The sequence below is a fragment of the Brooklawnia cerclae genome, assembly GCF_011758645.1.
Lineage (GTDB): Bacteria > Actinomycetota > Actinomycetes > Propionibacteriales > Propionibacteriaceae > Brooklawnia > Brooklawnia cerclae.
In genome coordinates this window covers 1,777,060-1,834,217 of record NZ_JAAMOZ010000001.1, presented here as the reverse complement: position 1 = coordinate 1,834,217, position 57,158 = coordinate 1,777,060, and the positions used below count along the sequence as shown (strand labels likewise).

54 protein-coding genes and 2 tRNA genes (1 of these 56 running past the window's edge) are annotated in these 57,158 nt (G+C 66.9%); 33 read left to right on the top strand and 23 right to left on the bottom strand.

The window, feature by feature from the left end:
- Positions 1-918, top strand: partial view of a flotillin family protein gene (locus FB473_RS08490; protein ID WP_167166446.1) — the 3' portion only. Its footprint begins 513 nt before the window's first position; 918 of the gene's 1,431 nt are visible here — the last part of the coding sequence; its start codon lies beyond the left edge, outside the window; its stop codon occupies positions 916-918.
- Positions 919-996: 78 nt separating this feature from the next.
- On the opposite strand, the gene FB473_RS08485 is transcribed toward FB473_RS08490, so the two are convergent.
- The 5 genes from FB473_RS08485 to FB473_RS08465 all read right to left on the bottom strand — a co-directional run bounded on the left by FB473_RS08485 (position 997) and on the right by FB473_RS08465 (position 6,384).
- Positions 997-2,292 (bottom strand): hypothetical protein, encoded by a 1,296-nt coding sequence (locus FB473_RS08485; RefSeq protein ID WP_167166444.1) that lies wholly within the window; start codon positions 2,290-2,292, stop codon positions 997-999.
- Between the two features lie 4 nt (positions 2,293-2,296).
- The gene (locus FB473_RS08480; protein WP_167166442.1) at positions 2,297-3,448 is read right to left on the bottom strand and encodes an SPFH domain-containing protein; all 1,152 of its coding nucleotides are present in this window, start codon (positions 3,446-3,448) and stop codon (positions 2,297-2,299) included.
- A gap of 116 nt (positions 3,449-3,564) precedes the next feature.
- Complete coding sequence (locus FB473_RS08475) at positions 3,565-5,247, bottom strand: Tle-like phospholipase domain-containing protein (protein WP_167166441.1); 1,683 nt, start codon at positions 5,245-5,247, stop codon at positions 3,565-3,567.
- Between the two features lie 15 nt (positions 5,248-5,262).
- Positions 5,263-5,586, bottom strand: a complete 324-nt coding sequence (locus FB473_RS08470; RefSeq protein ID WP_167166439.1) for a hypothetical protein — start codon at positions 5,584-5,586, stop codon at positions 5,263-5,265.
- Between the two features lie 6 nt (positions 5,587-5,592).
- On the bottom strand, positions 5,593-6,384 hold the full coding sequence (locus FB473_RS08465) for a hypothetical protein (RefSeq protein ID WP_167166437.1): 792 nt from the start codon (positions 6,382-6,384) through the stop codon (positions 5,593-5,595).
- Positions 6,385-6,586: 202 nt separating this feature from the next.
- Here FB473_RS08465 and FB473_RS08460 point away from each other — a divergent pair, with 202 nt between their 5' ends.
- On the top strand, positions 6,587-6,787 hold the full coding sequence (locus tag FB473_RS08460; RefSeq protein WP_167166435.1) for a hypothetical protein: 201 nt from the start codon (positions 6,587-6,589) through the stop codon (positions 6,785-6,787).
- 61 nt (positions 6,788-6,848) lie between these two features.
- Here the strand turns inward: FB473_RS08460 and FB473_RS08455 are convergent, their stop codons facing one another.
- From FB473_RS08455 to FB473_RS08440, 4 genes are all read right to left on the bottom strand, one after another.
- The gene (locus tag FB473_RS08455) at positions 6,849-8,111 is read right to left on the bottom strand and encodes a CehA/McbA family metallohydrolase (RefSeq protein WP_208390487.1); all 1,263 of its coding nucleotides are present in this window, start codon (positions 8,109-8,111) and stop codon (positions 6,849-6,851) included.
- Positions 8,102-8,929, bottom strand: coding sequence for a ChbG/HpnK family deacetylase (locus FB473_RS08450; RefSeq protein WP_167166433.1), 828 nt, complete (start codon positions 8,927-8,929; stop codon positions 8,102-8,104). The genes FB473_RS08455 and FB473_RS08450 overlap by 10 nt, the downstream gene beginning before the upstream one ends.
- Positions 8,926-10,281: an MFS transporter gene (locus tag FB473_RS08445; protein ID WP_167166431.1), complete on the bottom strand. Its 1,356-nt coding sequence runs from the start codon at positions 10,279-10,281 to the stop codon at positions 8,926-8,928. Before FB473_RS08445 ends, FB473_RS08450 begins: the two co-directional genes overlap by 4 nt.
- Positions 10,282-10,426: 145 nt before the next feature.
- The gene (locus tag FB473_RS08440) at positions 10,427-11,095 is read right to left on the bottom strand and encodes a pentapeptide repeat-containing protein (RefSeq protein WP_167166429.1); all 669 of its coding nucleotides are present in this window, start codon (positions 11,093-11,095) and stop codon (positions 10,427-10,429) included.
- 249 nt (positions 11,096-11,344) lie between these two features.
- Here FB473_RS08440 and FB473_RS08435 point away from each other — a divergent pair, with 249 nt between their 5' ends.
- From FB473_RS08435 to FB473_RS08415, 5 genes are all read left to right on the top strand, one after another.
- A complete protein-coding gene (locus FB473_RS08435) occupies positions 11,345-11,584 on the top strand; it encodes a hypothetical protein (RefSeq protein ID WP_167166427.1) in 240 nt (79 codons plus the stop codon).
- On the top strand, positions 11,577-12,065 hold the full coding sequence (locus FB473_RS08430) for a Clp protease N-terminal domain-containing protein (protein WP_167166425.1): 489 nt from the start codon (positions 11,577-11,579) through the stop codon (positions 12,063-12,065). Before FB473_RS08435 ends, FB473_RS08430 begins: the two co-directional genes overlap by 8 nt.
- A gap of 11 nt (positions 12,066-12,076) precedes the next feature.
- Entirely contained in the window at positions 12,077-13,075 is a 999-nt protein-coding gene (locus FB473_RS08425) for an ATP-binding cassette domain-containing protein (protein WP_341770076.1), read from the top strand.
- A 1-nt stretch (position 13,076) separates the two neighbouring features.
- On the top strand, positions 13,077-13,895 hold the full coding sequence (locus FB473_RS08420) for an ABC transporter permease (RefSeq protein ID WP_167166421.1): 819 nt from the start codon (positions 13,077-13,079) through the stop codon (positions 13,893-13,895).
- A gap of 577 nt (positions 13,896-14,472) precedes the next feature.
- A complete protein-coding gene (locus FB473_RS08415; RefSeq protein WP_167166418.1) occupies positions 14,473-14,928 on the top strand; it encodes a MarR family transcriptional regulator in 456 nt (151 codons plus the stop codon).
- Between the two features lie 83 nt (positions 14,929-15,011).
- Here FB473_RS08415 and FB473_RS08410 read toward each other — a convergent pair whose 3' ends face one another.
- The 10 genes from FB473_RS08410 to FB473_RS08365 form a co-directional block, all read right to left on the bottom strand.
- Positions 15,012-15,596: a D-glutamate cyclase family protein gene (locus tag FB473_RS08410; RefSeq protein WP_167166416.1), complete on the bottom strand. Its 585-nt coding sequence runs from the start codon at positions 15,594-15,596 to the stop codon at positions 15,012-15,014.
- Positions 15,593-16,903 carry an ISL3 family transposase gene (locus FB473_RS08405; protein WP_167166414.1) on the bottom strand — a complete coding sequence of 437 codons (1,311 nt, stop codon included), beginning with the start codon at positions 16,901-16,903 and terminating at the stop codon, positions 15,593-15,595. Before FB473_RS08405 ends, FB473_RS08410 begins: the two co-directional genes overlap by 4 nt.
- Positions 16,904-17,431: 528 nt before the next feature.
- Positions 17,432-17,686, bottom strand: coding sequence for a glutaredoxin family protein (locus tag FB473_RS08400; RefSeq protein ID WP_167166412.1), 255 nt, complete (start codon positions 17,684-17,686; stop codon positions 17,432-17,434).
- Positions 17,687-17,801: 115 nt separating this feature from the next.
- The gene (locus FB473_RS08395; RefSeq protein ID WP_167166410.1) at positions 17,802-19,460 is read right to left on the bottom strand and encodes a dipeptide ABC transporter ATP-binding protein; all 1,659 of its coding nucleotides are present in this window, start codon (positions 19,458-19,460) and stop codon (positions 17,802-17,804) included.
- 1 nt (position 19,461) lies between these two features.
- The gene (locus FB473_RS08390; RefSeq protein ID WP_167166408.1) at positions 19,462-20,352 is read right to left on the bottom strand and encodes an ABC transporter permease subunit; all 891 of its coding nucleotides are present in this window, start codon (positions 20,350-20,352) and stop codon (positions 19,462-19,464) included.
- 71 nt (positions 20,353-20,423) lie between these two features.
- Entirely contained in the window at positions 20,424-21,398 is a 975-nt protein-coding gene (locus FB473_RS08385; RefSeq protein WP_279588572.1) for an ABC transporter permease, read from the bottom strand.
- 113 nt (positions 21,399-21,511) lie between these two features.
- Positions 21,512-23,095, bottom strand: coding sequence for an ABC transporter substrate-binding protein (locus FB473_RS08380; RefSeq protein ID WP_167166404.1), 1,584 nt, complete (start codon positions 23,093-23,095; stop codon positions 21,512-21,514).
- A gap of 32 nt (positions 23,096-23,127) precedes the next feature.
- A complete protein-coding gene (locus FB473_RS08375) occupies positions 23,128-24,330 on the bottom strand; it encodes a M24 family metallopeptidase (protein ID WP_167166402.1) in 1,203 nt (400 codons plus the stop codon).
- Between the two features lie 99 nt (positions 24,331-24,429).
- On the bottom strand, positions 24,430-25,236 hold the full coding sequence (locus FB473_RS08370; RefSeq protein WP_167166400.1) for an enoyl-CoA hydratase/isomerase family protein: 807 nt from the start codon (positions 25,234-25,236) through the stop codon (positions 24,430-24,432).
- Positions 25,237-25,275: 39 nt separating this feature from the next.
- Positions 25,276-27,627, bottom strand: coding sequence for a CaiB/BaiF CoA transferase family protein (locus FB473_RS08365; RefSeq protein ID WP_167166398.1), 2,352 nt, complete (start codon positions 27,625-27,627; stop codon positions 25,276-25,278).
- Between the two features lie 706 nt (positions 27,628-28,333).
- Between FB473_RS08365 and FB473_RS08360 the strand changes: the two genes are divergently transcribed.
- From FB473_RS08360 to FB473_RS08335, 6 genes are all read left to right on the top strand, one after another.
- Positions 28,334-28,543: a hypothetical protein gene (locus FB473_RS08360; RefSeq protein ID WP_167166397.1), complete on the top strand. Its 210-nt coding sequence runs from the start codon at positions 28,334-28,336 to the stop codon at positions 28,541-28,543.
- The gene (locus tag FB473_RS08355; RefSeq protein WP_167166394.1) at positions 28,540-29,346 is read left to right on the top strand and encodes a DeoR family transcriptional regulator; all 807 of its coding nucleotides are present in this window, start codon (positions 28,540-28,542) and stop codon (positions 29,344-29,346) included. Before FB473_RS08360 ends, FB473_RS08355 begins: the two co-directional genes overlap by 4 nt.
- A gap of 221 nt (positions 29,347-29,567) precedes the next feature.
- Entirely contained in the window at positions 29,568-31,136 is a 1,569-nt protein-coding gene (locus tag FB473_RS08350) for a mannitol dehydrogenase family protein (RefSeq protein WP_243863512.1), read from the top strand.
- Complete coding sequence (locus FB473_RS08345) at positions 31,133-32,500, top strand: sugar porter family MFS transporter (RefSeq protein ID WP_167166393.1); 1,368 nt, start codon at positions 31,133-31,135, stop codon at positions 32,498-32,500. The genes FB473_RS08350 and FB473_RS08345 overlap by 4 nt, the downstream gene beginning before the upstream one ends.
- A gap of 35 nt (positions 32,501-32,535) precedes the next feature.
- Positions 32,536-33,498, top strand: coding sequence for a PfkB family carbohydrate kinase (locus FB473_RS08340; RefSeq protein WP_208390486.1), 963 nt, complete (start codon positions 32,536-32,538; stop codon positions 33,496-33,498).
- Positions 33,499-33,556: 58 nt separating this feature from the next.
- Entirely contained in the window at positions 33,557-34,315 is a 759-nt protein-coding gene (locus tag FB473_RS08335; protein WP_167166388.1) for a DUF3152 domain-containing protein, read from the top strand.
- A 41-nt stretch (positions 34,316-34,356) separates the two neighbouring features.
- Here FB473_RS08335 and FB473_RS08330 read toward each other — a convergent pair whose 3' ends face one another.
- A complete protein-coding gene (locus tag FB473_RS08330) occupies positions 34,357-35,457 on the bottom strand; it encodes a 3-isopropylmalate dehydrogenase (RefSeq protein WP_167166386.1) in 1,101 nt (366 codons plus the stop codon).
- A 176-nt stretch (positions 35,458-35,633) separates the two neighbouring features.
- Here FB473_RS08330 and FB473_RS08325 point away from each other — a divergent pair, with 176 nt between their 5' ends.
- Together FB473_RS08325 and cimA are read left to right on the top strand one after the other, a co-directional pair.
- Positions 35,634-36,716, top strand: a complete 1,083-nt coding sequence (locus FB473_RS08325) for a branched-chain amino acid aminotransferase (protein ID WP_167166384.1) — start codon at positions 35,634-35,636, stop codon at positions 36,714-36,716.
- A 128-nt stretch (positions 36,717-36,844) separates the two neighbouring features.
- On the top strand, positions 36,845-38,431 hold the full coding sequence (gene cimA / locus FB473_RS08320; RefSeq protein ID WP_167166382.1) for a citramalate synthase: 1,587 nt from the start codon (positions 36,845-36,847) through the stop codon (positions 38,429-38,431).
- Positions 38,432-38,699: 268 nt separating this feature from the next.
- On the opposite strand, the gene FB473_RS08315 is transcribed toward cimA, so the two are convergent.
- A complete protein-coding gene (locus FB473_RS08315) occupies positions 38,700-39,977 on the bottom strand; it encodes a thymidine phosphorylase (RefSeq protein WP_167166380.1) in 1,278 nt (425 codons plus the stop codon).
- Between the two features lie 65 nt (positions 39,978-40,042).
- Between FB473_RS08315 and FB473_RS08310 the strand changes: the two genes are divergently transcribed.
- The 5 genes from FB473_RS08310 to FB473_RS08290 all read left to right on the top strand — a co-directional run bounded on the left by FB473_RS08310 (position 40,043) and on the right by FB473_RS08290 (position 43,328).
- Entirely contained in the window at positions 40,043-40,867 is an 825-nt protein-coding gene (locus FB473_RS08310; RefSeq protein WP_167166378.1) for a fumarylacetoacetate hydrolase family protein, read from the top strand.
- Entirely contained in the window at positions 40,864-41,835 is a 972-nt protein-coding gene (locus FB473_RS08305) for a CPBP family glutamic-type intramembrane protease (RefSeq protein ID WP_167166376.1), read from the top strand. The genes FB473_RS08310 and FB473_RS08305 overlap by 4 nt, the downstream gene beginning before the upstream one ends.
- Positions 41,836-41,891: 56 nt before the next feature.
- Positions 41,892-41,963 (top strand) — tRNA-Gln (locus tag FB473_RS08300).
- A gap of 169 nt (positions 41,964-42,132) precedes the next feature.
- Positions 42,133-42,205 (top strand) — tRNA-Glu (locus FB473_RS08295).
- A gap of 226 nt (positions 42,206-42,431) precedes the next feature.
- The gene (locus tag FB473_RS08290) at positions 42,432-43,328 is read left to right on the top strand and encodes an NAD(P)-dependent oxidoreductase (protein ID WP_167166374.1); all 897 of its coding nucleotides are present in this window, start codon (positions 42,432-42,434) and stop codon (positions 43,326-43,328) included.
- A 142-nt stretch (positions 43,329-43,470) separates the two neighbouring features.
- Here the strand turns inward: FB473_RS08290 and FB473_RS08285 are convergent, their stop codons facing one another.
- Positions 43,471-44,196, bottom strand: coding sequence for an IclR family transcriptional regulator (locus FB473_RS08285; RefSeq protein WP_167166372.1), 726 nt, complete (start codon positions 44,194-44,196; stop codon positions 43,471-43,473).
- A 51-nt stretch (positions 44,197-44,247) separates the two neighbouring features.
- Here FB473_RS08285 and leuC point away from each other — a divergent pair, with 51 nt between their 5' ends.
- Genes leuC through FB473_RS08260 form a run of 5 tightly spaced genes read left to right on the top strand, consistent with a single transcriptional unit; the run spans position 44,248 to position 49,359 of the window.
- The gene (gene leuC, locus FB473_RS08280; RefSeq protein WP_167166370.1) at positions 44,248-45,645 is read left to right on the top strand and encodes a 3-isopropylmalate dehydratase large subunit; all 1,398 of its coding nucleotides are present in this window, start codon (positions 44,248-44,250) and stop codon (positions 45,643-45,645) included.
- A 12-nt stretch (positions 45,646-45,657) separates the two neighbouring features.
- Positions 45,658-46,263, top strand: coding sequence for a 3-isopropylmalate dehydratase small subunit (leuD, locus tag FB473_RS08275; protein WP_167166368.1), 606 nt, complete (start codon positions 45,658-45,660; stop codon positions 46,261-46,263).
- A 54-nt stretch (positions 46,264-46,317) separates the two neighbouring features.
- Positions 46,318-47,115, top strand: a complete 798-nt coding sequence (locus FB473_RS08270) for a lysophospholipid acyltransferase family protein (protein WP_167166366.1) — start codon at positions 46,318-46,320, stop codon at positions 47,113-47,115.
- 55 nt (positions 47,116-47,170) lie between these two features.
- A complete protein-coding gene (locus FB473_RS08265) occupies positions 47,171-48,334 on the top strand; it encodes a D-alanine--D-alanine ligase family protein (protein ID WP_167166364.1) in 1,164 nt (387 codons plus the stop codon).
- Positions 48,335-48,381: 47 nt separating this feature from the next.
- Positions 48,382-49,359 (top strand): thiamine-phosphate kinase, encoded by a 978-nt coding sequence (locus FB473_RS08260; protein ID WP_167166362.1) that lies wholly within the window; start codon positions 48,382-48,384, stop codon positions 49,357-49,359.
- Positions 49,360-49,438: 79 nt separating this feature from the next.
- Here the strand turns inward: FB473_RS08260 and FB473_RS18460 are convergent, their stop codons facing one another.
- Entirely contained in the window at positions 49,439-49,576 is a 138-nt protein-coding gene (locus FB473_RS18460) for a hypothetical protein (RefSeq protein ID WP_341770075.1), read from the bottom strand.
- Positions 49,577-49,664: 88 nt separating this feature from the next.
- Between FB473_RS18460 and FB473_RS08255 the strand changes: the two genes are divergently transcribed.
- From FB473_RS08255 to FB473_RS08220, 8 genes are all read left to right on the top strand, one after another.
- Positions 49,665-51,944 carry an FtsK/SpoIIIE family DNA translocase gene (locus tag FB473_RS08255; RefSeq protein ID WP_341770074.1) on the top strand — a complete coding sequence of 760 codons (2,280 nt, stop codon included), beginning with the start codon at positions 49,665-49,667 and terminating at the stop codon, positions 51,942-51,944.
- A gap of 49 nt (positions 51,945-51,993) precedes the next feature.
- Positions 51,994-53,499: a 30S ribosomal protein S12 methylthiotransferase RimO gene (gene rimO, locus FB473_RS08250; protein WP_167166358.1), complete on the top strand. Its 1,506-nt coding sequence runs from the start codon at positions 51,994-51,996 to the stop codon at positions 53,497-53,499.
- Positions 53,496-54,188, top strand: a complete 693-nt coding sequence (pgsA, locus tag FB473_RS08245) for a CDP-diacylglycerol--glycerol-3-phosphate 3-phosphatidyltransferase (protein ID WP_167166356.1) — start codon at positions 53,496-53,498, stop codon at positions 54,186-54,188. Before rimO ends, pgsA begins: the two co-directional genes overlap by 4 nt.
- The gene (locus FB473_RS08240) at positions 54,185-54,697 is read left to right on the top strand and encodes a CinA family protein (RefSeq protein ID WP_167166354.1); all 513 of its coding nucleotides are present in this window, start codon (positions 54,185-54,187) and stop codon (positions 54,695-54,697) included. The genes pgsA and FB473_RS08240 overlap by 4 nt, the downstream gene beginning before the upstream one ends.
- A gap of 119 nt (positions 54,698-54,816) precedes the next feature.
- Entirely contained in the window at positions 54,817-55,083 is a 267-nt protein-coding gene (locus tag FB473_RS08235; RefSeq protein WP_167166352.1) for a helix-turn-helix domain-containing protein, read from the top strand.
- A 54-nt stretch (positions 55,084-55,137) separates the two neighbouring features.
- Entirely contained in the window at positions 55,138-55,332 is a 195-nt protein-coding gene (locus FB473_RS08230; RefSeq protein WP_167166350.1) for a DUF3046 domain-containing protein, read from the top strand.
- A 198-nt stretch (positions 55,333-55,530) separates the two neighbouring features.
- Positions 55,531-56,574: a recombinase RecA gene (gene recA, locus FB473_RS08225; protein WP_167166348.1), complete on the top strand. Its 1,044-nt coding sequence runs from the start codon at positions 55,531-55,533 to the stop codon at positions 56,572-56,574.
- Positions 56,575-56,576: 2 nt separating this feature from the next.
- On the top strand, positions 56,577-57,095 hold the full coding sequence (locus FB473_RS08220) for a RecX family transcriptional regulator (RefSeq protein WP_167166346.1): 519 nt from the start codon (positions 56,577-56,579) through the stop codon (positions 57,093-57,095).
- Positions 57,096-57,158 lie beyond the last annotated feature (63 nt).

Below are 57,158 nucleotides of genomic sequence, written 5' to 3'. Positions count from 1 at the left end.
TCCGAGTCCTCGCTGACGGGCCAAGGGCTCGTCCTCGACACCTTCCAGATCCAGGACATCACCGACGACGGCTCCTACCTGAACGACCTGGGACGCCCGGAGGCCGCCAAGGTACAACAGCATGCCGCAGTGGCCGAGGCGCAGGCGCGCCAGGAGGCCGAGCAAGCCCGCATCAACGCGCAGCAGCAGATCGCGGTCCGTGAGCGCGAACTCCTCCTCAAGCAGGCCGAGATCAAGGCCGAGACGGACGCCGCCAACGCGCAGGCCGCGGCGGCCGGTCCACTGGCCCAGGCCGATCGTGACCAGGCGATCCTCACCGAGCAGGAGAAGGTCGCGGTGCGCCAGGCGGCCCTGAAGGATCGCCAGCTCGACACCGAGGTGCGCAAGCCGGCCGATGCCGAGCGCTACCGCGTCGAGACCGACGCCGAGGCGCGCAAGAACTCGGCGATCCTCAAGGCGGATGCCGACAAGGCCGCGGCGATCGCGGCGGCGGAGGCGGAGGCCGAGTCGGCCCGTCTCACGGGTGTCGGCGAGAAGTCGCGTCGTATCGCCGAAGCCGAGGCCGTGCGGGCCGAGGGCGAGGCGCAGGCCGCGGCGATCCTGGCCACCGGCAACGCCGAGGCAGAGGCCATGAACAAGAAGGCGGACGCCTACGGCCGGTACAACGAGGCCGCGGTCATCGAGATGCTGGTCCAGGCGCTGCCGCAGGTGGCGGGCAAGATCGCCGAGCCGATGAGCGCCATCGAGAACCTCACGGTCATCTCGACTGATGGGGCAGGCGAGATGCCTCGTCAGGTCACCAACGGAGTCGTTCAGACCGTCCAGTTGTTGAAGGACGCCGCAGGCATCGATCTGTCGCGGCTGCTCGACAAGTACGTGGACGGCGGGAAAGCCCCGGCGGCCGATTCGGAGGCCTGACGGCGGGTCCCTGCGCCCGAGACGGTGGCGTCGCGGCCCTATCTCGTCAAGGCCGCGACGCCATCGTGGTATCGATGGTCAGGATGGTTCGGCGCCGAAGTACGTGTACAGGGCGTATAGGACGACGAGCAGAAGGATGCCCGCGAGGATCGCGAGGGTGATCTTGACCGCGCTCCACGGCCGGCGTCCCTGCACCTCGCCGGTGATCCCGTTGATGAACACGCGGAACGGCTTGGCCTTGTAGGTGACGGTCAGCATCCACACGGGCAGCAGGAGCTGGGAGAACGCGACGGTGTGCCAGGTGATGTCACGCGAGAAGATCCGCTGCTCGTTGCCACCGATGTCGTTCCTGATGGTCGAGTCGATGACTCCCTCCATCCGGGGCTCGACCAGAGCACCGAAGACCTGGTTGGCATCCTGGTCGTAGGTGCGGCACAGGTGCCCGGCGACGAACTCCGGGCTGTAAGGACGCGAGTACTGCATGGGCCAGGGCTCGAGCTCGGTGACCTTCTGATCGTCCAGCCCGGTGTTGGCATGGCCTGTGACATCCTCGAACCGGTTGCGGACGACACCCGAGGCGGGATACCAGTCGGTGACGATGCGGGTCTGGGTGCGGCCCTCGGAGTCCCGGTAGGTCTCGGTGCGGTGGATGCCTCGCTGACCCGTGTAGCTGGTGGTGGTCGCCGCGTCGTAGCTGAAGTACGACAGGTAGACGCTCGTGAAGCTGCCGACGTCCCGGTACTTCTTGAAGGCGTTCGGAGCGAAACGACGAGTGTTGATCCACTTCTCGATCGCCTCCCTGGCCCGCTTCGCGCCGACCTGGAGCGGCAGAATGCCGTCGATCGCGAGCCTCGTCGGAGCGGCCTGCACATCGTCCCGCTGGATGGGGGTGTTGCAATACGGGCAGCGGATGGCCGTGAGGGTGCCGGTGAACACGGTGTGGCCACCGCACGACTGGCACACGACCTCCTTGTCGCCCGACACGCTCGTGGTGGCGTTGGCCTGCAGCGCGGCCAGCTGGCTCATCGCGGACGACAGCTCACGTTTGGGAATGACCGCCGGACGAGCGACCTCGGCCGAGACAGGGAGGGTGTTCCCGCAACTCGTGCACACCAGAGCCTGGGAATCCGGTTCGAACGCGAGCATGCCACCGCAGGCAGGGCAGGGATAGGTTCGGGTCGCCTCGGTGACGTGAAGCATCGCCGGGTCGAAGCGTGACGGGGGCTCCTGCGCGGAGGGCCGGTGCTCGACAGGCTGCGACGCCGAAGGCTGGGGAGTGGCGGATGGGAGCGGCGGCGGGAAGGCTGCCGCCGCGGGCTGGCCGGACGGCGCCGACCAGCCCGCCGGGTCTTGCGGGTGCGACTGCTGCGTCATGTGATCAGGCGTTGCTCCCCGACGCTGCCGCCGGCGGAAGTGGCGGCGGGGCGGCGAAGAAATTGCGGAGAGCCGGCACCGAGACGGCCTGGGCCCAGCCCGCCATGCCCGGGCTCCACACCAGCGTGCTCGGCGTGAGCTGGCCCTGCTCGACCATTCCGCGAAGCTGGCCGACGTTGTAGGGGCCTGCGGCCTGGCCGTTCAACTCGACGTGGAACGCCTGGGCGTCGTCGACCAACGGGGGAGGGGTCTGGGCCTGTTGGGTGGTCTGCTGATTGGCCTGCTGAGCCATCTGCTGCGCCATGGCCATGCCCAAGCCGAACCCCATGGCGTCGCCCATACCACCCGAACCGCCCGGATTGCTGGCCGCCTGCGTCATGGCGTCGGCCTGCTTGGCCTGCTGATACCGATTGAGGTCGCCGAGCTGACCCAGCCAGCCGGCCTCCTCGACGCCCTTCGCGACACCGCGCGTCATCGCCTGGGTGATCTCGTCGGGCAGCGAGACGTTCATGGTGATCGAGTCGATGGCCAGGCCGAACTCGTCGTCCACTCGGCCTGCCACCAGTTCGCGCAGCTTGTCGGCCAGTTCGGCCTGGCGTCCCTGCAGATCGATCGCACCCAGCCCCGTCTGGAGGATGAGGTCGGAGAACGCCTGGGTGATCACCCGGCGGATCAGTTCGGTGATCTCTTCCACATCGACCGAGGAGTCCGTGCCGATCACCTGACGAAGGAAAGTGGGCGGGTCCATCACCCGCACGATGCACAGGCCGTTGGCGCGCACCTGCACCATGCCGAAGTCTGGGTCGCGGATCGTGACCGGGGTCGACGTGCCCCAGCGCAGGTCGGTGACCGGCCGCGTGTTGACGAAGTAGACCTCGGAGCGGAAGGGGCTGTTGAAGCCGTACTTCCATCCCTGGATGGTCGACATGATCGGCAGCGACTCGGTGTTGAGGGTGTAGGAACCGGGGCCGAAGACATCGGCGAGCTGGCCCCGGTACACGAAGATGGCCTGTTGCCCCTCGCGGACGATGAGTTGGGCGCCCTGCTTGATCTCGTTCTGGTAGCGCGGGAAGCGCCAGGCGAGCAGGCTGCGAGAATCCTCCAGCCACTCGATGATGTCGACCAGCTCGCCGCGGAGCTTGTCCATCAGGCCCATGGTGTGCACCTTTCGTGGTGGAACGGTTACCAACGAGAATAGGGCAAGGCGGACGAGGAACACGCCGACCGTGTTCGTTGCCACAGCGGTGCGATCCGTCGGAGGCGGGCCGACGATCAGGATGCCGTCTGCCACCCGTATTCGCTTGCCAGCGAATCCATGACGTTGGCGATGCCGTGTCCCGTGGCCAGGGATCCCTGCTGACCGTCGACACGGTGCTGTGCGCCGGGGATGTCGGGCATCGCGCCGGACAGTCCACCCGCGTTCTCCTGGGCGATGGTCAGCGGATCGTCCGTTGTCTGGTAGCCGCGTATCTGACCGGCGTCGAGCCGAGCGCGCAACTCGTCAGGATCGGCGCCGGTCACACCGGCGCAGTAGGCGAGCATGGGATCGCTGACGCCCGCAGCGTTGAAGGTGACCGCAGCGTTCCCCGTGGTCATCGACGCCACCGCCGCCAGACGCCCGCCCAGGGAATGCCCGGTGTAGACGACGTCGTCGCCCGTGCCGGTCGCTTGGACCGCTTCGGCCAGCCGGATCGCGTCCATGGCCTGCGGGGAGGGCACGAGCCCGCCGATCGCGTCCTCCACGACGTCGTCGAGGATGCCGGCGGTCGTCCCGTCCGGGTTGCGGTCGGCCCCGATCGTGGTAGCACCCATGACGACGACCAGCTGAGTCTTCCCGTCCGGGCCGACGGCACGGTACACGCCTGCGAGGAAGCCATCGCCGTCGTCGGCCAGCAGCGCCGGATCGAGGCCGAGGGCGCGAAGCTCGTCGTCCGTCAGCCTCGTGTACACCTGCTCGGTGACCGGATCGGTCACAGTGCCGTCGCCGTCGGGGAAATCGGCGATCAGGGCCGCCAGGGTCATGTCGCGTTGGTCGGGATCCGCGCCGGCCATGTCGTCGCCGAACGATCCCGGACGGACCCTGCCGTACTCGCCGGGATCGCCCGTCCCCTGCAGCAGGGACGCCGCCCGGGTCATCGTGGTGCCCAACCCGTACATCTGGCCCATGGCCTCGGTGGTGACGCCGACGAGTTCCTGCAGCACCTGTGAGCAGTACTGCACGTAGTCGTTGATGAACGGACCGGCCCAGGCGATGAACTCGGCGATCGCGGCGGTGGCACCCGCGCCAAGCCCCGCAAACCCGCCCGCCAGACCTCCGGCGAGCCCGCCGATCAGGGTGCCGACCGGGCCCAGGACCGATCCGGCCGCTGCTCCGGCAACGGCCCCGGCTGCGGCTCCGGCCGCAGTGACGGCCCCGGCCGTGAGGGCCATGCGGGTGGCCACGCGGACGACCTCGACGAGGCAGTCGCTGATGGTGTCGCGGACGAGGGCTCGCACTGCCCCGACGTTGGCGCCGGTGAGTTCGGCGAGATCGGCGACTCGGTGGGCGGCCGTGCCGTACCCGCTCAGCACCCTCGGAAACGTGTCGGCGGTGTGGCGGAAGGCGTCGGCGGCCTCGCCCTCCCAGCTCGCAGCGGCGACGTGCGCAGCCGCGATGAACCGGTCGGTGTGATCACCTGAGACCCGGCTCGCGGCGTCCCGTACCTGTGAGGCGTGGGCGCTGATCGCCGCCGGGTCGCCCGCCAATGCGTCCAGCATCTCCTGGAACGGCCCGATCGCCTCCATCAGGAAGTCGAGCACGGGCTGGACCAGGTGATTGGGCAGCCAGCGATGGACGTAGAGCTGCATGGCGAGCACTCGTGTGTCGCCCGCGTCGAACACCGGGGTCTGGTCGAAGAGGGCGGCTGCCGATTCAAGAATCTGTGCCGCCCGCGCGAGTTCGCTCTGTTGAGCCATGGCCTCGTCCCCTCGTCAGCCGAACAGGTCGTCGACGGTGGCGCGCAGCCGGTCGGCCAGCGCCTCGTTGGACTTCTCGATCTCCGTGTACAGGCGTGCCGAGTCGGCGAGCCCGGTGGAGACGTCGTGGGCGGCCTCGGCCGCCGCGGTGACCAGGTCGGCGGCGGCGCGCGTCGTGGCCGGTTCCGCGTGACCCGCGGCGAAGACGACCAGCTGGCCGTACACCGCCGGGTCGGGATCCGTGAGGGACGCGCCGGTTCCGGTCATGGCATCGGCCACGTCCTGCATGAGCGCCGAGGCATGGTCGAGATCCGCTGTGCTCCACGCTTGGTCAGCCATGTCGCATCACCTGTCCTGGTCGTCGCTGGTCTGTTCGCCGTCGGAGCTCACCGCGCGGAAGACCTCGTCCAGCTGACGACGTGCATCGGCGACCGCTTCGCCGTAGACGGCTGCGGCATCGTCGGCCAGCTGGAGCGATGGGGTTTTGAGCGCGGCGGCGTGGAAGCGGATCGACGAGGGCGCCAGCCGGGCGTCCACCTCGATCTCCACGTACGGGGAGTCTGCGTGCCCGATCACGTGCCTCGCGCGGGTGGTGGCGAGATCGCCGTCCCGGACGATGCGCTCGAGTCGTCCACGCATCCACGTGTCGTAGTCCTCCCGGGTGGCGCTCGTCCGACGTGGTAAGCCGCCCGGACCGGTCCGGTTCAGCCGCCGGACGCGTCCCAGTGCGTCGGCGGGTGGCCGGAATATGGGCGGTGTGACGGTCGTGTCCGGGACGGGGGACATGTGCAGCGGGAAGCCCGGGCCGGCGGCATCGGAGGCGAGAACCACCCGGATGGATCGCAGCTTGCCGTCATCTATGCCCTCACCCGCCCACAGCAGCCGGGTGGCGGCTTCGTGGACCCGCAGGAACGATGTGGAGAGCTGAGCCGCCGATATGGACGAGTGGGTGTCGGCGAACCCGATCGCGGCCAGAGTCCCCGAAGCGGAGACCTTCAGTTGCGTCAGGCCGTCGGTTGCCACGGCCTGGGTGCGAGCCAATTCTTCGCCGAGGGCTCGGGAGCGATCGGCGAGCGCGGACGCCTGGGCTCGCCAGCGAGCGATCAGGGCGTCGGGGCCTGCAGCGGGGTGTGTCATGCGGCTGTTCCTCGATCCGGAGTCGCCCAGAGTCTAGAGGCTCGGCGGGTCGCGGACGGGTTCAGCAAGCGGCCAGGACCGGCTGTGTGGGCCTCTTCGCCGGGACGTCGCGCTGGGTGCCTCTCCCACCACGCGGGAGAAAACCGTGACGTCGGTCGGGGCTTGTGATCCGATGCGGAGCGATTGAGTGAGGATGAGGTTCATGGCACACCAGAACCCCGACCCCGGTCCCGATGAGCGCGCCCTGGGCCAAAGGCCCGGGGTCAACCAGAACCCCCTGAGCCCGAGCTTCGTCGACGGGCCCAGGCGCTCACCGGCATCCTCACGCGAGATGTTCGTCGCGTTGATCGGGATCGTCGTGATCGTTGCCGTCGTCGCAGTCGTGTTGTCGGTCGTGCGCTAGGTGAACCGTCGCCCAGGTGCCGTCGCCCGGGATCGTTCGCAGGCGCCGACGGCCGACGGGTTCAGCAGACGGCCAGGACCGAGCGGTCGGGGGCCTCGATCCGGTGGAGGTCGGCACGTTCGGGAATCGCCCACCGGTCGGAGCGGATCACGGTGCGGCGTCCCTCAAGATCGACGAGCACGCACCCGGCGGCGTCGATGGCGACCAGTTCGCCGCCCGTGCGGACGAGTGCGGGTTCACCCACGCCGGGGGACCGGCTGATCGCTGTGCGCCCCTTCCGGATGCCTTCCAGGATCGCCTCCGGCGTGGGCTCGGCCGCGGCCACCCAGGTGGTGGGGGTGCCGGGTGGATACCCCTGGGCGGGCGTGTGGAAGTCGGATCCGCCGACGATGACCGGGCCGGGCCGCTGCCCGAGGCCGTCGTCCAGCCCGCCACGTGCCAGATTCCACCAGGCCCACGGCGCCGTGTTGGTGAGGTCCAAGAACCAGCTGACGTGCCAGAACTCCAGCAGGGAGGGCCTGCGGGGAACAGAGTGCTGCCAGGCGCAGTCGTCCTGCAAGGGGTGATTGATCGACATCAGCCCGCCGGCGCCGTCGACGGCATCGAGCCACTCGGCGGCGGGTCGCCGGAAGTCGACGAACCCGATCTCGCCGAACGCGTTGGCGTGCCCGCGGTGGGTGGTCACTTCCTGACCGGGGATCAACGCGATCCCGTACGCGTCCGAGACCCCGGGTAGATGAGGGAAGTGAGAGGTGGTGTTGTGGTCGGTCACGGCCAGGAAGTCGAGCCTGTTTGACGCGGCCGCTGCGGCCAACTCCGCCACCTGCGAAGTGCCGTCCGAGTGCACGGTGTGGGAGTGAAGATCGCCCGCGTACCACGTGAGACCTTCGTCGGCGGGAAGCCTCCGACCGGAGGCTCTGGGGCTGTCCGGTGGCACGGGCCAACCGGCATGGTCACCCAGTACGCCGCCCTCGTCCACAGGCCGCGTGGCGGGGGCCATCACCTCGACCTCGACCAGCGCGCCCTCGACGGGTAACTTGTGCAGGCCGAGGACGACATGCCACCGGCCGGGCCCGGTGCCCGGACGATAGCCCGGGGTTGCCGCGTCCCGGGTGACCACGAACGAGTCCCGAGCACCGCCGGACCAACCCACCCAACCGTCGGGTCCTTCGCAGCCGAGGTCGATCACCGCAGAGGACCGGTCGTAGCGGAGCTTCACCTCGAACGAGTCCTGGTTGCGCAGGACGAACGGCAGACACGGATAACGGTCGGCGGCCTGGTCGTCGAGCGTGAAGACCTGCCGCGTGCGCTCGATCACCGCCACGACGGACGCACCTCGAAGTCGGCCAGAGCCTCTCGGAACCGGGGATCGGCGAGCAGCCGAGCCTCCCAGACGTGGGTCTGCGGGCCGAACTGGGCGGACGGGATCGGATGCAGGAAGACCTCGCTGACGCCATCGTCCGGGACGGCATCGAGGATCGCGAGATATCGGTCGAGCACCTCCTCGTAGCTCGTGAACTCCCGGTCCGCGCCGGGCGGGAGCGAAGCGATGACCGTCGGCAACGGCACCTGCAGGGTGTCCGCGGCGTCCACGGCCGCGTCGAGCTGCGCCGCATGCCGGGTGGTGAAGTCGTGGCCGAACTGGAGGGTCGGGTCCTTCGGCAGACGGAACGGCAGGTGGCGTCGAGAGCAGAAGACCAGCACCTCCGGCAGGAAGCCGCGGCCGAACAGCCCATACACGATGTGGCGGTGGACGTCGATACCGGCGGGCTTCAACCCACGGGTTTCCATCCAGTCGAACTGCGCCTGAAGCTCGGCGATCACTTCGGACGACTCCGCCTTGGCTTCCAACTCGGGCTCGTGGGCGTGGAAAGCCCCGTCGGGACCGACGAGAGAAGCGTGCTCCGTGGCCAGCGGATACCACGGTGGGCCTTCGACCGGGCTCGTGAGGTTGAAGTGCAGACGGAGCCGAGCCGGATCAGCCCCGGAGGCGAGGTACTGGCTCACGGCGTCCCGCGCGTGCGGGCTCGACACGATCATGGTCGTGCTCGAGATGAGGCCGTCGACGAGCAGGCCGACGATGAGACGGCTGACCTCGGGGTGAAGACCGTAGTCGTCGGCGGTCAGGACGATGCGCTTCATACGATCACCTCCCGGTTGGCGTCCGGCACCTTGATGATACGGCTGAGAACCACGCCGATCAGGGCCACTGCCAGGGGGCAGATCGACATGTAGAAGCGGAAGGCGGCACCGGGATCCGGGCCGGGGTCATCACCGGAGTAATAGCCGAACAGGTAGCCGAGGGATGACACCGCCAGGCCGTTGACCATGCCGGACAGACGTCCGAAGAAGCCGAATGCGGCCAGGTAGATGCCCTCACGGTGGAGGCCTGTGCGGCGGGCGTCCTCGTCCAGCATTCTTGCCTGGATGAGATCGTTCGTCGCCATCAGCCCCGACCAGCCGACGGCGATCACAGCTCCGGCGGCCATGGTGGTGACCAGCGAGTTCGCGAAATAGAGCGGGACGAAGCCCACTGCGAGCACGATGAATGCCGCGCGCCACACTTTCGGGGCACCGACGCGCCGGATGACCTGTGCCCAGGTCGCCAATCCCACACCGGCGAGCACGATCACGACGAGCTGGATCCACAGCGCATCGCCGACCGGGAGGCCGAGCGCGTACTTGACATACAGCTGCACCCCGGCGAGCAACATCGCGAGTGGGATCAGATAGCAGGCGGACGCGATGCCGATCTGCCAGAACAGCCTGGTGCGGACGATGTCCCAGATGGAACCGAAGAAGGCAGGCTTGGTCGATTCGGCGTGATGGGGGTTCTCCCGCACCGAGACGACCATGAACGCGATCACGACCCAGGCGATCACCGCATAGATCAGTGCGGTGCGTGTGAAGCCGATCGTGGTCTCCTGGCTCCCCAACACCTGGGTGGCCAGCATCGGGGTGAGGGCCAGCGAGACGACCATGCCGATCAATTGGGCGCCTTGACGGGCCGCGTTCGCCGACGCGCGCCGTCGTTCAGCGGGGTAGACCTCCGGCAGAAGGGCACCGTAGTTCGCTCCGAGCATCGAGTCGGCCGCCTCGCAGGTGAGGGCGAAGAACGTGAACCACGCCACCAGCCCGAGGCCGGACAGGTCGTCGGGGGCAGAGAAGAACCCGACGAAGCACGCCGCCAGCACCGTGGCCCCCACCAGGAGCCAGGGCCGTCGTCGTCCGAATCGTGTGCGGGTGCGGTCGGAGAACCATCCCAGCACCGGGTTGTCGATGGCGTCCAGGATCGCGTACACGGTCATGACGACGCCGTAGGCACGCGCGTCGAGACCGTGCAGGTCGACGTAGTAGAGCAGCATCGATCCACGGATCATGTTGATCGGGATCGACATGCCCAGGAAGGCGCTGGCGTAGCGCCAGATCGGGGTGTCCGGCTGCGGCTCCGCGGACAGCGAAGCGCGGGCGGCGGGTTCGGCATCGGTGGCCATGGCGCGCAAGCTACCGGCGCCCGGTGAGCGGCGGGTGAACAGGACGCGAACAGCGGCGGTGGACGAAGTCGAGGTCGCGGTCCGGCTTTGCTGCCGACGCGGCAGCTGCGATGCGTCCGGGTGCCTGATGCCGCGCGTCGCGTGCTCAGTCCTTGTCGGCGATCGTGATGCCGAAGTGCTGGGCGAAGAGGCCGGCCATGGAGTCCACCTGCCGGCTGGAGAGGATCGCACCGCGGAGCCCCTCGAACCCTTCCAGCACCTGCGTATCGAGGCCGCGGAGATCGAGGTGCTGCGCGCGTGTGTTGGTGAGGGCCAGCTTCTCGGTGCTGCAACCCTCGAATCGGACGCGCTCGATCTGCGCGCCGCTGAGGTCCAGCTCATCGAACCGGCAGTTCCTGAACACCACATCGTGGAGCTTTGTCGACCGGAAGTTCACCCATCCCAGCTTCGAGTTGGAGAACGCGACCCGGCTGAGCTGGGCGTCGTAGATCTCCGCCGCGCCTATGCGTGAGGTGGTGACCTCGACGTCGCGCCACGTGGTGCGTCTCGCCGACAGGGTCGGGGCGTTCAGCTGGTCGATCCGCACCTGGATGAACCGGGCACCACGGAAGTCGGTCTCGTCGGCCGACCAGCCCACGAGTTCGCATTCATTGAAGGTGGAGCCCGACAGGTTCCAACCTGGCACCCGGGCGTCGGACAAGCGGAGACCGTCATACGACTGGTGCGCGGCAAGCTCGGAGGGATCTGCCTCGGAGAGGTCGTTCAGGCGGAGCGGTTCGATCTGCGGCTGGGCGCTCGTCGTTGTTCTGCGCACAGGAACCTCCTTCCTCGATCGGACCATGTGCCGTCGAACGGTTCGTCGTTCAGGGTAGACGGCACAACGCGCCGGAAACCACGGGCCCGGTGCCTCCGATGCTGCCGCAGGAGCACGAGCTTTTGAGGTGCAACGACGCGCCGACGGCCAAGAAAACACATTCTCTTCTCGCGCTCTTCTCGCGCGAGTCTCACCAGTTCTAGCAACTCGAGTTGCCTAACATCGAGATAAGCAACTAGAGTTGCCTACATGGACATCGCCCTCATTCCCCCGGATGATCCCATCGCCGACGACCTTGCTGCTGTCGGCGCTCTGCGAGCCCTTGCCGATCAGCTGGAAGACTCCGCTGTCGAGCGTGCGCTGCGCGCTGGCTGGGGATGGGCCCAGATCGCCGAAGCTCTCGACGTCACCCGACAGGCGGTGCACAAAAAGCACCTGCGCCGGGTCGCTTCGCTGGGCCTCGATTTGCGCAGGAGGAACAATGGCTGACCAAACCGACTTCCGCGCCCTACTCGACGTCGCGCAGGCCATAGCTGCCGAGCGATCGTCGGCGACCGTCGCAGCGGAGCATTTGTTGCTCGCTCTGCTGTCCGACCAGACCAGCCGAGTGGCGACGCTCCTGGCCGAGCACAGCCTGACCGCCCAGACCTTCTCCGCTGCGCTCGATAAGGAGCGCGACTACACACTCGCCGGGATCGGCGTCCGAATTCGGGACCCTGCCCGGCTCGCAGCAGCGCCACGTGCATATCCAGGTCGACCGCGTTTCTCCGCTTCCGCGAAGGAGGCTTTGGATCGCGCGAACGTCCTCATCCACAAGCAACGAGGGCACGTCCAGCGTGCTGGCGACCTCGCGTTGCTCGTCGGCATCCTCTCCGCCGAACTCGGAATCGTTCCCCGTGCACTCATCCGCGGCGGCTTCGATCGGACGGAACTTCTTGCCTCCGCTCACGAGGCACTTCAGAACCCATGAAGGGAAAACCCGTGACTATCTCCCATGCAACTGACCTCGCGATCGACGCGGAAGGCCTTGTGAAGGCTTTCGGCACGAATCGCGCGGTCGACGGAATCGACCTACGGGTCGAACGTGGCGCCGTCTACGGCGTCCTCGGCCCGAACGGGGCCGGCAAGACCACCGCTATCTCCATGCTCACCACTTTGCTCAAACCCGATAGTGGCACCGCCAGGATCTTCGGCCATGACGTCGTCGACGAGCCGAATGCCGTTCGGCAGTTCATCGGCGTCACCGGCCAGTACGCCTCGGTCGATGAGAAAGTGTCTGGGATCGAGAACATGATCGTCTTCGGACGGCTGCTCGGCCTCGGACGGCAGGGGGCCAAGCGACGGGGGTTCGAGCTGCTCGATGCCTTCGGACTCTCCGAGGCCGCCACGCGCCCGGTCGCCAAATACTCGGGCGGCATGCGCCGCCGGCTCGACCTCGCCTCCAGCCTCATCGCGCAACCCCCGCTGATCTTTCTGGACGAGCCGACGACCGGCCTCGATCCTCGGACGCGCGGCCAGATGTGGGACGTCATCCGCGGGCTCGTGGCGAATGGGTCGACCGTGCTCTTAACGACCCAGTACCTCGACGAGGCCGACCAACTCGCGCATCGCATCGCCGTCATCGATCGCGGAAGGGTTGTCGCCGAGGGAACCGCGAACGACCTCAAGGCGCTCGTCGGAACGGCGACGCTTCAACTCGTCCTAGCAGATGCCTCCGCCACCGGCAATGCGCTGGCCACGGTCGAGCAGGTCCTCGGTGCCCACGCCTCGGCCGCATCGGAGCGCGGACACATCACCGCTCCAATGACGGACCCTGAGCGCATCACCGATCTCCTGATCGCCATGAGACACCACGGCATCCAACTGGCAGAAGTCAGCGTGGAGCAGCCGACGCTCGACCAGGTGTTCATGACCATCACCGGCCACGAGGCCTGGAACACCGAAGCACCCACCGGACAGCAGAAGACGAGGATTCGATAGCATGACCGCACTTGTCCAGGCACAGCCAGTTCTGTTCCCCACGATGTTGAAGAAGCGCATCGGTTTGCGCGACACCGTCTCCCAGACCGCGACGATGGCCTACCGAGCTCTGCTGCGGCTGCGGCGAACACCCGAACAATGGGTCGATATCCTGCTCATGCCGTTCATCTTTACCTTCATGTTCGCCTTCCTCTTCGGAGGCGCGATCGCCGGGAGCGTCTCCGACTATCTACCCTCGCTCATTCCTGCGATCATCGTGCAATCGGTCGTCCAAGCCTCGGTCCTGACGGGAACGCAACTGCGAGAGGACATGGATACCGGTGTTTTCGACCGGTTCCGCTCTCTCCCGATCGCTCGAATAGCGCCGCTGGCCGGGCCGCTGCTGACCGACACTATTCGCTACGCGATCATCACGGGTCTGACGATGCTCGTCGGCTTTCTCATTGGCTGGCGCCCCGGCGGCGGATGGGGACTTCTCGTCGGTGCGTTGCTCGTCATTGTTGTCACCTGGGCCGTGAGCTGGATCTGGGCGCTGCTCGGCGTCACCGCACGCACCACCGGAACCGTCCAGGGTGTCGCCATGCTCGTCATGATGCCTATGACCTTTTTCTCCAACGCCTTCGTCCCCACCAGCACTCTTCCCGACTGGTTACGTCCCATCGCCGACTGGAACCCGCTCTCACACCTCATCACCGCCCTGCGCGCACTCATAAACGACGGTGTCTGGGGAACCGAGGCGTGGTGGACGCTGCTCGGGGCAGCGATCATTGTCGCAGTTTTCGCCCCACTGACCACACGGGCATACATGCGCAAAGCCTGAGACCCCAATTGCTCACTGCCGAATTCCCGGCGGCCAGCAAGGCGAAGTGAGTCGTGCCGATGGCAGGGGTGTCCGAGCGGTCATCACGCGCCTAGATCTAGGTGGGATAAACTCATGTTCCGTCCGTTCTGTTCGTTGTCGGATCATGTTGCCGGTGGCACTCGTGGTCTGCTGGGCACTCACCGCATGCTCGGGGACGGTGAGCGACGATCCGGACGCGCCCTCTTCGGAGTCTTCGACCGCGGGATCGGCGGTCGACACGACCGTGTCGCCGGCGGGGGAGCCGGACGCCATGAGTTCGTCCTATGCCCCCGGCGCCCCGACCCCTTCCACCCCGGCACCCGGGCGTCGGACAAGCGGAGACCGTCGTACGACTGGTGCGCGGCAAGCTCGGAGGGATCTGCCTCGGAGAGGTCGCTCAGGCGGAGCGGTTCGAACCGGATGCCGTGTGATCGGAAAAGGATCTCGACGACGACGAGTGGGCCGGTGGCTCAGGGGACACGTGTGTCAGGTATCTTGACCAAATGATGCGATGCACAGGCTCTTCCTCGCAGTGAACCCAAAACGGAGGTACGACGTGGAGCAGACTCAAGGAATTGACTCCGACCATCTCGCGGCAACGCGCCTCAGTTACGCGATCGGTTGCCTCGGGCGAGTGCTCCACAAGCGGATGAACGACGTTCTTGCCGAAGTCGGTATCACGACGGCTGAGTACACGGTCTTGTCGACCCTGCGCAACCGTCAGGACCTGACCAATGCGCAAATCGCGCGCCGTAGCCTCGTGTCGCGTCAGTCCGCCCACCAGATCATGGGAGCCCTTGAGAAAAGAGGGCTTGTCGATGCCCGGGAAGGTCAACCTGGAGCGCGGGGTCACTTCGTGTGTCTCACACCGGCCGGGGAGACGACGCTGAACCGTGCCGACGAACTCACCGACGCGTTGGAGGACCAGGTATTCGGCAGCATGCCGGCAAGTGAACGGCGAGCTTTGGTGGGTCACCTGATGGCTTGGGTAAATGTGGTGCACTCCTCCTGATCGTGGAGCGACAGTCGATTCACATCGGCTGATGCGGATCGGTCATGTCTGCGAGGTCGACCGCAATGGGCTGCGAGATCCGCTCAGCGAGGAAGGCCGTCGGAATACCGTCGATCCGTCACAAACATGTACCCGGGCGAGTGGTTGATGATCAGAGGAATGCTCACTTCGTCCAAGACGTGTGACAAGATCCCCGAGCATCCCCAGAAGACCGGCACGTCTCCATCCCTTTGCGTAGGTGGTGCGAGGTAGTCGTCGAGCTTTATGCCCAGTTCTCCGGGGTCGCCGATATGGACCGGCGCACCATGGGCGAACGGCATGAGTGCGGTGGTAGCGACGACTGTGTCCACCCATTCCGGCGGGAATGCCCGCATGGTGTAGACATTGGGTCCTCCGAAACGCCCATAAGAACGGCTGGCAGGGTTCGCGCTGCGGTAGACCCCGGTTTGGATGAGGCCCTGATCCCAGTGACGCAGGGGCACGCCGAGGTCGGCGAGCGCCCATTCGATCGTGTAGCTGCATCCGATCAGCACACTGACCAGATCATCGCGCCAAAGATCGGTGACATCCGGACGGGTCGCTACGAATCGTCCGTCGATCCGGACCTCGTAGCTCGGCAGATCGGTCGCGATGTCGGAGTCGGCGGCGAGAGCGCTTTCGCGGCTCATCCGAATCCAGGGTGTAGTCGGGGTCTGAATCCGCCGGCCTCGAGGAGCGATCTGGCGATGTAGTTGGTGAGGTTGCGGAAGCCGAGGGCGGAGCCGCGTAGGTGTTCGAGTCGGCCGTTCATGGCCTCGGTAGGCCCATTCGAGGTGCCGGGGCGGTCGAAGTAGGCCAGGACGTCGGCAGCGCGTCGGTTGAGAGTACGGCCCAGGGTCCGCAGCTCGGTCAGCGTGGCCGGGACTCCCTGTGCGAGGGAGGCGATCAGGTGGGTCATGAGGTCTCGTCCCCGGGTCCGGTCGGGTTCGCGGTAGGCGGTGACCATGCGCTGGTAGACGGCCCAGGTGGCCTCGACCTCGACGTGGTCGTCCCCGGTGAACAGCCGATCGAGCCGTTGCTTCTGCTTGTCGGTGAGCAGGTCGGCGCCGGTGTGCAGGGTGCGGCGGGCGGTGTAGAGCGGGTCGCCCTTGCGGCCGCGGTGGCCACGGGTGTGCTGCTGGACGCGGCGGCGGCACTCATCGAGCGCGTCACCGGCCAGGCGGACGACGTGGAAGGGATCCATGACCGCGACCGCGTCGGGCAGTTCCTCGGTGGTGGCGGTCTTGAAGCCGGAGAAGCCGTCCATAGCGACGACCTCGACGCCGTCTCGCCAGGCCTGGGGGCGTTCGGCGAGCCAGGTCTTGAACGTCTGCTTGGAGCGTCCCTCGACCATGTCGAGCAGCCGCGAGGGCCCGGTCCCGTCCCGGACGCCGGTGAGGTCGATGATGACGGTGACGTACTTGTCCCCGCGGCGGGTGTGGCGCCACACGTGTTCGTCCACGCCGACGGCCGTGACGCCGTCGAAGCGGGTCGGGTCGTCGATCAGGACGCGGCTTCCTTCGGCCAGGACCGCGGTGTTGGCGGTGTTCCACGAGACACCGAGCCCTTCTGCGACGCGGGCGACGGTGAGGTGCTGGACGACGATGCCCTCCAGGGCCCAGCGCAGGCCCCGGCGGGAGAGCTTGGCCCGCGGCTCGGCCGCGGCGGTGGTGTCCTGGCGCCACACGTGCCCGCATCCGGTGCACCGGTAGCGGCGCACCGTGACCTCCAGCGTGGTGGGGCGCCACCCCAGCGGCTCGTGCGCGAGCTCGCGGGTGACGGTGTCGCGTGGCGTGCCCTCGCAGCCGCACCGACGGCACCACCCGTCGGGCTCGACGACCCGGCAGGCCAGGACCGCCCGGTCGGGCTCGAGGCGCTGCCCGACGACCTGAAGGCCGAGCTCGTCGAGGCGGGCGAATGTGGTCAGGTCAGGGCGAGCGAAGGTAGCGTCGGGCACGTCGAGGTCTTCCGGATGGGTGGCGTGAGAACCTCCATCTTCGGAAGACCTCGACCCCTATCCGGTGACCGACGCGCCGCCCCGCACTACACCCTCAACTGCGAAGAGCCGCTTTCGCGTTGCCCGGGTTCCATGACCTCGAGCACGGGTAACGCGGCGCTGTTCCTGACGCAATACCCGAGAAACTCGCCGAGAAACGGCTTGGGCAGAATAGCGACTCCCGCTTGGATGAAGCCATCGGCAGCCGCAGCCGTCGTCCCTGTGAACTCACCTCGCCGCGCAAGCGTTCGGATCTGGCTGCCGCTGGCTGGCGCCATCGCGCTCGGACTGGTACTCACTCTTCTGACATTCATGGGCACACCTCCGTTGTCAGGTCGGCTGGGCCATCAATCGCATGGGGACGTCGGCCATCGCACGTCGTGGCCGACGCGGTGAGGTCAGGTCGGCGAACAGGGTGGGCTCGCGTACCTCCTGGCGCCCTCCACCGGGCCCGGCCCACCATCGGCGCACTCCGCGCCGCGCGACCGCTTACTCCTGGTCGTCCTGTGTTTCGATCGCTTTCGCCAGTTCATCCGTCGAAGGTTCCACGAGCACGATGTTCCTGACCAGCACCACGGGCCACCGGTTGGCACCGTTGCTCAAATCGTTGGCGTGATCGCGTTCGGCTTGTGACTCTTCGATGTCATGCCATCCATATTCGAATCCTTGTTCTTCGAGATAACCACGCACGTTGTTCGTGTCCTGGCATGTCGTCTTTCCGTACACATCCACCAGTTTCGCCATCTTCAATGTTCTCCTTGTCTGTTTCAGTCGAGATTTACAACCGATATCGGCCTACAGCGTGGCATCGGAACCCGAGGTGCGGGCCGCAGCCTGGCCAGATCGCCCGAGGCAGGACTCACGAGTCGATCGCCTCCTTCACGGTACGAGGCCGTCTCCCCGGGACGGCGTCCAGCAGACGACGGGTGTAGTCGTTGCGTGGGTTCGCGAAGATCTGGTCTGCTGCCCCACTTTCGACGACGACACCCTTGTGCATCACGTGAACCACATCGGAGACCCTTGCGACCACACCGAGATCGTGGCTGATGAGCAGGTATCCGACACGCAGGTCTCGTTGAAGCTCGTCGAGCAGATCGATGATCTGCTGCTGGACGAGCGCATCGAGAGCCGAGAGCGCTTCGTCCAGAACCATGACACTCGGACGGAGGACCAGCGCCCGGGCAATCGCGACCCGCTGGGCCTGCCCGCCGGAGAGTTCGTGTGGATATCGACCGAGGTATCGTGCCGGAAGCCGCACCATGTCGAGGGTCTCCCGTACCCGCTCGGCTCGGCTGATCCGGTCACCGATGCGGTGTACAGCAAGCGGCTCCGTAAGGATCGAGCCAACGCGCTGGCGGACGTCGAGGGATGCCACGGGGTTTTGGAAGACCGGCTGGACGAGCCGCCTGGCGGCAAGCACCTCCTTGCGGGTCCGAAGCGTTTCGAGCCGTGCGCCGCCGATCTCCACTTCGCCGGACGTGGGGCTTTCGATCCCGAGCGCCATCATGGCAGTGGTCGTCTTCCCCGATCCGGATTCGCCGACCAGGGCCACCGTCTGGCCGGCTCGGAGGGTGAACGACACGTCGCTCACGGCGGTGATCCTGCCGTCGCGGGTTTCGAAGGTTTTCCTGAGGTTTCGCGCCACCAGCAGCGGCGCGGTTGCGTCGTCCGCGGGCGGCGGCTGACGATCCCGGCCTTCCGCCAAGCCGTCGAGACTCGGTTCGGAAGCGACGAGAGCCCGCGTGTACTGCGCCTCAGGGTTCGCGAGCACTTGTGAGCTCCGCCCCGCTTCGACAATGCGTCCGTCCTTCATCACAGCGATACGGTCCGCCCGCTCGGAGGCCATTGCGAGATCGTGGGTGATGATGAGCATCGCGGCCCCGATCTCGATGATCTTGGTGTCGATCAGGTCCAGGATCGAGCGCTGAACGGTTGCGTCGAGCGCTGACGTGGGCTCGTCGGCGATCACCAGTGACGGACGCCCGGCCAGGGCGATCGCGATCAAGATGCGCTGTCGCATTCCGCCCGAGAACTGGTGCGGGGAATGGGAGTAGCGTTCCGCCGGGTCGCTGATGCCCACCGCCTGCATGAGATCGATCGCCTTCGTCCTCGCGGCACGGCGCGTCAACCTCGGGTTGTGAAGCCGCAAGGCCTCGGCGATCTGGTATCCGACGGAGTAGAGGGGGTGGAGGCTCGTCCCGGGATCTTGCGGGATGAACCCGATCCGGCTCGCACGGAGCTTGCGCGCCGCCCTCTGACCGAGATCGTCGATTCTCACCCCGTCGATGGTGATGGCCCCACGAGTAGCCGTCGCGTACGAGGGCAGCAGGCCGTCGATCGCCAGTGCGGTCGTGGTCTTCCCCGATCCCGACTCCCCGACGAGCGCCAGCACCTCACCCGGGGATACCGAGAAACTGAGCCCCCTGACGGCGTCCTCGGTACTTCCTGCCGTGAGGAACCTGACGTGCAGGTCCCGCACCTCCAGCACGGGTCGCTGCGGGACTTCGGCCTCGCTCACCTCACACCTCCCTGACGAGTCCAGGCGATTGCACTGCTGCTGCCCGCCGGTCGACAAGGCCTCCGCGACCGCGCACGTGCGCACCGGGTTGCCAGCGTGGATCGAGGATGTCCCGTAGCCCGTCGCCCACCAGGTTTCCGCCCAACACCAGCAGCACCAACGCCGAGGCAGGAATGATGAGGGGCCACGGCGATGTGTAGATGTATTCACGCGAGTCGGCGATCATGTTCCCGATGCTCGCGTTCGGGGCAGGTATCCCGGCACCGAGGAAGCTGAGCGCGGTCTCGATCACAATCGCCGACGAGAACGCCGCCGACGCTTGCACGACGATGGACGATGCCGCGTTCGGCAGGATGTGGCGCGTCATCGTCCACGTCTTTCCGGCGCCCACCGCCTCGAGTGCACGGACGTAGAGCGCTTCGCGGGCAACCAGAACGTTCGACCTCGTCAGGCGAGCGATCCCGGGAAAGAACACGACAGTCATGCACAGCACGAGATTCCACGATGAGGCCCCTACGGCGGCCACGATGGCGAGTGCCAGGAGGATCTCGGGGAAGGCCGTCAGGCCGTCGATGAACCTCATGACGACAGCGTCGAGCGGCCGAACGTAGGCGGCGACGAGCCCCGCCGCGACGCCGAGCAGGGTTGCACAGAGCGCGACCCCCAAGCCGATGGACACTGAGATGCGTATCCCGGCGAACGTCCGAGCGCCCAGGTCACGACCGAAGGAGTCCGTGCCGAGCGGGTGACCGGGGGACCCGGGAGCGACCAACCGGGCGACGACATCTGTCGCGTTGGGGTCGATGTCGTCGAGGACCGGCCCCAACAGCCCGGCACCGACGACCAGCAGCACAAGGGTGCCCCCGACGACGAACCGGCGGTTCGTGAGCACCCTGGGGATTCGCCGGCCGCTGGGCTGGGCCTCTGCCCGGTGTGAACTCGAGTCGATTGAGCGAATATCTTTCACTGGTTTCGCGCCTTCTTCGATTGTTGCCCAGTTATGCGGATGCGCGGATCGATTGCCGAATAACCGATGTCGACGAGCGCATACAAGACGACATAGATGGTTGCGACCACCAAGATGGTTCCCTGGATGACGGGTATGTCACGATGCTGGATCGAACTGAGCATGAGTTGGCCGACGCCCGGAATGGAGAAGATCGTCTCGATGACCGCGGCTCCACCGACGAGACTGCCGAATGATTGCGCGACCACTGTGAGAATCGGGATGCCGACCGCTCTCAGCACGTGCACGAGAGTCACGCGAGCGGGCCCAGCGCCTTTGCTCCGCGCTGTGCGGACGAAGTCGGAGCTCGCGACATCGACCACTGCGGCGCGTGTGACTCTGCCGATTCCTGCGATTTGTACGACGGCGAGTGCGACTGCGGGCAGGAGCAGATGGCTGACGGCCTCGAGTAGGTCGTCAGCCGGCGACACGAACCCCGCGACCGGCAGGATTTTCAGCTCGACTGCGAAGATTCGCACGAGAAGCAGGCTGATGATGAAACCGGGGACGGAGACCCCGGCCATCGCCAAGACGTTCAACGTGACGTCGGCCGGGCCTCCCTGGCGTTGTCCGGCGGCGATGCCCAGTGGTATGGCGACGGCAAGTGCGAGAAAGGCCGAGAAGAGGGCCAGCCAGAGCGTGGGAACGAGGTATTGAAGAACTATCGGCAGAACGTCGTGGTGAAGCGAGAAGGAATATCCGAAATCACCTCTGAGCACACCAGAAATCCACGAGACGTATCCTTCTGCCAGCGATTTGTCGAGGCCCAGGGCCGCGCGCAACTGGTCATAAGATTCCTGGGTGAAGTTATCGCCCAGGATAACCCTGGCCTGATCTCCCGGAATCAGACGGACGATGGTGAATCCGACGATCGACACAACGAACAGCACTTCGATCAACTGAAGCACTCTTCTCGAAATAAAACCTATCATGCGCCTGTCGAACCCATCAAAAACACTTCCCTTTCTTACTCAGGTCATGTGGGGAAATTCGCTTCTGTTCCCCACACGACCTGAGCGCTCCGAACGGTTGGTTGCTGTGGAGGTTATTCGGCTGCCTTGACGTTCCAGAGCACTGGAACACCGTCGAACACGGAGAAATCGCTTACCGTGTTCCGCACGGCCTGGTACGAGTACTGATCGCCGACCTTGATGACCGGAAGCGTCTCCCAAACGTGCTCCTGAATGGCGCTGGCAGCCTCGCGAGTCTCTTCGTCGGTCTGGGCGGCCGAGGCATTGCTGAGCAGTTCGGTCAGTTCCGCGTCGTCGGGCCAGCCGTAGGTGGCACCGAGGTACAAAGCCTGCGTCAGCGTGCTGGGCACCACGAATGGACCGGTGTAGAGATCCCAGGCAGTCTCGTCGGCCCGCTTGGTGAGCAATGTGGCGTAGTCAGAGACATCAAGTTCAAGGTTGATGCCGACCTGTGCGAGTTGTGACTGAAGGATGACTGCCGAGCTGTAATAGCCGCCACCGTAATCGTGGCTGGTCAAGGTTCGCACCGATGTGTTGGAATCGTAACCGGCCTCGGCGAGAAGTTGCCTGGCCCCGTCGAGATCTTGGGCGCCGTAAATGCCATCGCTTCCGGCATCCGACCACCACAGGGAGTTCTCCTCGAAGAGATAACCGGGGTTGAGGCGGTACAGCTCGGAATCACCGACAACGGCGAGCAGATACGCGTCCGGATCAATCGCCTTGGCGACGGCCTGCCGCACGCGCACGTCCCTGAACACTTCGGACCGCTTGTTGAACACGATGACGTTTTCGAATGCGAGTTGCTTCGAGACGGTGGTGTCGTCCAGTGCTGTCACCTGCGTGACGGTGTCGGCGGTCAGATCGACGAAGTTCGAATCGCCGCTCAGGTACGACGCAAGCCGGGTGGACGAATCCGTCACGATCGTGAACACGAGGTTTTGCGTCGGTGCGCTCTTGGCACCCGACAGCCCGGAGGCTGCGGAGTCCACGGGCTGGTAATCGTCGAAGCGCGTGAGTTCCACCTGCTGATCGGTCTCGTACGACACGAAGCTGTAGGGTCCCGTGCCGATGAACTCGGTCACGCCGTCCGCTCCGGCTTCGTTGATCACGCGTGCGGGCATGATCGCCGAGAACTGCAGGGTGTTGGCGAGCTGTGCGAGCAGATCGGTGTGAGGCTCAGGCGTCGTGATGGACACCGCGTTGTCGCCTGCGACCTCGAATTCGGCATCGCCGAGGACGCCACTGACCCTTGCGGCCTTCGACTTCCACCGGTTCAGCGATGCGGTGACGTCCTCGGGGGTGAGGGTAGAGCCGTCGTGGAACTTGACGCCCTCGCGGATCGTGAAGGTCAGCGTCCTGGCGTCGTCACTGAATTCCCACGAGGATGCGAGCTCGGGCTGAATCTGGTAGTTCGCGTCGAATGCCACCAGGGTCTCCCAGATCTCGTGCCCGACCATGGCCGCCGCGCCGGAGGTGGAAATATGGGGGTCCAGAGACGGGATCGTCGCGGACAAGGGATATTCGAGCGTGTCACTGTAGATGACGTCCGCGTTGTCGGATTGGCTGTCACCGCTGTCGGTGCCCGAGTTCGAGCATCCGGCGAACAACAATGCGAAGCCGGTGAGTACTGCGGCAAATCTGAGACGATGTGATTTCATGTTTTTCCCCATGCTGAGCTGGACTTGTGTTTTCAGATGCTGGTGAGTTCGTGGGGGAGCTTGTTGAGGTTCCGGTTGCCATCCTCAGTGACCACGAGCATGTCTTCGAGCTGAAGGCAACCCACGCCGAACCCGTAGTAGGGGGTCTCGACGCAGAAGACCATTCCTTCTCGGAACTGGCCGTCGACGTCGCCGAGCACCGGATGTTCTTCCGGTGACGGTCCGAGTCCGACGGAGTGCCCGAGGTGGCCCCTTGTGTAGTGCGGCAGACCGGCGCTCTTGATGACGTCCATGCCACCGTCGAAGGCCTCGCGGAACGACACGCCCGGTGCGATCACGCTTCGCAGGTACTCGTGGCCTTGGAGCAGTGCGGCGTAGACGCGTTCCACATGGTCACTCGGGTCTCCGATCACGAACGTACGGCCGATGTCGGCGCCGTGATAGCCCACTGTGACCCCGACGTCGAACTTGATCACGGCCCCGGGGAGCGCCTTGTCCTGTTCCCGGGCGATGTACGTCGGCGCGAAGTTGGTCCCGACCGTCACGAGGCAAAGACGGATGTCGTCCACCTCTGGGTGCGCGAAGGCCAGTTCCTTGAACCGGCTCGTGATCGAACGAGCGCTGGACTCCTGGTCGATCTCTGAGACGATCTGGCTGATGATGTCCTCGGTGATCGCAACGGAAGCCCCGAGGTACTCGATGTCTTCCGCCGACTTCTGAACCCTCGCCTCCACGAGTAACTCGGAGGCCTCGACGATCTCCCACTCGGTCAGTGCGCCGCGCAGGAGATCGAGGGATGCCGTGTCGAGGCCGCGCTCCTGCACCCCGATTCGGCCCTTGACGCCGCGTCGGCGCAGGGCATCTGCGACGATAGGGGCGCTCACGGCCAGTCCGAAGCCTCGAGGCTTGTTCGCCGATATCTCGAGCGAGGAGCGGCCGAACGGGTCGTCGAGAAACATGAACGTCGGGTAAGGGGCGGCCTCCGCCCCCGAAGCGAGTACAGCCTCGACCTCGGTTTCTGTCGAGATGACGGTGGGACGCGGGTCCGCCGAGTCCTTGTAAGCGATTCCGAGGATGGTCCCCGGGGCGGCGCCGTAAAGGCTGCCGTAGCCGGAAAGGTAATAGGTGTCGGTACCAGTGACCGACACCAGCGCGTCGAGACCCTCGCGTTCGAGCAGGCCGCGCAGCCTTGCGGCCACGAAGTCGCGGTTGGTATCCGGATAGCCCGCAGTCACTTTTCTCTCCTCATGGGTGATCATGGACAGTCGATTAAACTCAAGAAGTGTTCGTTCGGTGGACGGTGTTTTCGAAGTGATGTATGCCCTTGGCAAGGCTCATCGGAAATGTGGTTCGCGTTTTTCGACGAATGCGGCAACGCCTTCCTCGAACTCACCAGAGGCCGACACGATTTCTCGAAGGGATTCGCCGAGAGCAAGCACATCTCGGAAGTCCATGTCGGCCGACCGGCGGATGACCTCTTTCGTCGCCTGGACCGCACGGGGACCGTTCGCTGCGATCAGGTCTGCGAGTTGGTGGGCCCGCGCTAGGACCTCGTCGTGCTCCCCGTCGACGAGTTCTGTCACCAGTCCCCAGTCGTACGCGGTGTCGGCGTCGATCCTGTCGCCGACCAATGCGATCCGGGCGGCCCGCGACGGCCCGATCTCGCGGGCGAGCAGGCTTGCACCGGTCACGGTGTTCGTCCCGATCTTCACTTCGGGCAAGCCGAAGGACGATCTGCGAGTGGCGATGCGGATGTCTGTGCCGAGCGCCAGGACCAGACCACCGCCCAGGCAATACCCGTCGATCGCACTGATCACGGGCTTCCACAGCGCCCGGCCGTCCTCAAGGTTGTGGCCGTACCCGCGGGACGGATTGTGCCAGAAGGCATCTGGCGATCGGTCTCCCTGGAACTCCTTCACGTTGGCACCGACAGAAAACGCGCGGGATCCCGACCCTGAGATCACGGCACACCGTGCCTGGGAATCTTGTGCATAGGATTCCCAGATCTCCGCGAGGTCGTGGAAATCGCTCGCGGAGATCGCATTGAGGCTGCCGGGGTTGTCTATCTCGATGGACAAGACATGGCTCGTACTTGTCGTACTGATCATTTCAGGCTTCCTTTTCCTGCCGGTCGAGGGCATTGGTTCCTGGTCGGGAAAAGCGGGTCACCGCATGCCGCGCTATCCGACGACGCCCTCACGGCGCAGCCGGCCGAGTTCGTCCACGGGGAGTTCGAGGATGTCGGCGGCATCGAGGCCCGGTGCGGCCGCGATCGTGACCGGTGCCGTGACGGATCTTGAGAACCGCGGGGTCCCCACCACGATGGGGACAGTCCCGAAGGACGAATCGGTCACCATGTGGATGTTCTGCCTGGCCCGGACGTGGGCATCCGCGACCAGGTCGGCGATCGAAAGGCTCCGGGTGGCCGCGAGCCCGGCCTGCTGTGCCTCGTGTATGGCCTTCGACGCGTCGCGTTCGGCGGACCAGTGCTTGATGGCGTCCGAGAACTGGTCGGCGGTGAGGCTGTGTTCGGGGTACGGCAACCCGAGGTGAGCCAGCGCCTGACCGGCCTGAGTGGCGTCGTGGGCCGACACGACAAACGGGGTACCTGCGCGGTCTGCCGTCGACACGTCGTATTCGTATCCGCTCCAGCGGGCCTCGTCGCGTTCGCGCGCGACTCCGGCGGCCGTTCGCAGCGCCGGCACATCGCCGAGCAGTCGGACGATCGATCCGACGAGGGATGTGTCGACCACTCGCCCACCGTCGCCCTGGCGGACGCCGATCAACGAGGTGAGCACACCGAACACCCCGAACAGGCCGGCGGTGTAGTCGCTGAGCAACACCCCGGGTCGAAGCGGCGGTCGGTCCCTCACACCTCCGAGGTACGACAGGCCACCTGCCGCGAGGCCGACACGGTCGAAGGCGGGGCGTGCAGCATCCGGTCCGGTCTGGCCGAACCCGCTGATCCTCAACACGACCAGGTCGGGGTTGATCGCAAGGAGTTCCTCGGGCGACAGCCCCCACGATTCGAGCGTGCCAGGACGGTAGTTCTCGATCACGACATCCGTCCGTGAGATCAGTGCTCGGAGGAGGTCACGTCCCTCGGTCCGCTTCAGATCAAGTTCAAGGCCGCGCTTCCCACGATTCAGCGATCGGAAGAAGGTGTAGACGGTCGAATGGGCGGATGGTGCAGCCGCCTGAGGCCGGTCGACCTTCACGACATCGGCGCCGAACTCCGCCAGGATCGCGCCGGCGAACGGTCCGGCGATGAAGTGGCCGAGATCCAACACTTTGAGTCCGGCGAGAGGGGTTGAGTGCGCCGGGGAATCCTGCAGGTCTGTGGCCCCGGGGGTCTGCTCCGCAAGCCAGCGGTTGATGGCCTCGGTGTGTTGTCCGACGGCGGGCACACTTCCGAGGGGTTCATCAACGCCGACGAGCTGGGGCGCACGTCCGGTGGTGGTGAAGGGCGTCCCGTCCTCGCCGGTCACTTCCTCGATCATCCGTGCGGCTCGAATGTGCTCGTTGGCGAGGATGTCGTCGATCGAGCGTATGAGGGATACAGGGGCTCCCTCCTGTCGGAAGGCGCGCTCCACCTCGCCGAGGGAGTGTGCGCCGATCCAGTCCTGGATCATCGCATTCACCTCTTCGCGGTGGGAACTACGTGCCTCGTCGGAGAACTCCGGCCTGCTCGCGGCGTCGGGTGACTCAATGGCACGGCACAGCGCTGCAAAGGTGGGTCGGCTGGTGGCGCTGACCGCGACCCAATGCCCGTCGTTGGTGAGGAAATGGCTGGAGGGTACGGTGTGCCCGTATTCGTTGCCGACTCGTTCGCGCACGGTGCCGTCGTGAACGTACTCGATGAGAGCTTCCTCTTGCAGCCGCAAGATCGTCTCGTAGAGGGCCAGGTCGATGACCTGGCCTTGCTGGGACCTGTCCAGCAAGGCCAGAAGTAGGCCGTTCGCCCCCTGGAGTCCGGTGGTCAGGTCGGCGATGGGCGTGGCGACGTGCAGCGGGGGAGTGCCGGGGAACCCCGTGACATACGCCGTTCCGCCGAATGCCTGTGCGATCCGGTCGTCGCCGGGCTCACCGCGTCGCGGGCCGTCCAAGCCGAACGGGGAGATCCGGAGGATGTCCAGACGCGGGTTGGATCGATGAAGATCCTCGGGGTCGAGCCCGAGGCCTTCCAAACCGCCCGGACCGAGATCCTCGATCAGCCCGTCGGCCGCGTCGAGTAGCCGACGCAGAGCTTGCCGCCCCGAGTGGGAGTGCAAGTCCACGGCATACGAGAACTTGCCTCGTGCCTCGGATTGAAACTGGAGGGAACTGCTCTTCCCGTCGTGGCGACGACGAAGCGGCGCACCCTGGGCGGCGTCTTCGGCGATGACCACCACAGCGTGGTGATCACTGAGGATCGCGCCAGCGAACTCGCCGGCTAGTCCCTGGGTCAATTGAACGATCACGAGTTCTCGCAGCGGTCCCGATCGCGCGGTTCCGAGCAATTTCCGGACGAGTGCCTCCCCACCCTTGCTCATGCGACGACCGCCTTCCCGGTGAGCAGCTTCGGGCTTGTGGTCGCGCCACGGTTTCGATCGGCGTGGGACTGCGATTCCACGAGTCGGCGGTGCCTCCGCGGAAGGAAAATGACGGGAGATGGATAGTCGAGCATAGGATTTCTTTCACTGGCTGGGATGACGTTTGTGTGGTGGCGCACGACCGATCAGGCGCACAGGAATTGCGCACCGTGGACCTGTGGGGATATTGAGGGTCAACACACCTCAGCGACCGGATTGTTTCCCGAACCGGATCGAGCAGCGACCGCTCGTCCTTCGTTCAAGAAAGGCGAAGAACGTGGAAGGAAACCACCGCGAAGTAGCTCAGCAGAAAAGACAACAACAGCTGGGCATGACGACCAAGCCTGGTTCGCATGACCTTCTGCGCTGTCCCACGCTGAAAACCCCCGGTGCTTGATTGGTGTTGCTGGTTGCGATTGCTCCTGTACAGCGTCCGTGAAAGGAATCCGCGGAATGACTCACTGGAAGAGTCGGTCTGTCGCCTGTAGGACATCGCGTTGTGTCGATGGGCACGAAGCTACTGACAGACACCTACGAATGTCAAGCAGCTTGACGGTCTTGATCGTCCGACACCCGTGTCCCAGCTTCGGGGGGAAGGTTCGCGGTGGGTGTCTCGGACTGTGCGTTCGCTGGCGGATGAGCGGTGTCATCAGGGGGATTCCACCGCGTGGATGAGGCGCCGGGTATCGTCCGGATCACCGACGAAATGATCAGTGCCGACGCAGAGGTGTTCCCGGACACTGAGAAAACGGGAGCGGCCAGCAGGCGCAATGGGCGCGTCGATTTACGCATCGTCGCAGCGCCGGGCTGTCCGAAGAACTGGCTCCACTACTTCGAGAGCCAAATCCTGCTGGCCATCGTTAGAATCGCCCCGTGAGCGAACACCCCCTCAGCGGCAATGTCGCTAAGTCGGTACCGGTCGCGCCGGATGACCGTCGGCGGGCGTTGCTCGGGTTGGTGCGCGCGGAGGGCCGCCTGTCTGTCCAGCAGTTGTCGGAGCACTTGGGAGTGTCCGTCGAAACGCTACGGCGCGACGTACGGGTGTTGGAGGACGCCGGGCTGCTGGAACGTGTCGGAGGCGTGGTCATGCCGGTGGAGTCCTCGTCCTATGAGACGGGTCTCCAGTTCAGGTCCCAGCGCGACCTGGAAGAGAAGCGGCGGATTTGCGCCGAGGTGGTTCGGCGACTCGGGGAGGCGCAGACGGTCTTCATCGACGAGGGCTTTCATCCGCTGCTGTTGGCGCAATCCCTTCCTGAGAAGCGTGAGTTGGTGATCGTCACGGCGTCGGTGCCGATTGCCTACCACGTGGCGGATCGACCCAATCTCCACGTGCAGTTGCTGGGCGGGCGGGTCCGGGGCAACACGTTGGGGACTGTCGGCCCGTCGGTCGAGGATGCACTGTCCCAGCTGCATCTGGACCTGGCGGTCATCGGGGCCAACGGTGTGAGCGATACGGGCGGTATGACGACTCCTGACGAGGCAGTGGCGAAAGTCAAGCGGACTGCGATGGGAGTCTCCCGGCGACGCTTGTTCATGGGAGCTCACCACGAGTTCGGCGTGACGGCCATGGTTCAGTTCGCCAAGCTGACAGATTTCGAGGCGGTGGTGACCGGCCGAGAGCTGACGGCTGCTCGCGCCCGCCGGTTTGTGGATGCCGGGGCGGCATTGGTACGCGTGTGAGCTTTCGCGGCCACCTGACCGGTCTGTGACCGTCCCATCATCTCCGGTGGCCGATTCTCGGTTTCTCATCAGCGCGCGCGGTCAGGTTTGACGCAGGCGTTGCTCCGCGGGGCGGCGACTGTTGCCCGTTCCGCCCGCCGAGCACTTTGAGGGCACGGGGGAGCGGTGTACCACCGACTCACGAGGCTCGTCGAGTTCGACGGTAAGCCACATCAAAGGAGATGCTGATGAGTCAGTACAGAAGACAGCCCCTTTCACAGGACTGTCCGAATCCGCGCCCCGTCCCGGTGGGTGCTCCCGTGACAACTGCGGTCAAACTCAGCAACGACACCGTGGGCCTGCTCGGCGAAAATGTCATGGTTCCCGCCTACGACCGTGCCGCGGTGACGCCGGGAATTGCGCACATCGGAGTCGGCGGCTTCCACCGGGCCCACCAAGCGGTCTATCTCGACGACTTGATGAATGTCGGCGAGGCCATGGACTGGGGCATCGTCGGCATCGGTCTGCTGCCCCAGGACGCTCCCATGGCCGAGGCCCTCGGGAAGCAGGACTGCCTCTACACGGTCGTGACCAAAGGACAGGACGGGTCAGTCCAGGCACGGGTTGTTGGCTCGATGGTCGCCTATCACCATGCACCCGCCGACCGCCAAAAGGTCGTCGCGGTGCTGGCCGACCCTGCCATCCGTATCGTGACCCTCACAATCACAGAAGGCGGCTACAACATAGACCAACTCACCGGCGGGTTCCTCGGTGACAATCTCGACGTTCAAGCGGAGGTGGCCGGCGCTCCTTCCCGCACCGTATTCGGTTTCCTGTACGACGCGCTGACTGTGCGTAAGTTGTTGGGCGTTCCACCGTTCGTTGTGGCAAGTTGCGACAACATTCCCGGTAACGGGGCGGTGGCGCGGGCCGCGCTGATCGGGTATGCGACCCTGCGCGATCCGGCGATGGCGGAATGGATCGGCGCGTCCGTGCGATTCCCGTCCTCGATGGTTGACCGGATCACTCCGAAGACGACCGCCGCCGACCGCGAGCATCTGGCACGAGTCTTCGGTGTGGAGGACGCTTGGCCGGTGGTGTGCGAGCGGTTCAAGCAGTGGGCATTGGAGGACAATTTCCCTTACGGGAGGCCCCCGCTCGAGGCGGCGGGAGTGCAGTTGGCCGCCGACGTGGAGCCATTCGAGCGAATGAAGTTGCGCCTGTTGAACGCGTCCCATCAAGGGCTGGCGTACTTCGCTTCACTGCTCGGCATCGGGTATGTGGACGAGGCCGCCTCTGACCCGCTGCTCGCCCGTTTTGTGCGCGCGTACATGGATATCGAAGCCACACCGACATTGCGGCCCGTGCCTGGCGTGGACTTGTCGGCGTACAAGGACGAGTTGCTCAGCCGATTCGCCAATCGGCAGATACGCGACACGGTGGCTCGGCTGGCCGAGCAGACCTCTGACCGAATCCCGCAGTTCCTGCTCCCGGTCGTGCGTGATCGACTCGCGGTGGGCGGTCCCGTGGGCCTTTCGGCAGCCATCGTCGCTTCGTGGGCCAGATACGCGGAAGGGCTCGACGAGTCCGGCAAGGCCATCGAGATTGTGGACCAGGCCGAAGCCGATGTGCGCAAGGCCGCTGCGGCGAGCCTCGCTGACCCGCTCGCGTTTCTGCGCCAGGCCGACTACTTCGGTGACCTGGCCGAGACTCCCCAATTCGCCGAACTGTACCGTCAGGCGCTCGCTTCGTTGCGGACTCGCAGGGTCCGCGCAACGCTGGCCGATCTTCTCGAGGAGGTAGGGGCATGACACGTAAGTCAGGCTCCAATGCCGCGATCTGGTTTTTCGGGGCGCTGGGTGGGTTGCTATGGGGCTACGACTCCGGAGTGATCGGCGGCACGCTGCTGTTCATCGACCGGGACATCCCGCTCACACCGCTGACGCAAGGCTTGGTGGTGTCTGGATTGCTGTTCGGTGCGATGATCGGCGCATTCGCCAGCGGCAAGGTTTCCGACCGGCTGGGCCGCAAGCCGGTCCTGGGTATCGGCGGGTTGGTGTTCATCGTCGGAACCGTGGTGGCCTCCCTGGCCGTGAGCACGCCCATGCTCGTGGGGGCGAGGGTCGTCTTGGGCCTTGGCTTGGGACTGGTCTCGGTGACGGTACCGATGTACTTGAGTGAGTTGGCCCCGGCTCACATCCGGGGTGCGTTGTCGTCCCTCATGCAACTGCTGATCACCACCGGCATCTGCGTCGCCTACGTGATCGACCTGGTGCTCAGCCCAACCGGGGCGTGGCGTTGGATGATCGCCCTGGGCGGCGTGCCTGCGGTGCTGTTGTTCGTCGGTTCCCTCGGCTTGCCAGAGTCCCCACGATGGCTCGTCCGATCGGGCAGCGCACCCGAACGGGCGCTGGCGGTGCTGTCGCGGTTGCGGCGTGATCCCGAGGTGGCGAGGGCAGAGCTTGCCGAGATCGAGCGAGACGTGGCCTCCGAAGCCCGCACCACGAGGGTTTTGAAGTTTGGTGACATCGTGTCGGCCCGACTGCGGCCCATCTTCGTGGTCGCGCTGCTCATGGTGTTCTTCCAGAACTTCGGAGGTATCAATACGGTCATCTACTACGCGCCCACCCTCCTGACCAATGTGGGTTTCGATGCGCGAGGCGCACTGTTGGCGAACGCCGTTATCGGCTTTCTGAACCTTCTCATGACGTTGCCAGCGATGGCTCTGGTGGATCGGCTCGGTAGACGACCGCTGCTGTTGATCGGTTCTGCGGGGATGTGCGCCGCCATGGTGTTCCTGGCCACCAGCACGGGAACTGGCCTGGCCAGCGGCCACAACTCGACGGCCACGGCTGTCACGGTGACAGGGGTCGCCGTCTACGTGGCATCTTTCGCCATGTCGTGGGGGCCGATCCAAACCGTCATGTTGCCCGAGCTGTTCCCTCTCAGTATTCGCGCAGGCGCGGTCGGGCTGGCCTGGTCGCTGAACTGGCTGTTCAACCTCGCCGTGGCTCTTGTGTTCCCGTCGACCCTCGCCCGGTTCGGCGCGGCGCCCAACTTCGGCTTCTTCGCGTTGATGACGGCTCTGGCGTTCTTGTTCGTCCTAAAACTGCTGCCCGAGACCAAAGGACGCAGTCTTGAGGCGCTGTCCCACGACCTGATAAGCCAACCATGACGCCCACACCACGCCGCCGCGCCACTGTCCTGGTCGTGGGCGAAGCGCTGACCGACATCGTGATCCCCCGTGCCGGAGCCCCCACGGAACACGTTGGTGGCAGCCCCGCCAATGTCGCCCGCGCACTCGGGCGGCTTGATCTGGAAGTGCTCCTGTCCACACGCCTCGCCCGAGACAGCCGAGGCCGACGGATCGTCCAGGCCATGCGTGACGACGGCGTGGTTCTCACGCCAGGCAGTTTCGCGGCAGAGCGCACCTCGACGGCGGTCGCCCGGCTCGACTCGAGCGGCCAACCCGTCTACGAATTCGATATCGACTGGAAGCCGGAGAACGGGCTGGAGCCTCCCACCGACGCGCATGTTCATGTCGGCTCCATCGGTGCGATTCTCCCGTTCGGGTGCGAGGCGATACCCCGTCTCGTCCGCGCACGGGAACTCGGTTGCACCGTGTCCTATGACCCCAACATCAGACCCGCGCTCATGGGCTCACCCGAATATGCCCGCGAAACCGCCGAGTGGCTGATCTCGAAGTGTTCGGTCGTGAAGGCTTCCACAGAGGATCTGGCGTGGCTCTATCCCCATGTGAGCACCGCGGATGTGCTGGACCGCTGGCAAGCGCTCGGCGTGCCTCTCGCTGTGATCACAGACGGGTCACACGGATACACAGCCGCGTCGGCTGGGCAGGGGCGAGAGACGTTTGCCGCCTATCCCACACAGGACGTGGCGGATACCGTGGGCGCAGGAGACACATTCATGGCCGGACTGATCTCAGGCCTGTGCGACGCGGGCCTGCTCGGCAATCCCGAAGCGGTGCGTCGGCTTCCGACCGCCAGGTGGAGTCAGATCGAACCATCCCTTCGTTACGCGGCGGCGGCAGCGGCCATCAATTGCACAAGACCGGGGGCGCAGCCACCCACCAGGGACGAAGTGAGCCGGATGCTGGGTGCAACGGCGAATTCTGGCAACGCCGACAACCCGGCAGGATCGGTGTCTGTCTAGATTGGGTGGGGTGAGCCCACATCCCGCCCGTTCTGCCCGTCGTCGGATCATGTTGCCGATGGCATTCGTGGTCTGCTGGGCACTCACCGCATGCTCGGGGACGGTGAGCGACGATCCGGACGCGCCTTCTTCGGAGTCTTCGACCGCGGGATCGGCGGTCGACACGACGGTGTCGCCGGCGGGGGAGCCGGACGCCATGAGTTCGTCCTATGCCCCCGGCGCCCCGACCCCGGCGTCCACGGGTGCAGACGGAGTGGTGCGATCGGGCCTGACGAGCACCGGCGTGTTCGCCACCAACACCATCGCGATCCCGACGACCACCGCCAACCCCGACGTGCGCACCTATGTGGTGCGAGTCGAGTCGAGCGTGCCGCTCGATCCGGACGCCGTGGCCACGCAGGTGCAGTCGATCCTGGACGACCCGCGTGGCTGGTCGAGCGGAGAACGAGTCGCGTTCAGTCTTGTGCCCGGCGGATCGCCGGCCGATCTGGTCATCACGATCGGCTCGCCCCCGACCGTCGATCAGGCCTGCGGCGACCTCAACGCGGGTGGGCTGTGGAGCTGCCGGGTAGGCAACGGAGTCAATCTGAACTCCGATCGCTGGTTCTACGCCACGCCCACATGGTCGTCCGAATCGGTTGACGACTACCACGTCTACCTGGTGAACCACGAGGTGGGGCACTACATCGGCTTCGGTCATGTCGGCTGTCCTGCCGCCGGTGGCCTGTCACCGGTGATGCAGCAGCAGAGCATCGACCTCGGAGGATGCCTGCCAAACGGTTGGCCCGATGTCACCGGTGAGGCGGCACAGACCTGAGCCGACGGGATCGTCGGCTCAGGAGCGCGCCGTCGACGGGATCAGGACGCCCCGGCGACCAGTGACGCGATCGCGTCCCCGATCTCGGAGGTGTGGCGGGTCGCGCTGGTTCGTCCGGCCATGTCGGCAGCCACGGCGGCCTCGATGCGGGCGGCGTCCCGAGGGCGCCCGAGGTGGTCGAGCATGAGCGCCATGGACGAGATCGCGGCCGTGGGATCGGCGATCCCCTTGCCGGCGATGTCGGGCGCCGAACCGTGGACGGGCTCGAACATCGACGGGAAGGTGTGTGCGGTGTTGATGTTCGCGCTGGGCGCCAGGCCGATACCGCCCGTGACCGCCGCGGCCTCGTCCGTGATGATGTCGCCGAACAGGTTGTCGGTGACGATGACATCGAACCGTGCAGGGTCGGTGACCATGGCGATGGTGGCGGCGTCGATGTGCAGGTAGGAGGTCGTGACCCCGGGGAACTCCTTGCTGACCTCGGTGAACACGCGGTTCCACAGGCCGCCCGCGTGCACCAGGACGTTGTGCTTGTGCAGCAGGGTCAGATGGCCTCGCCTGCGGATCGCGAGCTGGAACGCATACCGGATCACCCGCTCGACACCGAAGGCGGTGTTGACGCTCACCTCCGTGGCGACCTCGTCCGGGGTCCCCTTGCGCAGCGAGCCGCCGTTGCCGGCGTACAGACCCTCGGTTCCCTCGCGGACGACGACGAAGTCCACGTCCCCGCCACATGTCACCCATGGCGCGAGGGGGTTGCGGACACCGGGGTAGAGCTTGCTGGGGCGCAGGTTGACGTCCTGGTCGAGCGCGAATCGCAGCTTGAGCAGCAGACCACGCTCCAGGAGCCCGCTGGGGACGGTTGTGCTGCCGGGGGCGGCACCCACGGCACCGAGGATGATCGCGTCCTTGGTGGCGAGGTCGGCCAGTGTGTCGTCGTTGAGCACCTCACCGGTGTCGAGCCAGTGATCTGCCCCGAGGTCGTAGTGGGTGAAGGTGAAGGCGTCCGGGCCGACGGTGGCCGTGAGCACCTTCAGCGCCTCGGCGACCACCTCGGGGCCGATGCCGTCACCCGGGATGACGGCGATGTTCGGGCGAGCGGGGGCGGCGCTGGGCAGTCCGGTGCTGGATTCAGCAGTCATACCGGCAATGTATACGGGTGAGCGGTGCGCGCCGGCCCGGATCTCACGGCTTTGCCGGCAAGGATCGCCCGGACCCCCCCACGACGCCGAAGCCTGGGGGGCGACCGGTGACGCGGGAAGGTTCACCATGTGCCCCCTGGTTCACCTCGCAAGGCAAGACAACTAGGCTGCACCCCATGGCTTTGTTGTTCGATCCTCCGCAGAATCCCACGTATCTGGCGGACGACGTGATCGCGGGCGTGTGCGCCGATCCGGGGTTCGGCAAGTACTTCACCGACCACATGGCAGTGGCGAACTGGACCGCCGAGGACGGCTGGGAAAACGATCGAATCGTCGATTACTCACCGCTGACGCTCGACCCGGCCGGCGCCGTCTATCACTATGCGCAGGAGATCTTCGAGGGGCTGAAGGCGTACCGGCGCGCCGATGGCTCGGTCTGGTTGTTCCGCCCGGAGGCCAACGCGGCCCGCTTCCGCAACTCGGCCGTCCGGCTTGCGCTTCCGGAGCTGCCCGAGTCCGATTTCGTGACCAGTGTGCGGCAGCTGGTCGCCCTGGAGGAGCGGTGGGTGCCCTCGGGTGAGGAACAGAGCCTCTACCTGCGTCCCTTCATGCTCGCCAGCGAGTCGTTCCTCGGTGTGCGCCCGTCGAAACGCGTTCTCTACTCGGTGATCGCCAGCCCCGTGGGCTCCTACTTCTCCGGTGGCGTCGCACCCGTCGACATCTGGGTGAGCAAGGAGTACAGCCGTGTGGCGACCGGCGGTACCGGCTCGGCCAAGTGCGGCGGCAACTACGCATCGTCCCTGCTGCCCCAGGAGTTGGCCTACGCCCAGGGCTGTAGCCAGGTGCTGTTCGTGGACGCCGCCGAGCGCCGCTGGATCGAGGAACTGGGTGGCATGAACTTCTTCATGATCACCAGCGACGACCAGTTGGTCACTCCCGAGCTCAACGGGAACATCCTGCCGGGCGTGACACGCGACTCCCTGCTGAAGGTCGCGCCGCAGCTGGGTCTGACCCCGGTGGAGCGCCGCGTGAGCCTCGAGGAGGTCGTCACGGGCATCGGCGACGGCACCGTCCGCGAGTTGTTCGCGTGTGGCACCGCGGCGGTGATCACGCCCATCCGCTCGCTCAAGGACGACGGCCACGAGTACGTGATCGACGTCGACCGCGCCACCCGTACGCTGCCGCTGCGCAACCTGCTGCTCGACATCCAGTACGGGCGCGTGGACGATCCGTTCGGCTGGACGCAGAAGGTCTGCTGACCTCGCCGGGGTGACGGCCGGGCCGCGACGATCGTCCCGGCTCGCGAGATTCCTTGCGTCCGGGATAGTCGTCGGGGACGATGGGGGCCATGCCCGCCAACGGCGTCCCGGCACAACCTGGAGGTTCCATGCCCACCACACCGGCCATGCCGGACGAGTTCCACCTGTACGACACGACGCTGCGCGACGGCGCCCAGCAGGAGGGCATCCACCTGACGGTGGACGACAAGCTCCGGATCGCGCGCTACCTGGACGACCTGGGGGTGACGTTCATCGAGGGCGGTTGGCCGGGTGCCAACCCCGCCGACACCGAGTTCTTCGCCCGTGCTCCCCAGGAGCTGTCGTTGACCAGTGCGAAGCTCGTCGCGTTCGGGGCAACCCGCAAGGCGGGCGGCCGGGCGGCCACGGACCCGCTCACCCGTGCCCTGGTCGACGCGGGCACCGACTACATCTGTCTCGTCGCGAAGTCGCACGACACGCATGTCCTGCAGGCCCTCCGGACGACCACCGAGGAGAACCTCGCCATGATCGAGGACACGGTGTCGTACCTGGTCGATCTCGGCAAGCACGTGTTCGTCGACTGCGAGCACTTCTTCGACGGGTTCTGGGCCAACCGGGCCTACGCGCTCGATGTCATCCGGGTCGCGGCGGAAGCGGGGGCCGAGGTCGTCATCCTGTGCGACACCAACGGGGGCATGCTGCCCAGCAGGATGGGCGACGTGGTCTCCGCGGCGGCCCAGATCGGGGTGGATCTCGGAGTCCACTGCCACAACGACTCAGGGTGCGCGGTGGCCAACTCCCTGGCCGCGATCGACGCGGGCGCGATGCACGTTCAGGGAACGGTCAACGGCTACGGCGAGCGCACGGGGAACATGGATCTGACGACGTTGATCGCCGATCTGCAGTTGAAGTACGGGTGGCCGGTGCTCGCCCCGGAGCGGCTCGCGGGGCTCACTCACACCAGCCATGCCATCGCCGACATCGCCAACCAGCCGCACGTGACCCGGCAGCCCTACGTGGGCAGTTCGGCCTTCGCCCACAAGGCGGGGCTGCACGCCAGTGCCATCAAGGTGAACGAGGACCTCTATCAGCACACCCGGCCCGAGCTGGTGGGCAACGACATGCGGATGCTGATCAGCAACATGGCCGGGCGGGCGAGCATCCAGATCAAGGGTCAGCAGTTGGGCATCGACCTGTCCGATCGGCAGCTCGCGGGGCAGATCACAGACGTGGTCAAGCAGCGCGAGGCGCAGGGGTACTCCTACGAGGCCGCCGACGCGTCCTTCGAACTGCTCGTCCGCTCGATGACCGGCCGGTTGGAGCAGCCCTTCGAACTGATCGGCTGGCGCGTCTTCACCGAGGAGGTGCCCGGTCAGGTGAGCCCCGACGCGTCGGAGGCAACCGTGAAACTTCGTGCGAAGGGCGAGCGCCGCGCCGAGATCGGCGAGGGCAACGGCCCGGTGAACGCGCTCGGCGGGGCCCTGGTGAAAGCGCTGGAGCCCGCATACCCGCAGGTGAGGGGCTATGAACTCACCGACTACCGGGTCCGCATCCTGGACGAGGGCCGGGGCACGGACGCCACGGTGCGCGTCCTCATCGACACCAGCGACGGGCGGCACGGATGGACGACGGTGGGCGTCGGGACGAACGTGATCGAGGCGTCCTGGGAGGCGCTGTCGGACGCCTACCTGTACGGGCTGATCAAGGGCTACTGACCCCGCTGCGGGGCGGCTTCGACGAGTTCAGTCGGCGCCTGCTCCCTGGGCTTGTCGGAGGGACACTGTGGCTCGGTCGATCTCCCGACTGTGAGCCTGTCGGGTCGGTCTCCGGTCCCTGAGCCTGTCGAGTCGATTTTCGGTCCCTGAGCCTGTCGAGTTGATTTTCGGTCCTGAGCCTGTCGAGTTGATTTTCGGTCCCTGAGCCTGTCGAAGGGACGTCTGGAGGCTCCGTCCGGTTGAGTCGGGCGTGGTCGGCCCGCCGTGACTACACGATCCGGTCGATGATCAGCGGACGCGGAGGAGCCGACTGCTCGCCGATCTCGATGCCGCCCGCCAGCGCCTCCCGGGCAGCCGTGAATGCCTCCGGGGTGTCGGTGTGGCAGACGAGCAGCCCCTGGCCGGCCACGACGCGATCGCCGGGGCGGACGAGCAACTCGATGCCCGCGCCCGCCTGCACCGCGTCCTCCTTGCGTGTGCGCCCGGCGCCGAGCCTCCACGACGCCACACCGAGCGCCATCGCGTCCATCCGCTGGACGACGCCGGAGGCCTCGGCGGCCACGACCTCGCTGTGACGGGCCACCGGCAGGGGGGCGTCGGGATCGCCCCCCTGGGCGGCGATCATGCGTCGCCACACGTCCATCGCCCGGCCGGACGCCAGTACCTCGGCGGGATCGGCGTCCAACCCGGCGAGCGCGAGCATCTCGCGTGCCAGCGCGAGGGTCAGCTCGACCACATCGCCCGGCCCGCCCCCGGCGAGCACCTCGACCGCTTCGCGCACCTCCAGGGCGTTGCCGATCGTCAGGCCCAGCGGCGCGTCCATGTCGGTGAGCAGCGCGACCGTGCGGACGCCTGCGTCCCGGCCCAACGCCACCATGCGTTCGCCCAGTTCGCGAGCCGCAGGCTCGTTGGTCATGAAAGCGCCGCTGCCAACCTTGACGTCCAGGACGAGGCCCTGCGCCCCCTCGGCGATCTTCTTACTCATGATCGAGCTCGCGATCAGGGGGATCGACTCGACGGTGCCGGTGACATCGCGCAGAGCGTAGAGCTTGCGGTCGGCGGGCGCCAGGCCCGTGCCCGCGGCGCAGACGACGGCACCCACGTCGCGCAACTGCGCCAGCATCTCGTCGCCTCCGAGCTCAGCCCGCCAACCGGGGATCGACTCCAGCTTGTCGAGCGTGCCGCCGGTGTGGCCGAGCCCCCTGCCCGACAACTGCGGCACCGCGGCGCCGCAGGCGGCCACCAGTGGCGCCAGCGGGAGGGTGATCTTGTCACCGACCCCGCCCGTGGAGTGCTTGTCGACCGTGGGACGCGCCAGCCCGGGCAGGGTCATGCGCTCGCCGGTGTCGATCATGGCCTGCGTCCACACCGACAACTCGGCGTCGGTCATTCCCCGGAAGAACACGGCCATCGCCATGGCCGACATCTGCTCGTCCGCCACGCGCCCGGAGGTGTAGGCGTCGATGAGCCACCGGATCGCGTCGGGCTCGAGGGTGTGGCCGTCCCGCTTGGAGCGGATCAGTTCGACGGCGCTGTAGGTGGTCATGGGCACAAGTATGGCGTCCGGGACGAGCGACGAGCGCATGGGCGGGTGGCACTAGACTCGCGCCCATGCGTATCGCTCGTTTCGCCACCGCCGGCGAGGATCCCCGTTTCGGGCTTGTGGAGCTCGAATCCGACCAGGGTCAGTTCCCCGACACCGTCGCCGTGATCGACGCCGACCCGCTCGCGGGCCCGGTCAACTACACCGGTGAGCGTCTGGCCCTGGACGACGTGCGGCTGCTCGCCCCTGTGATCCCGCGCAGCAAGGTGCTGGCCGTCGGCAAGAACTACGTCGAGCACGCCGCCGAACTGGGCAGCGAGGTACCTCCCGAGCCGCTGATCTTCATGAAGCCGAACACCTCGGTGATCGGGCCCGGCGATCCGATCGTCCGGCCGGCGATCTCGCAGAACGTCCACTACGAGGGTGAACTGGCCGTCGTGATCGGGCGCATCTGCCGCAAGGTGCCCGCCGACCGGGTCGCCGAGGTGATCTTCGGGTACACCTGTGCGAACGACGTCACCGCGCGCGACCTGCAGGCCGGCGACGGCCAGTGGACGCGGGCGAAGGGCTTCGACACGTTCTGCCCGCTCGGCCCCTGGATCGTCACCCATCTCGGCCTGGACGAGGCCCAGGACCTGTCGCTGGTCACCTCCCTCGACGGGCAGGTGAAGCAGGACTCGTCGACCGCCCTCATGGTCTACGACATCGCGCGGCTGGTGAGCCACGTCTCCCAGTTCACGACCCTGCTCCCGGGCGACGTGCTTCTCACCGGCACCCCCAAGGGCGTCGGGCCGATGCTCGCGGGCCAGCAGGTCAGCGTAGAGATCGACGGCATCGGAACGCTCACGAACCCGGTCGTGGACGACGTCCCGGACGACGAGTCGGCCCGGTGAGGAACCCGCTCTGGGCCCCCGGCGACGACCTCGAGGAGCCGCCGGAGGGCGTGGACTACGCCGCGACCCTGCGCATCGAACCGGTCACGACGGGAGCCATGCGGGCGATCGGCGGTGTCTTGGCGGTGCTCGCCGGGTATGCGATCCTCGTGCCCGGCATCGCCTATCTGATCACCGGTGCCACCTGGCTGGCGCGGGGACGACCCGACACGTTCGAGGCGTTCCGCACCGCCGCGCTGGAGTACGAGTACATCGACGGGACGGTGGCCACGCACGTCGCCATCGCGTCCCTGATCGTCCTGGCCATGGCCGTCGTCCGCTACATACACCATCGGCATCCCCGCTGGCTGTGCTCGGTGCAACCGGGCTTCCGGTGGCGCTACGCGCTCGCATGTGCCTTGGTGTCGGTGGTGGGTCTCAACACCGTCTACTGGGTGTCGCGAATCGGTGAGCCGTTCACGTGGAATCCGAGCCCCCAGGTCGGTTGGTGGCTGCTGGTGATCGTCCTCACCGCTCCGCTCCAGGCGGCGGGGGAGGAGTTCCTCTTCCGTGGCTACCTGCTGCAGGCGACCGGGGCGATCGGCCAGCGCGCGGTGTACGCCGTCATCGGGTCGGCGCTGGTGTTCGCGCTCATGCACGGCACACAGAACCTTCCGCTGTTCGTCGACCGGCTGGGGTTCGGGTTGCTCGCCGGCGTGCTGGTCGTGGCCACAGGGGGACTCGAGGCGTCGATCGCGGCGCACGCCGTGAACAACGTGTTCGCGTTCAGCTATGCGGTGCTGTCGGGTGGGTTGGCGCAGGCCCGGACGATGCAGGTCTCCACGTGGGCGACCACCGCCTGGGATCTGTTGGGCTATGCGCTGGTGGCGGTTGCCGCCTGGCTCGTCGGTCGGCGCATGCGGGTGGCCACTGTCACTCCCTCCGCAGGGGAGGGGACGCGACCCTTCCTCAGGGGCCGCCCGGTTTGATGCGACGCGCGTCCATCCGCTATTGTTACTCGTCGTTGCGCACACGCCGCACGGACTGGGGTATGGGGTAATTGGCAGCCCGCCGGATTCTGGTTCCGTCAGTCCAGGTTCGAGTCCTGGTACCCCAACGCAGGATGCCGCAGGTCACGGAAACGAGACCTGGCAAGCATCATCGGTCTAGACTTGGCCGATGGTTGCCGATCCGGTAGCCTGCTTGGGCCCCGTGCTGCGGGGCGCATCGTTGTGACAATTGAAGATCCATGAGGCGAGCGAACCGGAAGGCGAGCTCGGTTCGATGGCCCCGTAGTGTAGTGGCCTAGCACGCGGCCCTCTCAAGGCTGTAACGGCGGTTCGAATCCGCTCGGGGCTACCCAGGCTCGAGCAGGCCCGTGCCCGGCAGGCGTCTTCGGACGCAGCCGGGCACGGGCCTGATCGTTTCTTCCGCCACGTGCGCGCACGGGGACCCGGATCCGGTCTCCGAAGTGGTCCTCGACGGCGGACGGCAGCGTCGCGGCGCCGCCTCTCGGGCGGTCTTCCGGCGCGGCGGACCGGTGCCGTAGGCTTTCGCGGGCCAGCAACCAGATCAGGAGGCATCAATGACGACAGTCGGATTCGTGGGACTCGGCACTATGGGACGCCCGATGGCGGGCCACATCTTCGGTTCCCTGCCCGAGGGCGACACCATGGTTCTCCATGACATCTCGTCCGAGCGGGTGACCGATCTGCTGGAGGGCGGCGCGGTGTGGGCACCGACGGCGCGTGAACTGGGCGCTGCGGCCGACGTCGTCTTCTTCATGGTGCCCGACGTGCCGCAGGTGCGTGCGGTGCTGGAGGGTGCCGACGGGCTGCTCGCCGGGGTCGACGGGGAACTGCTGCTCGTCGTATGCTCCACGGTCGCCCCCGACGCGGTACGGACGTTGGACGCCGAGATCTCACAGGCCACCGAAGGACGTGTCCGCGTCATCGACGCCCCGGTCTCCGGTGGCGAGGTGGGGGCCAAGGCCGGCACGCTGTCGATCATGGTCGGCGGCGCGGACGACCTGGTCGCCAAGGCGCTCCCGTATCTGCAACTCGCCGGCAGGCCCGTGCACCTGGGGCCGACGGGCGCCGGTGAGGTCGCGAAGGCCTGCAACCAGTTGATCTGCGCGGCGAACATCGTCGCCAACGCCGAGGCCGCCGTGGTCGCCGAACGAGCCGGGCTCGACCTCCAGAAGCTCTTCGACCTGATGAAGGGCGGTTACGCGGGCAGCACGATCATGACCGACAAGGCGCCGCGTTTCATCGCCAAGGATTACGCGGTCTCGGGCGCGGCGATCTTCTGGATCAAGGACCTTCTCGCCTACCTGGACGAGGCGGGTCGCACGGGGACGCCGAGTGTCCAGGGTGACCGACTGCTGGAGGCGTTCCAGGGTGTGGTGGACGCCGGCTGGGGCTGGGACGACACCGCCATCGTCCAGAAGTACATCGAGGAGCGCCCGGCCGAGCAGGCCTGACGCCGGTCGGCTGCCGGCTCACGACCCGGAGCAGCCACGGATCCGCACGAGAATCTGACGCCAGATGCCTCTACTGGCACACATCGGGGCCATGGGGCCATCGAGCGTCAGATTCTCGTGCGTTTCTCGTTCGTAGGCAGGTCTACTCGTCGGCACCGGTTCGGCGCAGTACCTCGCTGAGGCGCTCGGCTGCGGCCATCACCGCGGCGGCGTGCAGGCGGCCGGGCTGGCGGGTGAGGCGTTCGATCGGCCCCGACACGGAGACCGCGGCGATCACCTTGCCGCCGGGGGAGCGCACGGGAGCGCTCACCGAGGCCACACCGGGTTCGCGTTCGGCCACCGACTGCGCCCAGCCCCTGCGGCGCACGGCCGTGAGCGCGACGGCGGAGAAGTTGGCATGTGCCAGCCCGCGCTGGATGCGCTCCGGTTCCTCCCAGGCGAGTAGCACCTGGGCGGCCGAACCGGCACTCATCGACAGTTGGCTGCCCACGAGAATCGAGTCGCGCAGTCCGCTGGGACGCTCGGCCGCCGCGACGCAGACCCGGGCGTCCCCCTGTCGCCGGAAGAGTTGGGCCGATTCGCCGGTGATGTCACGGAGCCGGGAGAGGATGGGGCCGGCGGTCACCAGCAACCGGTCTTCGCCCGCGGCGGCGGCCAGCTCGGCCAGTCTGGGGCCGAGGATGAAACGGCCTTGCAGATCGCGGCCGACCAGCCGATGATGTTCGAGGGCTACCGCGAGGCGGTGCGCGGTCGGCCGGGCGAGCCCGGTCGACTGGACCAGCCCGGCGAGTGTCATGGGTCCCGACTCGAGTGCCGCCAGCACCATCGCGGCCTTGTCAAGCACGCCCACGCCAGAGGATTCGTCCATAACGTGAGATTATCATCTCAAAGAGTGGGCAGCAATGGCACCATGGCACTCATGGGTAAGACCTTGAGTGAGAAGCTCTGGGATGATCACGTCGTCCGCAGTGCCGAGGGCGAGCCGGATCTCCTCTACATCGATCTGCATCTGTGTCACGAAGTCACGAGCCCGCAGGCGTTCGAGGGCCTGCGGCTCGCCGGGCGAGATGTGCGACGTCCCGACCTGACGTTGGCCACGGAGGATCACAACACCCCGACCCTCAACATCGACCAGCCGATCGCCGACCCCGTCAGCCGGACGCAGATCGAGACGCTGCGGAAGAACGCCGCCGACTTCGGTGTGCCGATCCATTCGCTCGGCGACCGCGACCAGGGCGTCGTCCACATCATCGGCCCGCAGCTGGGGCTCACCCAGCCGGGCATGACGATCGTGTGCGGGGATTCACACACCTCGACGCACGGCGCTTTCGGCGCACTGGCCTTCGGAATCGGCACCTCGCAGGTGGAGCACGTGCTGGCCACCCAGACCCTGCCCCAGTCGCGACCGAAGACCATGGCCGTCAACATCACGGGCAGCCTCGCCGAGGGCGTGACGCCCAAGGACGTCGTCCTCGCGCTGATCGCCAAGGTCGGCACCGGCGGCGGCCAGGGATACATGGTCGAGTACCGCGGCGACACCATCGAGAACATGTCGATGGAAGGCCGGATGACGATCTGCAACATGTCGATCGAATGGGGCGCGCGTGCGGGCATGGTCGCCCCCGATCAGAACACTTTCGACTACCTGCAGGGTCGTCCGAACGCGCCGCAGGGGGCTGACTGGGACGCGGCCCTGACCTACTGGCGGACGCTGCACACCGATCCCGATGCTGTGTTCGACGCCGAGGTCGATCTCGACGTGTCCGGCCTGACACCCTTCGTCACCTGGGGAACCAATCCCGGGCAGGGAGTTCCGCTCAGCGCGGTGGTTCCCGACCCGACCGAGTACGGCGACGATGTCGCCCGGACCACCGCTCAGCGGGCACTCGACTACATGGGGCTCACGGCGGGTACCCCGATGCGCAGCATCCCGATCGACACGGTCTTCCTCGGAAGCTGCACCAACGGCCGGATCGAGGACCTTCGGCTCGCCGCCGGTGTGATCAAGGGACGCCAGGTGGCCGATGGCGTGCGCATGCTGGTCGTCCCGGGCTCGGCGCGCGTGCGTGAGCAGGCGATGGCCGAGGGGCTGGACGAGGTCTTCGTGGCGGCCGGCGCGGAATGGCGGGCCGCGGGCTGTTCCATGTGCCTGGGCATGAACGCCGACCAGCTGACCCCTGGCGAGCGGAGCGCGTCCACCAGCAACCGCAACTTCGAGGGCCGCCAGGGCAAGGGTGGCCGCACCCATCTGGTCAGTCCGGCAGTTGCCGCGGCGACCGCCGTCATCGGGCGCCTGGCGGCGCCGTCCGACCTCTGAGAGGCAGTTGACATGGAGAAGTTCATCAGCCACACAGGCGTCGCGGTCCCGTTGCGCCGCAGCAACGTCGACACCGACCAGATCATCCCGGCCGTCTATCTCAAGCGGATCACTCGCACCGGCTTCGAGGACGGACTGTTCGCGGCCTGGCGCAAGGACCCCGATTTCGTCCTCAACCAGCCTGCCTACACCAGCGGATCGATCCTGGTAGCCGGGCCCGACTTCGGCACGGGATCGTCGCGCGAGCACGCGGTATGGGCTCTGCAGAACTACGGCTTCCGGGTCGTGATCGGCTCGCGTTTCGGCGACATCTTCCGCGGCAACTCGGGCAAGGCCGGCCTGCTGATCGCGACCGTGGCGCCTGAGGTGGTGGAGGAGCTGTGGGCCTACATCGAGCGGGCGCCGGGCACCGAGCTCACGGTCGACCTGCCCAGCAGGACGATCATCGCCGGCGACCACGGCTTCCCGTTCGACATCGACGACTACACCGCCGGCCGCCTGATCGAGGGACTGGACGACATCGGGTCGACTCTGCGGCACCTGGACGAGATCGTGGCCTTCGAGGCTCAGCGTCCCTCGTTCAAGCCCACGACGATCCCGGCGCCGCTCGGCGACTGACGGCGCCACGGGGGCGATGACCCCTGAAGCCTGTCGTTGGGGCAGGATGGGGGCATGGATTCGGGCGTCGCAGCCCCCGGGCCTCATTATCGGGGCCTGCTGGGGCGGGTCAATCACGAGCCGGCCAACCGCACCCTGGCCGTTGCTGCGGTGGTCGCCCATCGTGTGATGCGGCTGCTGACGGTGACCGACTGGCGCCAGGGCGAGCGCGTCCCGCGTCGTGGTCCCGTGATCTTCGTCGCGAATCATGTCAGTTCGCTGGATCCGGTGATCGTCGGGGAATACCTGGCCTACAACGGGCGGTGGCCGCACTTCCTGGCGCGGGCCAACCTGTTCGAGATACCGGTGCTGGGCGCGGCGCTGCGGGCCGCCGAGCAGATTCCGGTGCACCGGGGCAGCACGGCGGCCGCGGGTTCACTCCGGGACGCGGAAGCGATGCTGGACCAGGGCAGGGCCGTGGTCATCTATCCCGAGGGAACGATCACTTTCGATCCCGACGAATGGCCGATGGCGGGTCACACCGGGGCGGCCAGACTCGCCCTTCGCACCGGGGCGCCGGTCGTCCCCATCGGTCAGTGGGGTGCGAACCTCGCGGTGCCGCCGCGCGGGATCCGCCCCTTCCGGCCGTTCAAGCGCGGGCGCTACCCGGTGACGGTCATCTGCGGTGATCCCGTCGACCTCTCGGAATTCGCGGGCCGTGCCGAGGACCGCGAGACCGTACGCCCGGCCACGGCGAGAATCATGGACGCGATCACCGCTATGGCCGAGCAAGCACGAGGCCTGAGCGCACCACAGGGACGCTGGCTTCCCCGGCGGAAGGCGCGCGTCCCCCGCGACGAGGCAGTCGTCTGATCGTCGGCCGGCACGGATTGTAGGGTTGAGGGGCGCATCGCCCGAAAGGAAGACCATGGCAGAGTCGGCATCCAACGGCACAAGCTCCGGCGGCGCACCCGGTCGTACACGGGTTGCGCTCGTGTTCGGCGGGCAGAGTACCGAGCACGAGATCTCGTGCCTGACGGCAGCCTGCGTCGCCGGCGCCATCGACACCGACCGGTTCGAGGTGCACGGGATCGGGATCGCGAAATCGGGTACGTGGCATCGTATGGAACTCGCGGACGTCGAGGCCCTGCGAACCGACGACGGTACGTTGCCCGCGCTGGGTGACGACGCTCCGTGCGCGGCGCTGATACGCCGCCCCGACGGTGTGGTGATGGCGGGCGTCGAGGACGACCGCCTCGTCGATCCGGTGGGCGTGGACGTCGCCCTCGTCCTGCTCCACGGGGCCTACGGGGAGGACGGCACCATCCAGGGCCAGTTCGAGATGCTGGGGCTGCCCTACGTGGGATCGGGTGTGGCCGCGAGCGCGGTCGGCATGGACAAGCACCTGATGAAGGTGGCATTGGCCGCGGCCGGAATGCCGATCGGGCCCTACGAGGTGCTTCTCCCGGGGCAGTGGGTCTCCGACCCCGTGGCGTGTTGCGACCGGGTGGCCGCTCGCCTGCGGTTCCCCGTGTTCGTCAAGCCGGCCAGAGGGGGGTCGTCGGTGGGCATCGTCCGTGTCACCGACCCCTCGGGACTGGCCGACGCGATCGCGTATGCCCACCGGTTCGACCCGAAGGTGGTCGTGGAGGAGGGATTCGTCAAGGCCCGCGAGGTCGAGTGCGCCGTCCTGGGGCCGCGTGAGCGTGCGGGGCTGCCTCGTACGTCCCGGCCGGGCGAGATCGTCGTCCACACCGATGACGCGTTCTACGACTACGAGGCCAAGTACCTGCCGAAGAGCGGCGAGGTCGACCTGCGGGTGCCGGCGGAACTCGACGAGGCAGTGGAGGCCCGCGTCCGCGAGCTCGCCGCGGGATCCTTCGAGGCCATCGGAGCCGAAGGGCTGGCGCGTGTCGACACGTTCGTGACCGCCGACGGCGAAGTCGTGGTCAACGAGGTCAACACGATGCCCGGCTTCACACAGCTGTCGATGTTCCCGAGCCTGTGGCAGGCGAGCGGTATCGACTACCGCTCCCTCATCACCGATCTCCTCGACCAGGCGCTCGGCAGGGAAGTCGGAGTCATCCGCTAGCAGCCCTGCGTCCCGCCCTGTCGGGGTGAAGGCGCTACGGTTGCGTCATGACGACTTCCGGCGCTGGTCCCCAGACCATTCGCGACATCGGGGAGTTCGGGTTGATCTCCCAGGTGACGCGACGGCTGGAGTTGCCTCCGGCGGTCTCGGTGGGGCCGGGCGACGACGGGGCCGTCTTCCTGGTGAACGGTTCGTCGGTCACCAGCGTCGACATGCTCGTCGAGAACGTTCATTTCCGCCGCAGCTGGTCGAGCGCGGCCGACGTCGGCCACAAGTCGGTCGCGGTCAACGTCGCCGATCTGGAGGCGATGGGAGCCTCGCCGGTGGCCATGGTCATCGGGTTCGGGGCGCCTCCCGACCTCCCGGTGAGCTGGGTGAAGGAGTTCATGACCGGGGTGCGCGAGGAGGCGGACCTCGCGGGTGTGGCGCTCGTGGGTGGCGACATGACCGGGGCACGAGACATCACGGTGTGTGTCACCGTCATCGGTGAGACGGGTGGACGCACCCCGGTGCTGCGTTCGGGTGCCGAGCCCGGGCAGGTCGTGGCCGTCAAGGGACGCCTCGGATGGGCCGCGGCGGGTCTCGCCGCGCTCGGGAGGGGCTTCCGGTCACCCAGAGCCGCGGTGGACTCACAACGCACGCCCAAGGTGCCCTACGGGGCAGGCAAGGAGGCCGCGTTGGCGGGGGCGACCGCCATGATCGACGTCTCCGACGGCCTGCTGGCAGACCTCGGGCACATTGCGGACGCCAGTGAGGTCGGCATCGCCCTGGACTCGGAGCGCTTCGACGTGGCCGATCCTGTGCGTGCGGTCGCCACGGCGATCAACAAGGACCCGCTCGGTTTCGTCCTCACCGGTGGCGAGGACCATGCCTTGGCGGCGACCTTCGCCCCGGACGACGTCCCCGACGACTGGCAGGTCGTGGGACGCGTCGTCGACCCTGATCCGGACGAGGGCCCGTGCGTCCTGGTGGACGGCCGCCACTGGGAGGGCGATCCGGGATGGACCCACTTCTCGGCGCTCTGAGCGCTCGCGTGCTCGCTCGCCCGGTCTCACGAATCGAGTGCTCCCCGGCGTGGACGACGCCCGCGCGCACAGCGCGGGGTTAGTCTGCCCACATGGCGACCCGCGCATCTTCCCCGGCGCGGCCTCGTGCCGCTTCGACCCGTTCGTCGGGATCGAGGTCCTCGAGTTCGCGCGCGTCCGGAAGCTCGAAGAAGGTTTCGTCGCGCCGATCGGGCACGACGAAACGTTCGACGACCCCGAAGAACCCGCTTGTCCGCGGCGTATCGGCCGTGTGGCATGGCTTGGCGAACGGGCTGGGTGGTCTTGTGCGCGGTATCGGTAGCGGCGCCTCGGCGATCGATCCGGCCTTGAGGCGTGACGGGGTCGGGCTGGGGCTGCTGGGGTTGGCGGTGCTGGTCGCTTCCGCTTTCTGGATCGTGATCCCCGGTGCGGTGGGCAACGGGCTGCGCGTCGGGCTGGCGTCGGTGTTCGGTCTGGTCTCGTACGCCCTCCCCGTCTTCCTGCTGGGTATGAGCTGGCGGACGCTGCGCAATCCGCTGGCCAACGGCCCGGCCGGTCGCCAGGTCGTCGGCTGGTCGATGGCGTTGTTCGGCCTGCTCGGAATCGTGAACCTGAGCCATACCCCGCTGCCCGCGCCGTCGGATCCCGAGCTCATGCGGTCCTACGGCGGGATCGTCGGCTACGTCGCGAGTTCGATGCTCACCCAGTTGCTGCCGGTCTGGCTCGCCGCCTTCGTGCTCACCCTCGTCTGCCTGTTCGGGGCGGTGGTGATCGTCGGGCGTCCCCTGCACGAGTGGGCCGAGGGCGGCCGCGCCGCGGTCGAGTGGTGCGCCGAGCGGTTCCGTGCCGGGCGGCAGGCGCACGCCGAGAAGCTGCGGTTCGGCGTGGACGAGGCCTACGACAGCCCCATCGTCGGCGACCGGAGTGAGGCCGACGAGCAGGACGCCGAGCATGCGGACGCCGACGGCCAGGACGAGCCCGGCGATGCCGCCGAGTTGGAGCAGCCCTCCCTGCCCCTGACGAAGGAGAAGACCACGGCTGGGTTGCCACCCGAGTTGGAGGCACCGCAGCACACCCCCGCTCCGCAGCGCGTCGAGCAGTTGCAGTTGTCGGGAGACGTGCAGTACACCCTTCCCGACCCGGGGCTGCTGCGCGCGGGCACCGTGCCCAAGGCGCGCACCGAGGCGTCCGATGCGATCGTGGGTAAGCTCCAGGAGGTCTTCAACGAGTTCGACATCGACGCGGCGGTGACCGGCTACACCCGTGGCCCCACCGTCACCCGCTACCAGGTCGAGGTCGGCAGCGGTGTCAAGGTCGAGAAGGTCACGGGCCTGTCGAAGAACATCGCCTACGCCGTCGGGTCGGCCGATGTGCGCATCCTCGCGCCGATCCCCGGCAAGTCGGCGATCGGTGTGGAGATCCCCAACCGCGACAAGGAGGTCGTCTCGCTCGGCGACGTCCTGCGCAGCCAGAAGGCACGCAACGACCATCATCCCCTGACCGTCGGTCTCGGCAAGGACGTCGAGGGCGCCTACGTCATCGCGAACGTGGCCAAGATGCCCCACCTGCTGGTGGCCGGCGCGACAGGCTCGGGCAAGTCGAGCTTCGTGAACTCGCTGATCACGTCGGTGATGATGCGTGCGACCCCCGACGAGGTGCGCATGATGCTCGTCGACCCGAAGCGGGTCGAGCTCAACCACTACGAGGGCATCCCGCACCTGGTGACGCCGATCATCACGAGCCCCAAGAAGGCCGCCGACGCGCTGCAGTGGGTCGTCCGCGAGATGGACCAGCGCTATGACGACCTGGCGGCGTTCGGGTTCCGGCACGTCGACGACTTCAACAAGGCGGTGCGTGCGGGGCAGATCAAGCTTCCCGAGGGCAGCGAGCGGGTCATCACGCCCTACCCGTATCTGCTCGTGGTGGTGGACGAGCTCGCCGACCTCATGATGGTCGCGCCGCGCGACGTCGAGGACTCGATCGTCCGGATCACGCAGTTGGCGCGTGCGGCCGGCATCCATCTGGTCCTGGCCACCCAGCGTCCCTCGATCGACGTGGTGACCGGGCTGATCAAGGCCAACGTGCCGTCCCGGTTGGCCTTCGCGACCAGTTCCATGACCGACTCTCGGGTCATCCTCGACCAGCCGGGAGCCGAGAAGCTCGTCGGTCAGGGCGACGGCCTGTTCCTGCCCATGGGCGCGTCCAAGCCGATGCGCGTGCAGGGATCGTGGGTCACCGAGGCCGAGATCCGTGAGGTGGCCGAGTTCATCAAGGAGCAGGTGCAGCCGCAGTACCGGGAGGACGTGACCACCGTCCCCGAGTCGGCGGCGAAGCCGGCGGAGGACATCGGTGACGATCTGGAGCTCGTCCTCGATGCCGCCCGGCACGTCATCGAGTTGCAGCTCGGGTCGACGTCCATGCTTCAGCGCAAGCTGCGTATCGGCTTCGCCAAGGCGGGCAGGATCATGGACATCCTGGAGACGCGGGGCGTCGTGGGGCCCTCGGAGGGCAGCAAGCCCCGCGATGTGCTCGTGAAGCCGGACGACCTGGACGAGGTGCTCACCAACCTCAGCTCGGGCTCCTGATGCCGCTCACGGGCGGGGATTGCCGCCCGTGAGCGATACTGGCCCCATCATGACTACCTCTGTGCACCTGGTGAGCCTCGGCTGCTCGCGCAACGACGTCGATTCCGAAGAGCTCGCGGCACGTCTGGAGGCCGAGGGGTTCAGCCTGGTGGACGAGGCCGGGGACGCCGACGTCATCATGGTCAACACCTGCGGGTTCATCGAACAGGCCAAGAAGGACTCGATCGACGTGCTGCTGGCCGCTGCCGATCGCAAGGATGCCGGGCAGGCGAAGGCAGTCGTCGCCGTGGGGTGCATGGCCGAGCGCTACGGGCGCGAACTGGCCGAGGCATTGCCCGAGGCGGACGCGGTGCTGGGCTTCGACGACTATCCCGACGTCGCCGATCGCCTGCGCCGGATCCTCGGTGGGGAGCACCTCGAGTCGCATGTGCCCGCCGACAGGCGCACGCTCCTTCCGCTGAGCCCGATCGCCCGGCAGGGTGCGGCGCGGCCCACGCCGGGCCACGCGGGCGTCCCCGATCTGCCCGAGGGCGTGGCGCCCGTGTCCGGCCCGAGGGTGCTGCGGCGCCGGCTCACCGGCGGTCCCTTCGCGCCGCTGAAGATCGCCTCGGGCTGTGATCGGCGCTGCTCCTTCTGCGCGATTCCCTCGTTCCGGGGCTCCTACCTGTCACGGCGGCCGGACGAGATCGTCGCCGAGGCACGCTGGCTCGTCGGTGAGGGCGTCCGCGAGGTGATGCTCGTGAGCGAGAACTCGTCCAGCTACGGCAAGGACCTGGGTGAGCAACAGGCCCTCCCCGGGCTGCTCCGGGACCTGTCACGTGTGGAGGGCCTCGAGCGCATCCGGGTGAGCTACCTGCAGCCGGCCGAGCTGCGTCCGGAACTGGTGACGGCGATGACGTCGATCCCGGGCGTCGTGCCGTATTTCGACCTGTCGTTCCAGCACGCCTCCCCGGGTGTTCTCCGTGCGATGAGGCGCTTCGGTGATGCGGACAGTTTCCTGGGACTGATCGAGCGGATCCGGGCACTCGCACCGGAGGCGGGGATCCGCAGCAATGTGATCGTGGGGTTCCCCGGTGAGACGCCGGACGACGTGGCCGTGCTCCGCGACTTCCTCGCGCGGGCACGGATGGATGTGGTCGGCGTGTTCGGCTACTCGGACGAGGAGGGCACCCAGGCCGTCTCGCTGCCCGGCCATGTCGTGGACGACGAGATCGCTGAACGGGTGGCGCAGGTGTCGTCCCTGGTCGACGAGCTGTGCAACCAGCGGGCGGAGGACCGGGTGGGGCAGCGGGTGCGGGTGCTGGTCGAGGACACGGTCGGCGGCGTGACGGGGCGTGCCGCCCACCAGGGGCCCGAGGTCGACGGGACGACGACGCTCCTGCACGCGGACGATACCCGGGTCGGCGATCTCGTGGACGCCATGGTGGTGGCCAGCGAGGGAGTCGATCTGGTGGCCGACGTCGTCGCCACGGATGCTGGCTCGGCCCCGGTGTGGCTCGGCGGTAGAGTGGATCGACAGCCCGCCATCGAAGGCGTGAGTGAGGAGCCCGCATGACGCACGTGGACGGACCCGGTTCCGGGGGCAGGACGCTCGGTTTCTCCTGGAACGTTCCGAACGCGCTGACCCTGTTGCGGATGGTGCTCGTCCCCGTGTTCGTCGCGGTGTTCCTCCTCCATCCCCACGACCAGGGGTGGCGGCTCGTCGCGACGGCGGTCTTCGTGATCGCCATCCTCACCGATTCGGCGGACGGGTACATCGCGCGCCGTTACGACCTGGTGACCAACTTCGGCAAGATCTGGGATTCGATCGCCGACAAGCTTCTCACCGGCATGGCGTTCATCGGGCTGTCGATCGTGGGGGAGCTCCCGTGGTGGATGACGATCATCATCCTCGTGCGGGAGTGGGGCATCACCGCGCTGCGGTTCGCGATCCTCAAGTACGGTGTGATGGCTGCCAACCGGGGCGGCAAGCTGAAGACCCTGATCCAGTCGTTCGCGCTCATCGCTTTCCTGTTGTGGCTTCCCGGGTTCGGGGTCTGGTTCGAGGTCGTCAAGTGGGCGCTCATGTGGATCGCGTTCGTCCTCACGGTGGTGACCGGCCTCGACTACCTTGTCGAGGCGCGCAAGCTGCGTGCCGCGTCGCTTGCCGCCGGCGGTCCGGTGACCCTGCCTGATGCACACGGTTCGGGGCAGGCGGGCTCGGCCGCGACCGAGCCGGGGGACGGGACGCAGCCGCTGTCATGACCGCCGCCCAGGTGCTGTGGCCGGCCGCGGCCGAGGCGATCGAACTGTTGAAGCGCGGCCACTGGACGATCGCCACCTGTGAGTCGATGACCGGTGGCGGGATCGGTGCCGCCCTGACATCGGTGGCGGGATCATCGGCGGTCTTCCGGGGCGGTCTCATCACCTATGCCACCGATCTGAAGGTCGCTCTCGCGGGCGTCGACGCCGATTTCGTCGCCGCCAACGGTGTCATCAACCGACGGACCGCCGAGGAGATGGCGCTCGGTACCGCCCGTGTCTGCCGTGCCGATGTCGGCCTGTCGGTCACCGGGGTGGCCGGTCCGGACGGCGAGGACGGTGCCGCTCCCGGAACGGTGTGGCTCGGGCTGACGTTGCCGGTGACCCGGGACGACCGAGTCCGCGCCCGTCTTCTCGAACTGGACGGTGATCGCGCCGAGATCCGCACGCGGACCGTCGCCGCTGCGCTCACCTGGTTGTCCGATTGCCTGCGCGAGCCCCCACGCGTGTGACCGCGACGCACCCCTTGCCGCCAGGCACAGAGCGCGGCACACAGGAATAACGCTTCCGCACGTCGCGTTGGGAAGATATCGCCGCCCGTTGGGCGGCCCTTTTCGAGGGGGGATGCGACATGGCCGTTCTTGCTCGTGAGCTGCTCGGTGAAGTGTTACGCGAAGAGCGCATGCGCCAGCGCCGGACCCTGCGCGAGGTGTCCCTGGCGGCCCGTGTGAGCTTGGGATACCTGTCCGAGGTGGAGCGGGGGCAGAAGGAGGCCTCCAGCGAACTTCTCCAGTCGATCGCCGGGGCGCTCGGCGTCTCACAGTCGCGGTTGTACGGGTCGGTGGCGCAACGATTCGCCGAGGCGGACGCGCGCGAAGAGGCGGTCCTGGCGGCCTGACCGTCGCCGACGGGGCGGTGCCGTTCGGTTTCCGGGCTCGCGTACCGTTGGCTCGTGCGCGAAGCGGAACTATGGCAGCGTCTTGACACGCACCTGGGGGCGGCCTACTCCCGTGTGTGGGCCGAGCAGATCGTCCTGGCAGATCTGGACGAGCGAACCGTGCGTGAGGCTCTTGCCGCCGGGGTGCCGTGCAAGGCGATCTGGCGGGCGGTCTGGGCGCAGTTGGAGTTGCCGGTCTCGGAGCGCTGAGAACCGCGCGCGACACGCCCTGGCAATGCTGCTTTCGAACACGTGTTCGCATATTCTTTGTGGTGGGTCACGATTCCACCGGGGTTATCCACAGGTGCGGCGAATCTGACGAAGTGTCAGACCTCACGCCTACAGTCCCAGTGCAGGAGACGACCATGAGACTTCACCAGGGCGACCTGGACGAGAGAGGACACACGGATGGCTGTGGCAGACCGCGAGAAGGCACTGGAGGCCGCCCTCGCTCAGATTGAGAAGCAGCACGGCAAGGGTTCGATCATGCGCCTGGGCGACCAGACGCACGCACAGATCGAGGTCATTCCCACCGGTTCGATCGCTCTGGACGTGGCGCTGGGCATCGGGGGGCTTCCCCGGGGACGCATCGTCGAGGTCTACGGCCCGGAGTCGAGCGGCAAGACGACCGTCGCGCTGCACGCGATCGCGAACGCGCAGGCCGAGGGCGGCATCTGCGCGTTCATCGATGCGGAGCACGCGCTGGACCCGACGTACGCCGCGGCGCTCGGGGTGGACACGGACTCGTTGCTGGTCAGCCAGCCCGACAACGGTGAACAGGCGCTGGAGATCGCCGACACGTTGATCCGCTCCGGTGCGCTGGCGCTCATCGTGATCGACTCGGTCGCGGCGCTCACGCCGAAGGCCGAGATCGAGGGCGAGATGGGCGACAGCCACGTGGGTCTCCAGGCACGTCTCATGAGCCAGGCGCTCCGCAAGATCACCGGCGCGCTGAACACGGCGAACACCACCGCGATCTTCATCAACCAGTTGCGCGAGAAGATCGGTGTCATGTTCGGCAGTCCCGAGACCACCACCGGCGGTCGGGCGTTGAAGTTCTACTCCTCCGTACGGCTGGACGTGCGCCGCATCGAGTCGCTCAAGGACGGCAACGAAGTGGTGGGCAACCGCACGCGTGTCAAGGTGGTCAAGAACAAGGTGGCCCCGCCGTTCAAGCAGGCCGAGTTCGACATCATGTACGGCAAGGGCATCTCCCGGGAGGGCAGCCTGCTCGACATGGGCGTGGAGGCCGGGCTCATCCGCAAGGCCGGCGCCTGGTTCACCTACGGTGACGACCAACTGGGACAGGGCAAGGAGAACGCCCGGAACTTCTTGCTCAGCCATCCCGAGGTCGCGAACGAACTGGATTCCAGGATTCGCGTCGCCATGGGCATGGGTGAGGTCGACGTCCCCCAGGGCGTCGACCCCGAGACAGGTGAGGTCGACTTCTGAGCGTGGACGAACCGTCGTCACCAAGCCCTGATCGGCAGGCAGATCCCTACGCCGTCGCACGAGAGATCGCGCTCCGGGCTCTTGATCGCCGCGCCTACGCCCGGGAGGAGCTGGGGGCCTACCTATTACGCCGCGGAACCGATGAGCAGACCGTGAAGCAGGTGCTGAACCGTCTGGGGGAGGTCGGCCTTCTGGACGACGAGGCGTTCGCCGCGCAGTGGGTGGAGTCGCGCCACGCCGGCCGCCTCCTCTCGCGGCGGGCGCTGCGTCGAGAGTTGCTCCGTAAGGGCCTGCCGGACGAGATCATCTCGGACGCGGTGGCGCAGGTGGACGACGACGGTGAGGCATCGGCCGCTCTGGAGTTGGCCCGACGCAAGGCCCGGGCACTGCACGGTGTTCCCGAGGACGTGGTCCGCCGCCGAATCCTCGGGGCGCTCGGTCGGCGCGGCTTCGGCTCCGAGGTGTCGCTCGCCGCGCTCCGCCAGGTGCTGGGGGAGTCGGAGGATTCGTACCCGTTCTGATCGTGTGCGTGCGGGTGTGCGGTGCCGGGGGTGGCGGGTCGCGTCAGGACGCGTCCGGTGTCG

What these genes read in the sequence shown, in the direction of transcription:
- FB473_RS08485 (WP_167166444.1), bottom strand. Translation starts at nt 2,292, where the DNA reads ATGACGCAGCAGTCGCACCCGCAAGACCCGGCGGGCTGGTCGGCGCCG.
- FB473_RS08480 (WP_167166442.1), bottom strand. Translation starts at nt 3,448, where the DNA reads ATGGGCCTGATGGACAAGCTCCGCGGCGAGCTGGTCGACATCATCGAG.
- FB473_RS08475 (WP_167166441.1), bottom strand. Translation starts at nt 5,247, where the DNA reads ATGGCTCAACAGAGCGAACTCGCGCGGGCGGCACAGATTCTTGAATCG.
- FB473_RS08470 (WP_167166439.1), bottom strand. Translation starts at nt 5,586, where the DNA reads ATGGCTGACCAAGCGTGGAGCACAGCGGATCTCGACCATGCCTCGGCG.
- FB473_RS08465 (WP_167166437.1), bottom strand. Translation starts at nt 6,384, where the DNA reads ATGACACACCCCGCTGCAGGCCCCGACGCCCTGATCGCTCGCTGGCGA.
- FB473_RS08460 (WP_167166435.1), top strand. Translation starts at nt 6,587, where the DNA reads ATGGCACACCAGAACCCCGACCCCGGTCCCGATGAGCGCGCCCTGGGC.
- FB473_RS08450 (WP_167166433.1), bottom strand. Translation starts at nt 8,929, where the DNA reads ATGAAGCGCATCGTCCTGACCGCCGACGACTACGGTCTTCACCCCGAG.
- FB473_RS08445 (WP_167166431.1), bottom strand. Translation starts at nt 10,281, where the DNA reads ATGGCCACCGATGCCGAACCCGCCGCCCGCGCTTCGCTGTCCGCGGAG.
- FB473_RS08435 (WP_167166427.1), top strand. Translation starts at nt 11,345, where the DNA reads ATGGACATCGCCCTCATTCCCCCGGATGATCCCATCGCCGACGACCTT.
- FB473_RS08430 (WP_167166425.1), top strand. Translation starts at nt 11,577, where the DNA reads ATGGCTGACCAAACCGACTTCCGCGCCCTACTCGACGTCGCGCAGGCC.
- FB473_RS08420 (WP_167166421.1), top strand. Translation starts at nt 13,077, where the DNA reads ATGACCGCACTTGTCCAGGCACAGCCAGTTCTGTTCCCCACGATGTTG.
- FB473_RS08410 (WP_167166416.1), bottom strand. Translation starts at nt 15,596, where the DNA reads ATGAGCCGCGAAAGCGCTCTCGCCGCCGACTCCGACATCGCGACCGAT.
- FB473_RS08400 (WP_167166412.1), bottom strand. Translation starts at nt 17,686, where the DNA reads ATGGCGAAACTGGTGGATGTGTACGGAAAGACGACATGCCAGGACACG.
- FB473_RS08385 (WP_279588572.1), bottom strand. Translation starts at nt 21,398, where the DNA reads ATGATAGGTTTTATTTCGAGAAGAGTGCTTCAGTTGATCGAAGTGCTG.
- FB473_RS08380 (WP_167166404.1), bottom strand. Translation starts at nt 23,095, where the DNA reads ATGAAATCACATCGTCTCAGATTTGCCGCAGTACTCACCGGCTTCGCA.
- FB473_RS08370 (WP_167166400.1), bottom strand. Translation starts at nt 25,236, where the DNA reads ATGCCCTCGACCGGCAGGAAAAGGAAGCCTGAAATGATCAGTACGACA.
- FB473_RS08365 (WP_167166398.1), bottom strand. Translation starts at nt 27,627, where the DNA reads ATGAGCAAGGGTGGGGAGGCACTCGTCCGGAAATTGCTCGGAACCGCG.
- FB473_RS08350 (WP_243863512.1), top strand. Translation starts at nt 29,568, where the DNA reads ATGCTGATGAGTCAGTACAGAAGACAGCCCCTTTCACAGGACTGTCCG.
- FB473_RS08345 (WP_167166393.1), top strand. Translation starts at nt 31,133, where the DNA reads ATGACACGTAAGTCAGGCTCCAATGCCGCGATCTGGTTTTTCGGGGCG.
- FB473_RS08335 (WP_167166388.1), top strand. Translation starts at nt 33,557, where the DNA reads ATGGCATTCGTGGTCTGCTGGGCACTCACCGCATGCTCGGGGACGGTG.
- FB473_RS08330 (WP_167166386.1), bottom strand. Translation starts at nt 35,457, where the DNA reads ATGACTGCTGAATCCAGCACCGGACTGCCCAGCGCCGCCCCCGCTCGC.
- FB473_RS08325 (WP_167166384.1), top strand. Translation starts at nt 35,634, where the DNA reads ATGGCTTTGTTGTTCGATCCTCCGCAGAATCCCACGTATCTGGCGGAC.
- cimA (WP_167166382.1), top strand. Translation starts at nt 36,845, where the DNA reads ATGCCCACCACACCGGCCATGCCGGACGAGTTCCACCTGTACGACACG.
- FB473_RS08315 (WP_167166380.1), bottom strand. Translation starts at nt 39,977, where the DNA reads ATGACCACCTACAGCGCCGTCGAACTGATCCGCTCCAAGCGGGACGGC.
- FB473_RS08310 (WP_167166378.1), top strand. Translation starts at nt 40,043, where the DNA reads ATGCGTATCGCTCGTTTCGCCACCGCCGGCGAGGATCCCCGTTTCGGG.
- FB473_RS08290 (WP_167166374.1), top strand. Translation starts at nt 42,432, where the DNA reads ATGACGACAGTCGGATTCGTGGGACTCGGCACTATGGGACGCCCGATG.
- FB473_RS08285 (WP_167166372.1), bottom strand. Translation starts at nt 44,196, where the DNA reads ATGGACGAATCCTCTGGCGTGGGCGTGCTTGACAAGGCCGCGATGGTG.
- leuC (WP_167166370.1), top strand. Translation starts at nt 44,248, where the DNA reads ATGGGTAAGACCTTGAGTGAGAAGCTCTGGGATGATCACGTCGTCCGC.
- leuD (WP_167166368.1), top strand. Translation starts at nt 45,658, where the DNA reads ATGGAGAAGTTCATCAGCCACACAGGCGTCGCGGTCCCGTTGCGCCGC.
- FB473_RS08270 (WP_167166366.1), top strand. Translation starts at nt 46,318, where the DNA reads ATGGATTCGGGCGTCGCAGCCCCCGGGCCTCATTATCGGGGCCTGCTG.
- FB473_RS08265 (WP_167166364.1), top strand. Translation starts at nt 47,171, where the DNA reads ATGGCAGAGTCGGCATCCAACGGCACAAGCTCCGGCGGCGCACCCGGT.
- FB473_RS08260 (WP_167166362.1), top strand. Translation starts at nt 48,382, where the DNA reads ATGACGACTTCCGGCGCTGGTCCCCAGACCATTCGCGACATCGGGGAG.
- rimO (WP_167166358.1), top strand. Translation starts at nt 51,994, where the DNA reads ATGACTACCTCTGTGCACCTGGTGAGCCTCGGCTGCTCGCGCAACGAC.
- pgsA (WP_167166356.1), top strand. Translation starts at nt 53,496, where the DNA reads ATGACGCACGTGGACGGACCCGGTTCCGGGGGCAGGACGCTCGGTTTC.
- FB473_RS08240 (WP_167166354.1), top strand. Translation starts at nt 54,185, where the DNA reads ATGACCGCCGCCCAGGTGCTGTGGCCGGCCGCGGCCGAGGCGATCGAA.
- FB473_RS08235 (WP_167166352.1), top strand. Translation starts at nt 54,817, where the DNA reads ATGGCCGTTCTTGCTCGTGAGCTGCTCGGTGAAGTGTTACGCGAAGAG.
- recA (WP_167166348.1), top strand. Translation starts at nt 55,531, where the DNA reads ATGGCTGTGGCAGACCGCGAGAAGGCACTGGAGGCCGCCCTCGCTCAG.